This is a genomic window from Xanthomonas sp. NCPPB 3959, from assembly GCF_056675575.1.
This window is the reverse complement of the sequence record NZ_JBWWVR010000003.1, coordinates 57,672-115,342: the sequence shown is the minus strand read 5'-3', so window position 1 is coordinate 115,342 and position 57,671 is coordinate 57,672. Positions and strand designations below refer to the sequence as shown.

Below are 57,671 nucleotides of genomic sequence, written 5' to 3'. Positions count from 1 at the left end.
AAGACCTTCCGCGAGACCAAGCTGCAGCCCGGCGAGCAGGGCTATTTCGAGTTCACCCAGCAGATTCCCGCCGATGCGCCGACCGGGCGCTGGCAGGTGGAATTCCGCACCGATCCGGCCAGCAAGGACGCCGTGCAGGGCATGACCGTGCGCGTGGAAGAGTTCCTGCCAGAGCGCATGAAGCTGGACCTGGACAGCACGCAAAAAACCCTCGGCGCCGGCCAGCCGTTCAAGCTGGTCGCCAATGCTGCGTATCTGTATGGGGCGCCGGCCGACGGCAATCGCTTCACCGCCAAGCTTGCGGTCAGCGTCGAGCAGCATCCGCTCGACTCGTTGCCGGGCTGGTTCTTCGGCGACCCCACCTTGGAGCTGCCGCGCGAAGCCAAGGACGTGATCGATACCACGTTCGGCAGCGACGGTGTATTGCGCGAAGACATCGCGCTGCCCGCCGAAGCCAAGCCGGTCAGCACGATTGCCGCGGTGGTGTCGGGCAGCGTCTACGAGACCGGTGGGCGCACCGTCACCCGCACCGTCAAGCGCGTGTTGTGGCCGGCCAAGGCGCTGATTGGCGTGCGGCCCTTGTTCGACGACAAGGACGGCGCCGATGCGAATGGCACTGCGCGCTTCGAAATCACCCGCGTGGATGCCGATGGCAAGCCGCAACCGGCCAAGGGCCTGAAGGCCACGCTGGTGCGCGAGCTGCGCGACTACCACTGGAACTACACCGACGACCATTGGGATTACGACTTCACCCGCCGCTTCGAGAACAAGGACACGCGCACGCTCGATATCGGCAGCGGCAATGCCAAGCTCGATGTGCCGGTGGAGTGGGGCGAGTACCGCCTGGACGTGTTCGACCCGGCGACCGGGCTGACCACGCGCTACCCGTTCCGTGCCGGCTGGAGCTGGAACGACGAAAACCGCGGTCTGGACGCGCGCCCGGACAAGGTCAAGCTGGCCTTGGACAAGACCGGCTACCGCGCCGGTGACACGCTCAAGGTGACGCTGACCCCGCCGCATGCCGGTAAGGGCGTGTTGTTGGTGGAAAGCGACAAGCTGCTGTACGTGCAGGACATCGACGTCAAGCCGGGCAGCACCTTCGAAATCCCGGTGACGGAAGGCTGGGAGCGCCACGATGTGTACGTCACCGCGCTGGTATTTCGCGGTGGTAGTGCGCCGAGCAAGATCACCCCGGCGCGCGCGGTGGGTGTGGCATTTGTGCCGATGGATCGCAAGACACGGCGTGTGGCGGTGGGCTTGGCTGCGCCTAAGCAGATGCGCCCCGAGCAGGCGTTGCCGGTGACGGTGAGCGTGCCGGAGTTGGCCGGCAAGGCTGCGCACGTGACCATCTCTGCGGTGGACGTGGGCATCCTCAACATCACCCGCTTCCCGGTGCCCGATGCCAATGCGCAGTTCTTCGCGCAGCGCCGGTTGGGCACCGATTCTTACGATATCTATGGGCGGGTGATCGAAAGTTTCGAAGGCGCTAGCGGCAAGCTCAAGTTCGGCGGCGACATGGCCCTGGAAGCCTTACCGCAAGCCAAGCGCCCGACCGCGCGCGTGCAGACCGTGGACCTGTTTTCCGGCTCGGTAAAACTCGATGCCAAGGGCAATGCGCGCGTGCAACTGCCGGTGCCGGATTTCAACGGCACGCTGCGTGTCTCGGCGTTGGTGTATTCGGACACGCGGTTCGGCAATCACGATATGGAAACCGTGGTGCGCGCGCCGATCCTGGCCGAGGCCAGCATGCCGCGCGTGATGGCGCCGGGCGACCGCAGCACGGTGACGCTGGATGTGCAGAACTTCACCGGCAAGCCGGGCGAGTTCAATGTGCGCGTCGAGGGTGTTGGCCCATTGGCCATTGCCGAGGCGTCGCGCAGCGTCAAGCTCGGCGTGGATGCCAAGCAGACGCTGAGCTTCCCGTTGAGCGCCACCGAAGGCTATAGCGTGGCCAAGGTGCGTGTGCGTGTGGACGGCAATGGCTTCAAGGCCGACCGCAGCTACGACCTGCCGGTGCGTGCCGGTTGGCCGCAGGTGTTGCGTGCGCAGACGCGCGTGCTCGATCCGCTGGCGCCGATCACCCTGGACAGCGGCTTTGCCGATGGCCTGATGGCCGGCTCGGTCACTGCGCGCATGGTGGTCAGCCCGTTGCCGCCGATTCCGTTCGCCAGCGCCTTGCAAGGGGCGTTGGAGTATCCGTACGGCTGCGCCGAGCAGACCACCAGCAAGGGCTATGCGGCGCTGCTGCTCGACGATGCCACTGCCAAGGCGCTGGGCACCAAGGGGCTGGATGCGGCCACGCGCCGCGAGCGCATGGAAGGCGCGTTCGGTCGCCTGGCCTCGATGCAGATCGCCAGCGGGCATTTTTCGATGTGGGGCGACGACGGCTACGTCAATCCGGGCCTGACCCCGTACATCGCCGAGTTCCTGCTCGACGCCAAGGACGCCGGTTTTGCGGTGCCCGACAACGTGTTGCAGAAAGCGCTCAATCGGCTCAGCGAAGATCTGCTGTCCGGTGGCAACGAGTTCTACGGGCAGGATCGCCGCGATAGCCTGAAGTTCGCCAATCAGGCCTGGTCGGGGTACGTGTTGGCACGCGTCAACCGCGCCCCGCTCGGCACGCTGCGCGCGCTGTACGACAACCAGCGCGACAAGGCACTGACCGGTTTGTCGCTGGTGCATCTGGGTGCGGCATTGTCGCTGCAGGGCGATACCAAGCGTGGACAGGCGGCGATCAAGGCAGGGTTCGCCAAGGACAGCAGCGAGCGTCCGCTGTACTTCGCCGATTACGGTAGTGCGATCCGCGACGATGCGTTGATGATGGCGCTGCTGCACGAGCGTGGCTTGTCCAAGCCCGAGTACGACACCCGTGCGGTTGCGTTGGGTCGCGCGCTGGATGCACGTCGCGCCACCGGCTGGCTGTGGCTGAGCACGCAGGAGCAGGTAGCGCTTGCGCGCTTGGGCAAGGCCTTGATGGTCGGGCAGGGCAAGCAGGTCTCCGGCACGCTGACCGTGGGCGGCGAGGTGCAGGAGATTGCGCCGGCCCGTTTGTTCGGGCGTAGTTTCGACAGCGCCGCATTGGCGCGCGGTGTGCAGTTCGCACCGCAGGGCGAAGCACCGATGTATGCCAGCCTGGAAGTGGCCGGCATTCCGCGCAGCGCACCGGAGCCGGACACGCGCAACCTCAGCGTGGAGCGCAGCTGGTACACCACCGACGGCAAACCGTGGACGCCGCGTCCGCTGAAAGAAGGCGAAGCGCTGATCGTGCGGGTGGTCATCACAGCCAACAGCAACATGCCAGACGCGTTGCTCACCGACCTGTTGCCAGCTGGGCTGGAGATCGAGAACTTCAATCTGGGCGATGCCAAACAGTGGGCCGATGTGGTGGTAGATGGCATCGGCATCAGCGAGCGTTCCAGCGCCGCCGACGTCAAGCACGAAGAGTTCCGCGACGACCGCTATGTGGCTGCGCTGTCGCTGTCCTCGGGCAGCAAGGCGCAGCTGTATTACCTGGTGCGTGCGGTGACGCCGGGCACCTACACGGTGCCGCCGTCGTTGGTGGAAGACATGTACCGCCCGGATCTGCGCGGCGTGGGGCGCAGCACGCCGGCAACGATGACCGTGGTGCAGCCGTAGGAGATCAATGTAGGAGCGCGCTCGCGCGCGATGAGGCTTTCCCGGTAATGCCCCATCGCGCGCAAGCGCGCTCCTACGTTTCGGGAGTTTTCTCACCGACGCGAGCGTCCGACTCCGATGCAAGCGTTTGCATGGGTGGGCCAGCATGCATCGATGCTCAGCTCTATTTCACCAGGACACCGCGCGCTACGTCGTGGCCGGCGCTCGCTTGCAAATTGCTGCTATCTACTCACCGTCACAACCTGCCAGCGGCGACGTGTGTTCGACGATTTTCAGCTGGCCGCGTCGGCGTGCCGCGCATTCATCGCCGCCCTGCCGGAAGATGCCACGTTACTTACTTGGGTACTGATGCCGGACCATGTCCATTGGCTGGTGCAGTTGGGAGATGTGACGCCACTGGCGCGAACGGTGTCATGCATGAAGGCAGCAAGCACGCGTGCGGTCAACAGGCAACGCGGGATGCGCGAGGCGGTCTGGGCGCGTGCCTACCACGACCGTGCCTTGCGCAAGGAAGACGATCTGCGCAGCGTGGCTCGCTACCTTATCGCCAATCCGCTACGCGCCGGACTGGTTGAAAGGGTCGGCGATTATCCATTCTGGGATGCAATCTGGCTGCCGTAGGAGCGCGCTTGCGCGCGATTGGCATCACCGGGAAAGCCTCATCGCGTGCAAGCGCGCTCCTACGCCAGAAAAAGTGCTGCTTCGCATATGGAGACATCATTGCGCAGTGTCTTTTCAGTGCGATGCAAGCGACACGCAAGGGTCATTTTTACTGGCTACGGTGGCGTGCTTTCTCACAGGCGCAGCGTCCTTGCTGCGCGACTTACGGGATTCCATGCAGCGCTCCGATTCGTACCGTTTGCACTTGTCCGTTCTCGCCGTGGCCATTGCGGCATGTTCGCCAGCTTTGCAGGCATGCGCCAATGAGCGTGCAGCCATGCCGGCCGACGCCGCAGCTCAAACGTCTTCTGCGGCTATGGCCACGACCGCGAGCGCATCAGCGAGTGTAGTTGCACCTACACCTACACCTACACTTAGAGATACAGCTACGGCTAATACTGACGAGGCAACCACGTCCGATGCTGAAGTTGCGACGGCAAAGCAACGTTCTCCATCGTCGCTAGATGCATCTGCAGATTCCGTAGATCCTGCTGCATCGCCTTCATCGGCAACATCGGCAACATCGGCACAAGGCGAAGTAACCAACGCCGACGCACCTCCCAACAGCAAACCCGGCGTGCAAACCCTCGATGCCATGCAGGTCACCGGCGTGCGTCGTGCCAACGCCGCCGCAGTGGAAAGCAAGCGCGCGGCGACCAATATCACCGACGTCATCAGCGCCACCGATGTGCGCGCCTTGCCGGACAGCACCATTGTCGAAGCATTACGCCGCGTGCCCGGTTTGTCGGTATTGCCGGCGACCGACAACGAGCACCCGCGCGACGAAGCGGCCACACCGGTCTTGCGCGGCCTGGGGCCGTCTTACAACAACGTCACCATCGATGGGCTGACCATCGCGTCCCCCGGTACGCCGAACGGCACGCTCGGCTCGATCACCCGTGGCGTGCGGTTGGATCTGCTGCCGGCCTCGATGGTCAGCGAGTTGCAGGTGGTCAAGACCTTTACGCCCGATCTGGACCCCAACGCCACGGGCGGCGCGATCAACCTCAAGACGCGCAGCGCGTTCGAAAACGGCGGTAAGCCCTTTTTCAGTGCCGAAGCCGCGCTCGGCCACGCCAACGATGTCGGCAAGCCGCGCGATCAGGACGACCCGGGGTATCGCGTGAATGCCACCGGCAGCCGCACCTTCGGCAGCGAACAGCAATACGGCTTCACGCTGTCGGCCAACTACCAGACGCTGAGCAGCTACACCGAAACCCATATGACCACCGACACGGTGCACTACGGGTTCTACGACAACAACGGCGTGCTGCAGACCGGGGCCAACCTGGGCAATGGCTGGGCGGTGCCGCAACAGGACAAGTATTGGTACGTGCAGAATCAGCGCGACCGTTACGGCGTCACCGGCAAGTTCGAGGTGCATCCCAGTGCTGCGCTGGAAGCCTATGCGATGGCCGGCTACTACTATTTCAAGGACAACATGCAGCGCAACGAGGTCCTTATCGACCCGCGCAACCGTGGCCAGGTGTTCAATCAGACCGCCACCTCCGGCAGCTATCCCGGTGGCGATATCGAGGTGGGCTATTCCAACCAGATCGTCACCACGCGCACCAAGGTGGCGCAGTTGGGCACGATCTGGCGGCCCACCGATCGGCAGCAGTTTTCGGCGCGCGGCGCGTGGTCGGATGCGACCTACGACGAGCCGATCCGCATGATCAAGTACGCCACCGGCATCACCCGCGCCGCGCCCGTGCCGGTGGGCCAGACCGGCAGCGGTGTGACCATCAACGCCACGCCCAACTATGCGTTCAACTACGACACCTCCGGCTTCGATCAGCGCTTCGGGGTGTCGCCGCAGGCCTACAACAACCTGGACAACTACAGCCTGTCGTACTGGCGCCCGGACTATAAACGTACTGCGGCCGATCGCATCCTCACCGGCCGGCTAGATTACGGCTTCAATCAAGGCGAAAGCGATCAAGGCATCGGCTTTGCAGCCGGCGTGTCGTACACCACCGACAAGCCGTCTTACGACATCTATCGCGTCGAATATCAGCCCAACACCAGCGCGCCGGCGTTCGGCCTGGCCGATGTGGCGGGCACCGGCAGGGCGCCGATGCGCTATGCCGGCCTGAACCTGATCACCATCGATCCAGACAAGGCCAGCCGCGTGCTCGCTGCAACGCCGCTGAGCGCGTTCAACAGCACCGACCAGCAGGCGTTCAGCAATCAGGACAACTTCACCCATACCGAAAAAACCTTCGGCAGCTATGGCCTGGTCAGCTATCGCAGCGAGCGTTTCAACGTGCAGGGCGGCCTGCATTTCGACAGTACCAAGCTCAACACCGTCGGCCGCCAGCGGCAGCTGGACACCGCGACCAATCGCTACGTGTATGTCGATAACCCGACCAATGCGGACTACGACTATCTGCTGCCTTCGGCGATCATGACCTACCACCTGACCGATGCCTTGGACCTGCGCGCCGGTGCCAGCCGCACGCTCGGTCGCCCGCCGTACGATGCGTATGCGGCGCGCACCTCAATCGGCTTCGTCAACACCGCCGATGCCGGCAATCCGAATGCGCAAGGCGTCACCGTCACCATCGGCAACCCGGACATCAAGCCGCGTGTGTCCAATAACCTGGATCTGTCACTGGAATGGCGTCTGCCCGGCGATTTCGACGCGTTCGCGTCCACAGCGGTGTTCGACAAGCGCATCCAGGACGAGATATTTACCCTCTCGCGCACCGATAGCTTCACCTTCGACGGCACCACGTATGCCAATGCCTTGATCAGCACGCCGGCCAACGCCGCCAAGGCGCGCATCCGCGGGGTGGAATTCAACGGTATCGTCAACACCCTGGCGCCGATCGCGCCATGGCTGAGCGGTGTCGGCTTCAGTGCGAACTTCGCGGTGCTCGATGGCAGCCTGGATGTGCCCTATAGCGTTGGCAGCGGTAGCAACGCGGCCCAGCGTGAGCGCAAGCTCGACAACCTGGTTGGCCAGCCCGATTACACCGCCAATGCCACGCTGTTCTACAACACCGGCGGTCTGGAGTTGCGCGCGGCCTACAACCGTCAGGGCAAGGCCTTGCGTGCCATCGTCAGCAATATCGATTGGCAGGATCTGTACTGGTCGCCGCGCTCGCAACTCGATTTCACTGCAACCTACGCGATCAGCAAGCAACTCAGCCTGATCGGTCAGGTCAGCAACCTCACCCACAGCCGCATCACCAGCGTGACCGGTCCCGGACAGAATCTGCTCAAGGACAGTTACTCGGTGCCCACCACCTATTGGTTCGGGCTGCGTTTTACGCCGACGTTTTAAGCATGGCGAATGGCGCGTCGCCAGCGGTCGTTAGGCGAGTACCGGCTCAGTGGTGGTCGTGCAGCGCACGCGCGCTAGCTGCCGCAGCGTGCATTACGCACCGGCCGCGCCGCCCGACGAAGCGCTGTCATTCTGTCAATCACATTCAAGCGGAGTCGTTCGATGACATTACGTTCTGTTGCCGCCCTCGCAGCGATGTTGTGCGTGGCGCTCGCCACCACTGCAAGCGCAGCGCCCACCGGTGTGGCCGCGATCCAGGCCCGGCTGACCAATCCAAAGGGCGGCATTGTGGTGGTGGCCCATCGCGGTTGCCACGCGCCGGCACCGGAGCATGGTTTCAAAGACACCGCGCCGGAAAACTCGCTGGCCGCGCTGGAGCGCTGCATCGCCATCGGTGCCGACGTCATGGAGACCGATGTGCGGCGCGCCGCCGACGGCACCTTGGTGATGCTGCACGACGCCACCATGGACCGCACCACCGATGGCACCGGCAAGCTCTCCGAGCTGACCTTGGCCGACTTGCAAAAGCTGCGCCTGCGCAGCGACGAAGGCGGCGCGCAGGCACCGCTGACCGACCAACGCGTGGTCACGCTCGATCAGATGCTGGCCAGGTCCAAGGGCCACATCCTGCTCAATCTGGACGTCAAGGATGCGATCTACGTACAGGTGGTCGACGCGGTCGCACGCGCCGGCATGCAGCACCAGGTGATCGTCAAGGCCGAAGCCGGCATTGCCACACCGCCGCTGGCGGCGATGCTGCCGTTCGACAAGGTGTATTTCTTCCCGATCCTGATCAACGCGCATGGCAATGCCGACCTGGCCGCGATCGCCACCGCGCAGACGCGCAACGCGCGTCCGGCCGCGTTCGAGTTGCCCAAGATGTCGGCAGCGCAGTTACCGGCATTGGTCGCCGTGAGCAAGGCGCACAACGTGCGGCTGATGGTCAACTCGCTATGGGAAGGCTTTATCGCCGGCTACGGCGGCGACGCCGATGCCGAGCGCGACCCTGACAAGGTGTGGGGCCGCCTGTACCGCGATGGCGTATCGATCATCCAGACCGATGCGCCGGAAGCCTTGTTGCGCTATCGCGCCACGTTGGAGAAGCGCTAAGCGCGCTACAAGGCTGCATGCTGCAGCCGGTGCAAGCGGCAGACGCGCCGCGGAGACGACTGGCGTCGCACGGCATGCATGACCCATGACACTGCGGCGATCTCGCCGCCGCCGTTATAGTCAGCGCCTCTGGACGCAAGGACGTCTGCATGCCGCTCGATACGCCGCAGCGCCGATTCACCAAGCATCTTGTCTGGTTATTGGTACTGCTGATCGCACTGCAGGTGCGCGACGTGGCCAAGCTCGTCGGCCTGCCTATCCCCAAGATTCCCGTGCCCTACGGCGGCGGGATTGCCGACAATCTGCTTAGCGTGGTGGTTGTGCTGGTCGCAGCGGCCTTGCTGCATCCTGGCACGCCAGGCGAGATCGCAGCGCGTCTGGGGCTGCGTTGGAACGGTTTACGCGGCCCGGCGCTGACGCTGTTGGCCACACTGCCGTGCTGGCTTGGGCTGTGGACGCAATCCACCTCGGTCGGCACCGGCGATCTGCTTGGCCTGCTGTGGCTGGCGCTGCTGTTTCCGCTGGCCGAAGAAATCGTCTTTCGTGGTTTCGGTTTCGTCTTTGCCTGTCGCGCGCTGGCCTGGCGTCCGGCGATCGCCGCGTTGGTGCAGGCGGTTGTGTTCGGCGGCGTGCATTGGCTCGGGGCAGGCGGCGGAGGCGGCGACGCCTTATTGATCTTCGCCATCACCGGCATCGGCGCGCTGTTGTTTGCCATTGTGGACGCGCAGGACGGTTACACGATCTGGAGCGGCTGGGTGCTGCATGTCTCGCTCAATGCGGCCTGGACGGTCTTTGCGGTGTCCGATTCGGCCGCCAGTGGCTGGCTCGGCATGGCATTGCGGCTATCTGCGGTATTCCTGGCGATGGGATTGCTGCGGCTGTTTGTAACGCCGTCTCGCTCGCTGCGTGCAGACGTTGCAAACTAGCGCGTTCGTCATTACGTCATTCAGGAGTGCGCAGGTGAGCTGATCACCCGATGCGCGGCGCGCAAGAGTGGCCGAAATGCATTTTGCCCGGCATGCTTCGCAAGATGGATGAGCAGCAGCAAGCGCAGGCAAGGACCGAGAGGACGCAGGAACGCGTCGCTGGCACCGATGATGTGGCCCAACGCGGCCACCGCCGCTTGTTGACGTGGCTACGCTGGAGCGCAGTGGCCTTGTTGTCTGCCTTGCTGCTGCTGGACCTGGCCTTCCCACTGCCGCTGCCCAAATCCCGTGACACCTCCACGCTGGTGGTCGCACGCGACGGTACGCCGTTGCGTGCATTCGCCGATCGCAATGGCGTGTGGCGCTATCCGGCCACGCCGCAGAGCGTGTCACCGCTGTATCTGCAGGCGCTGCTGAATTACGAAGACCGCTGGTTCTGGCGCCATCCGGGCGTCAATCCATGGGGTCTGCTGCGGGCGGGCGGGCAGTGGATCGGGCAGGGGCGCATCGTCTCCGGTGGTTCGACGCTGACCATGCAGGTGGCGCGCATCCTGGATCCGCATACGCGCACGCCGTGGGGCAAGGCCAAGCAATTGTTGCGCGCGCTGCAGCTGGAAGCGCACTTGAGCAAGCGCGAGATTCTCACGTTGTATCTGGAGCGCGCGCCCTACGGTGGCACCATTGAAGGTGTGGAAGCGGCCAGTTGGGCATATCTGGGCAAACCGGCCAAGGCCTTGTCGCAGGCCGAGGCCGCGTTGCTGGCGGTGCTGCCGCAATCGCCAAGCCGCCTGCGCCCGGATCGCCATCCGGAAGCTGCGCAACGCGCACGCGACAAGGTGCTCGATCGCATGGTGGAACTGGGCGTGTGGTCGCGCGCGCAGGTGGACGATGCGCGGATCGAACCGGTGGTCACGCGGTCGCTCAAGCCGCCGTTGCATGCGGCCCTGCTGGCGCAGCGCCTGCACAGCGCGCAACCGCGTGCGGCGCGCATCGTCACCACGCTGGATGTGGAATTGCAGCGCACGCTGGAAGAACGCGTCGCGACGTATTTTTCGCAACTGCCCGAGCGCACCTCGGCCGCCTTGTTGGTGGTGGACAACGCAACCATGGAAGCGCGCGCGTACGTGGGGTCTGCCAGCTTCGGCGATCGCAAGCGGCTCGGGCATGTGGACATGGTGCAGGCCTGGCGCTCGCCCGGTTCCACCCTCAAGCCATTTTTGTACGGCATGGCGCTGGACGATGGGTTGATCCATTCGGAAAGCTTGTTGGTGGATGCGCCGCAGAGCTTTGGCAGTTATCGTCCCGGCAATTTCGATGCGGCCTTCAATGGGCCGGTAAGCGCAGCGACGGCCTTGCGGCTGTCGTTGAACGTGCCGGCGGTGGATCTGCTCGATCGTATCGGCCCGGCGCGGTTTGCTGCGCGGCTGTCCAATGCCGGGATCGGTTTGCGGTTTGCACATGGCAGTACGCCGTCGCTTGCATTGATTCTGGGCGGCACCGGTGCGCAATTGCAGGAACTGGTGGGCGCATTTGCCGCGCTCAATCGCGGCGGGATTGCCGGGCACGTGCGCTACACGCCAGAAGATGCGCGCATCGAGCGCCGGCTGATGTCGCCGGGCGCGGCCTGGATCGTGCGCGAGATTTTGCAAAGCAATCCGCGCCCCGGGTATGGCAGCGGCACTTTCGACACCGCCGCGCGCCCGGGTGTGGCGTGGAAAACCGGCACCAGCTACGGCTACCGCGATGCGTGGGCGATCGGCGGCACGCGCCGTTACACGGTCGGGGTGTGGGTGGGGCGCCCGGATGGCACGCCGCTGCCGGGCCAGTACGGTGCGGTCACCGCGTTGCCGCTGATGTTCGAAGTCATCGATGCGTTGCCGCGCAGTGCCGGCGATAGCGCGCCAGTGCCGATGCCGGCCAATGTGCAGGCGCTGGACATCTGCTGGCCGCTCGGCGGCGCGGCCGATCGCACACCACCGGCGCAATGCGCGCGACGTGCCGAAGCGTACGCGCTCGATGGCGCAGTACCGCCCACCTTCGCCGAACGCGATGCGCGGTTATGGCAGAGCGGCCAACTGCACTTCGATGTGGATGCGCGCAGCGGTCAGCGGCTGTCGCAAGAGTGCAGCCAGGCGCATCAGCGTGAGCCACGCACGGTGGCGCGTTGGCCGGCACTGGTCTCGCCCTGGCTCAGCGCAGCCGAACGCGGTGCCGCGCAATTGCCGCCGCTCGCGCCGGACTGTCTGCCCGATGGGCGCATGACCGGTGGTGGCGTGTTGCGCATCGACGGCCTGAGCGATCGCGCCACGTTGGCACGCGCCAACGCCACCGCGCGCCCAGTGCGTTTGCAACTACGCGCATTGGGCAGCGACGCGCGCATCGACTGGTTGCTCGACGGCCGCTGGATTGCACAGACCAATGGCCGGCAGGGATTTCAACGCGATTTTGAAGACATCGGCACGCATACGCTGACGGCAATGGCTAGCGATGGCGCCTGGACGCAGGTGCGCTTTCGGGTGTTGCGTTGAAGCAGAGATTCTAGAGCGGCTGGTCTGTGGTTTGGCCGCAGGGCCCTTGCCCGCCCACCATCGCAGGACACGCCGCAAGTACGTCCTTGTAGGCTCTTACGCGGCATCCATGCCGCGTAAGGTCCCGCGACGGTGGGCGGGCAAGGACCAGTGGAGATGGTCGGTGTGCATGTTTTCAACAAAGCAGCCGACTAACTTTCTGGCGTGGTGTCCTCACCGCTTGCGGGACCGTGTGGCGGCATGGATGCCGCCACCGAGCCTACATGGACGTACTTGCGGCGTGTCCCGCAAGTGGCGAGGGCACCGCGCCCTCGACTAACCAGGTTTTTGACCTGAGCTTTTGATCTGAGCCTTTGACCGCACCCAAACGACGCTACGACGCGATATCAATGCAGGTTGCGATGCACTGAGGCATCAACCACCATCACCTCACTCGCCGATCCAGCCTTCCAGCATGTCGGCAAACTCGTCGGCATGCTCTTCTTCCTGAGCCAGGATGCTCTCGAGAATGCGCTTGGTGGTGGTGTCCTTGTCGCCAATGAAATCGATCATCTCGCGGTAGCTGTCGATGGCGATGCGTTCGGCGATCAGGTTCTCGCGCACCATGTCGCGCAGGTCGGTGCCTTCCTTGTATTCGGCGTGCGAGCGCTTGGTCAGCGTGTCCGGGTTGAGGTCCGGTTCGCCGCCCAGTTGCACGATGCGCTCGGCGAGTTTGTGCGCGTGCGCTTGTTCCTGCTGCGCGTGTTCCAGGAACTCACCCTTGACCGCGTCGGCAAGCATGCCCTTGGCCATGAAGTAGTGGCGGTAGTAGCGCAGCGTGCACACGTATTCGGTGGCCAGTGCGGTGTTGAGCAGGTCGATCACCGCCTCGCGGTCGGCGTGGTAGCTCTCGGTGACGGCACCGTCTTCGATGCTCTGGCGTGCGCGGGTGCGCAAGGTGGCGGTGTCGGTGATACCGGCGGGGAGTTGCTTGGCTGGCTGGGTAGACATGGCTGGCCGTTTTCCTTCTGAGTGGGTGGGGGAATCAATGCATCAATCGGGCAGGTGCTGCAGCACGTAATCGGCTGCAGACACCTTGAATTCGCCGGGTTCTTCGACGAACAGGGCTTTCACCACCGCATCGTCGGCATACAGCGCGTAGCGACGCGAGCGCAGGCCCATGCCCGAGCCGCTGGCATCCACTTCCAGGCCCAGTGCGCGGGCCAGGTCGGCATTGCCATCGGGCAGCATGTGCAGGCCGTCGGGGATCAGCTGGCTGCGGCCCCAGGCCTGCATCACGAACGGGTCGTTGACGGCGGTGCACAGCACTTCGATGCCGCGTTTGCGGAACTGCTCGAAGTGCTCCACATAGCCCGGCAGGTGCTTGGCCGAACAAGTCGGGGTGAACGCGCCCGGCACCGCGAACAGCAGCACCTTGCGGTCTGCGAACAAGGTATGGGTATCGACTGCTTCGATCCCCTCACGCAAGCGCTTGAGCACGATTTCGGGAATGCGGTCACCAACGTGGATGGTCATGCGATGTGCTCCTGTGGCTGAACGAATTCTAGAAAAGGGCAAGGGAAAAGCGCGTCAACACGCTTGAAATCCGCAACGCGACGCCTATCTGACGCACATGGCCAGCGCGATGGCGCATGCCGGAGCGGCCGGCCCTTCACCCAACCTAATGGAGGCTCGCAATGAACATCGTTCGTTATCCACAGTGGCCCACCCACGCCCTGCAAAACGAAATCAAGCATGTGTTCGACCGCTTCTTCGAGCACAACGGCGACACCGACGAATCGGCGGTGGTGACCGCCCAGTGGGTGCCGCGCGTGGACATCAAGGAAGAGCCCAACCACTTCGTGTTGTACGCCGATCTGCCCGGCATCGACCCGAGCCAGATCGAGGTGCAGATGGACAAGGGCATCCTGTCGATCAAGGGCGAGCGCAACAGCGAGTCCAGCACCGAGACCGAGCGTTTCTCGCGCATCGAGCGCCGCTACGGCAGCTTCCACCGCCGTTTCGCGCTGCCCGACAGTGCCGACCCGGACGGCATCACCGCGGCCGGACACAACGGCGTGCTGGAAATTCGCATTCCCAAGCGCCCGGCAGCCACCCCACGCCGTATCCAGGTCGGCAACGGCCAGGACGCCAGCGGCGGCACGGTGCAGTAAGGCGACGAACCTGGAGCGAAGTCATTGGCTTCGCTCCCCGGCGGCAACCGCACCGTAGAATAGGTGCGGTTGCCCGCCCGGCTGCGATATGACTGGCTCGTGGCCTTGGCTGCGGGCCGTTTTTTTCCAGAGGTGATTAGATGGAATTCAAGGATTACTACGCAACGCTGGGCGTCGAGCCGAGCGCGGGCGATGCGGAGATCAAGACGGCCTACCGTCGACTCGCACGCAAGTACCACCCCGACGTGAGCAAGGAAGCCGGCGCGGAAGACAAGTTCAAGGCGATCAACGAAGCCTACGAGGCGCTGCGCGACCCGCAAAAGCGCAAGGCCTACGACCAGCTCAAGGCGCAGGGTTTCCGCCCGGGCGACGAGTTCCAGGCCCCGCCCAACTACAACGGCGGGCAGGGCTACGAGTACGAGGAAGTGTTCGGCAACGGCGGCGCCGGCGGCGGCTTCAGCGATTTCTTCGAAAGCCTGTTTGCCGGCCAGCGCGGCGGCCGTCCGCGTGGCCCGGGTGCCGGTCCTGGCGCAGGTCCCGGCCCGCAAACGCGTGGCGACACCCGCGCCAAGCTGGCGGTGCCGCTGGAAGCGGTGTATGCGGGCGATAGCGTGCGCATCACCATCAACGGCAAGCAGCTGGACGTGCGCGTGCCCAAGGGCGTCCAGCCCGGCCAGGTGATCCGCCTGAGCGGGCAGGGCAATGGCGGCGGCAATCTGCTGCTGGAGATCGAATACGCTGCGCACCCGCAGTTCGAGGTGGACGGGCGCAACATCCTGTACACCTTGCAGGTCACGCCCTGGCAGGCCGCGCTGGGCACCACCATCAGCGTGCCGACCCTGGGTGGGTCGGTGGAGTTGAAGGTGCCGGCCGAATCGGACGCCGGCCGCAAGTTGCGCCTGCGCGGCCGCGGTTTGCCGGGCACCACCCCGGGCGACCAGATCGTGGAGCTGGAGATTCTTGCACCGGCGCCCACCGACGATGCGCAGAAGAAGGCGTACCGCAACCTGGCCAAGGCGTTCGGCGAGACGGTGTGAGTTGGACCAAACAGCGCAAGCGAGAAGAAGCCCCTCCCCATCCGGCGCTGCGCGCTACCTTCTCCCGGCGGGAGAAGGGATCAAAGCCCCTCTCCCGCCGGGGCGATAAGGCGCTGCTTGCGCGCCACTGGCGCGCGTGCCGTGGAGCGCCCGCGCTGCTAGCGCGGGCCGGGGCGCGGAGCGGGGGTTGGGGTGAGGGTACGGTAAGAAAGCGAAGCATCAACCAACGACCATCTGCGAGGTTGTTGAATCCAACTGCGCCCTATCTGACGTAGTACGCCAGCAGCGGCCCGCGACGAAAAACAACGTGCCGCCAAATCGCACATCGCAACAGCCTAGCCAAGCATCCAGCGCCTGTCCTGGGCCCAGCTACCGTAAGCGCGGCCGGCGCACTACACTCGCCGCGCACACTAGGGGAAACACATGGCTCGCATTCTGATCGTCGACGACTCGCCGTCGCAGCTGCTGGGGATTCAGCGCATCGTCGAGAAGCTGGGGCACGAAACCATCACTGCAACCGATGGCGCTGCCGGCGTGGAAGCGGCCAAGTCCTCGCTGCCGGATCTGGTGTTGATGGATGTGGTGATGCCCAACCTCAATGGATTTCAGGCCACGCGCACGCTCAAGCGCGAACCGACCACCCAGCACATTCCGGTGATTCTGGTGACCACCAAGGACCAGGACACCGACCGCATGTGGGGCATGCGCCAAGGCGCGCGTGCTTACATCACCAAGCCGTTCTCCGAAGACGAACTGCTGGAAGTGATCGAGCGTGTGTTCAACCAGAAAGATGAACCGCCGACTGCGTAAGTGCGTTGGCGCGATGCGAGCGAAGTTGGCGTCTTCGTTGCGCAGGACCACAAGCTAACGTGTCATCGCGGTAACCACGCGCCACCTCGCGTTGATGCCAAAGCCAGCTGTGCTGCTGGTGCCGTTTGGACATAGTTGCAGTACTGAAGCTTGATCACCCTTTGCCAACTCCAGCGCGCACGCTCCGATGCTTGACCCCAAATCGCGCCGACACCGCGCCCCGAGCCGCCCGCCACCCCCGCCACCGGCTTAATTCACCCCACCGGCTAAACCGCCGATGCACCAATTGGGGCCTTTCAAAACGGTGGGTCTGCCCCATCTAGTAGAATCATCGAATCACACAACACGGCGGCACTGCGGGACTGGCCCGCGCAGCCCCTCGATCATGGAGCGTGCATGGCCTGGAACACACCCGGCAACAAGGGCGGAGACGGCCCGGATCCCAACCGTCGCAGGTCCTGGGGCCCGCGCGGTGGTGGCAACGGTGGTGGCTGGGGCAATCTGCCCGCCCCGTTGAAGGAGCTGTTCGATGGCGGCGTGGGGCGCTGGATCCTGGTCGCGGTGGTGCTGATGGTGCTGTTCTCCAGCTTCCAGCTCATCGGCGAGCAGCAGCGTGGCGTGGTGCTGCGCTTCGGCCAGTTCTCGCGCATCCTCCAGCCCGGCCCCAACTTCAAGCTGCCGTGGCCGGTCGAGTCGGTGCGCAAGGTCAACGCCACCGAGATCAAGACCTTCAGCAATCAGGTGCCGGTGCTGACCCGCGACGAAAATATCGTCAACGTCTCGCTCAACGTGCAGTACCAGATCAGCGACCCGCGCAAGTACCTGTTCGGCTCGCGCAATGCGGACCTGGTGCTGGAGCAGGCTGCGCAGAGTGCGGTGCGTGAGCAGGTCGGTCGCTCCGACCTCAACACCGTGCTCAACAATCGCGGCCCGCTCGCCATTGCGTCCAAGGACCGCCTGCAGGCGGCGCTCAATGCCTACAACACCGGCTTGTCGGTGACCGGCGTGACCCTGCCCGACGCGCGTCCGCCGGAAGAAGTGAAGCCGGCCTTCGACGAGGTCAACGGTGCCCAGCAGGTGCGCGAGCGCCTGATCAACGAAGCCCAGGCCTACGCCGCCAAGGTGGTGCCCGAAGCGCGCGGCCAGGGTGCCCGCACCCGCACCGGCGCCGAAGGCTACAAGCAGGCCGTGATTTCCAAGGCCGAGGGCGACGCCGACCGTTTCACCCTGCTGCAGGAGCAGTACGCCGGCGCGCCGGACGTCACCCGCAAGCGGCTGTGGCTGGAAACCGTGCAGAAGGTGCTGTCGGAAAACCGCAAGGTGATCGGCAGCGATGGCCGCCAGGTCATCTACGTGCCGTTGCCGGCCGATGCCGGCAAGAGCGGCAATGCCGGAACAGCTACGGGTAACGGCAGCATCCCGTCGATGGTGCCGCAGGACGTGCTGTTGAATCCGCCGCAAGGCAATGGCGGCAGCGCCGAAGGCATTCGCAATCCGGAACGCGGCCCGCGTCCGACCGGCCGTGAGGGGACCGAATAATGAAGAATTCGCTAGTCATCGGCCTGATCGTCGCCGTGTTGCTGGGCCTGATGGGCTCGGTATTCGTGGTGCGCGAAGACCAGACCGCCATGGTGCTCAACCTGGGCCGCGTGGTGCGTGCCGACCTCAAGCCCGGCCTGCACTTCAAGTTGCCGGTGGTGGAATCGGTGCGCGTGTTCGATCGCCGCTTTCAGGTGCTGGACACCGCCCCGGCGCGCTACTTCACCGCCGAGCAGAAAGACGTGAGCGTGGACTTCTTTGCCATCGGCTATATCTCCGATGTGCGTGCGTTCTACCGCGCCACCGGTGGTGAGGAGTCGGTGGCCAATTCGCGCCTGGCCCCGATCATCACCGACTCGCTGCGCAACCAGATCAACTCGCGCACCTTGCAGCAGTTGGTCTCTGGCGACCGCAGCGAATTGATCGCCAACCAGCTCAAGGGCATCAATGGCGCCATCAAGGGCCTTGGCATGCAGATCACCGATCTGCGCATCAAGCAGATCGACCTGCCGACCGACAGCCAGGTGATCACCGACGTCTACGAGCGCATGCGCGCCCAGCGCAAGCAGGAAGCCAGCAAGCTGCGCGCCGAAGGCGAAGAGCAGGCCCTGACCATCCGCGCCCAGGCCGACCGCGAGTCCACCGTGATCGTGGCCGACGCCGAGCGCGATGCCCAGAAGCTGCGTGGCGAAGGCGACGCCGACGCCGCCCGCATCTACGGCCAGGCCGGCTCCAAGGATCCATCGTTCTACGCGTTCTATCGCAGCCTTGAGGCCTATCGCGGCTCCATGACCGACGGCAACGGCGTGGTGGTGCTGGACAAGAACGACCCGTTCCTGCAGTACCTCAAGAGCGATCGTTGATCGTTCGTTGAGCGCTTCGCGTTGAAACAAAAACGCCCGCGCACTGCGGGCGTTTTTTTGTATATAGCCCCGGCGCGGCCGAAGGGACATGAGCCTGCCGCATCGCGATGTCTCAAGAGCGCACGTGTAAGCGCCAGCCTCTGTAGGAGCGCGCCTGGGCGCGATCGCTTTCCCGGTAATGCCAGTCGCGCCCATGTGCGCTCCTACGACGTGCTGAGGCTTGTTGGATTGCCGAACCGGGCACACTGCATCTCCCACGTTGCGATGGTGTTGGTGATGCAAGAGTTTCTGTCCGCGTTATGCCTGATCGCCGTCATCGAAGGCCTGCTGCTGTTTGCCGTGCCCGCCGCCTGGAAGCGCATGGTCGAGCAACTGTTCAGCCTGCCCACCGCCCAACTGCGCGCCATTGGCGGCGTCACGTTGGTGCTGGGCGCGATCGCGCTGTGGATCGTGCGCCACTAAGAGCGGCTAACAAAACGTAGCGAGCGGTCGTCAGGTGGGTGCGGGCGGCGCGCTCAGAACCGGAGTGTACGAGTGGTACATGCCGCGCCGAGCACAGACCGCGCCCGCCTGGTGGCGGTGAGCGCAGTCGTTTTGTTAGCCGCTCTAGGTTGCCAGCGCGTCATCGGCTGCGACAGAAGCGGCCAGGGAGGAGGCGATCGGCAACAGGAACAGCGGATTGCAGCCCACCAGCAGGGATGGTCCGCTGGGGCTCTCAGCGAGTTTGAAGTACTCGGCGGCCGCGCAGCGCGCCCCAATCTGACCAATCCCGGAGCGGCCTCCCCCAAGGGGTAGTGCCTGCCACCCGAAACCCGGATAATGCACAAAAGCCGGCCGGGCACGCTCCAACCAGAGCACTCCGTTCGGCTTTTTCCGTGTCAGGGCTTTCGCGCCATTGCAACGCTCCCCGATGGAGCTGCGCGCCAGGTGTCGCCGCCAGCCTTGAACCGGTCCCATCCCGCGGCCCCGATGGCCGCAGCAAAACTCAGGAGTTCACCCGTCATGGGTCAGTCAGTTGTCGTGCTCGGTGCCCAGTGGGGCGATGAAGGCAAAGGCAAGATCGTCGATCTGCTCACCGAAGAAATCGGTGCGGTCGTCCGCTTCCAGGGCGGCCATAACGCCGGCCACACCCTGGTCATCAACGGCAAGAAGACCGTCTTGCATCTGATCCCCTCCGGTATCCTGCGCGACGACGCGCTGTGCCTGATCGGCAATGGCGTGGTGATCTCCCCGGCCGCGCTGATCAAGGAAATCGGCGAGCTGGAATCGGCCGGTGTGGAAGTGCGTTCGCGCCTGAAGATCTCCCCGGCCGCGCCGTTGATCATGCCGTACCACATCGCGCTGGATCAGGCCCGTGAGAAGGCCGCCGGCGGCAAGGCCATCGGCACCACCGGCCGCGGTATCGGCCCGGCGTACGAAGACAAGGTCGCTCGCCGCGGTATCCGCATCGCCGACCTGCATTACCCGCCGCAGCTGGAAGAACTGCTGCGCACCGCGCTGGATTACCACAACTTCGTGCTGACCAAGTACCTGGGCGTGGAAGCGGTGGATTTCCAGAAGACCTTCGACGAGGCGCTGGCCTTCGGCGAGTACGTGCAGCCGATGAAGTCCGATGTGGCCGGCATCCTGCACGACCTGCGCAAGCAGGGCAAACGCGTGCTGTTCGAAGGCGCGCAGGGCGCGTTGCTGGATATCGACCACGGCACCTACCCGTACGTCACCAGCTCCAACACCACCGTGGGCGGCGCACTGGCCGGCACCGGCGTGGGCGCTGACGCGATCGACTACGTGCTCGGCATCGCCAAGGCCTACGCCACGCGCGTGGGCGGCGGCCCATTCCCGACCGAGCTGGACGACGCAGTGGGCCAGGGCATCCGCGACCGCGGTGCCGAATACGGCGCCTCCACCGGCCGCCCGCGTCGCTGCGGCTGGATGGACATCGTTGCGCTCAAGCGGGCGGTGGCCATCAACGGCATCTCCGGCCTGTGCATCACCAAGCTCGACGTGCTCGACGGCATGGAAAAGCTCAAGGTCTGCATCGCCTACGAATACCGCGGCAAGCGCACCGAATATGCACCGCTGGACGCGCAGGGTTGGGAAGAGTGCACCCCCGTGTACCTGGAGTTCCCGGGCTGGACCGAGAACACCCACGGCATCACCGAGTGGGACAAGCTGCCCGTCGCCGCCCGTGCCTACCTGCGCGCGCTGGAAGAACTGGCCGGCTGCCCGATCAGCATCGTTTCCACCGGCCCGGATCGTGACCACACGATGGTGCTGCAGGATCCGTTTGCCTGATCGGCTGACGCCAATCGCGGCATCGTCCAACGGCCCGGCTTGTCCGGGCCGTTGGCGTTTGAGGATTACTGAGATTTGGCATGACTTTTGGCGGTGCCTGCGTGCACTGTTCCGGCGGATCATCCGCGGCCTGGCGCCGTTGCGTGTCTACTTCGCCCCCATCGAGAATTTCCCGTGCGTCTTCCCCTGGTGACCGCCATCGCATTGGCCCTGGTCGGTACAAGTCCGTCAGCCTCTGTCTTCGCAGCTGCGCCCGTGCCGACGAGCGCCGATGCCTCGTCCATCACCACCCAGTTGCCGCGCACGGCCAAGCCCACGCATTACGCAGTGGAGATCACTCCGCACGCCGACAAGATGACGTTCGACGGCAAGGTCGCCATCAACATCAGCGTGCTGCAGCCCACCGACCGCATCGTGTTGCAGGCGGCCAACTTGAGCTTCGCGCGCGGCACGCTTATGCAAAAAGGCGGCAAGCCGCAAACGGCCACGGTCAGCACCGATGCCGAGGCGCAGACCGCCACGTTCGCATTCGACAAGCCGCTGGCAGTGGGTGAGTACGTGCTGTCCATCGACTACAGCGGCGTGATCAACACGCAGGCCAACGGCTTGTTCGCGCTGGATTACACCACCGCGCAAGGTGCGCGCCACGCGTTGTTCACCCAGTTCGAAAACTCCGATGCGCGCCGCTTTATTCCTTCCTGGGACGAGCCCAACTTCAAGGCCACCTTCGACCTGGCGATCAATGCGCCGGCCGGGCAGATGGCGGTGAGCAACATGCCGGTGGCCTCGTCGCGGCCGGGCGCAAACGGGCGCACCCGCATCGCGTTCCAGACCTCGCCCAAGATGTCCACATACCTGCTGTTCGTCAGCGTGGGCGATTTCGAGCGTGCCACCGTCACCGCCGACAACGGCACCGAGATCGGCGTGATCGCGCAGAAGGGCAAGGTGGGCCAGGCGCAATTCGCACTGGAATCCGGCCGCGACGTGTTGCACGAGTACAACGACTACTTCGGCGTCCCGTACCCGCTGCCCAAGCTGGACAACATCGCCGCGCCCGGGCGCAGCCAGTTCTTCAGCGCCATGGAAAACTGGGGTGCGATCTTTACCTTCGAATACTCGTTGTTGCTGGATCCGGCAGTGTCCAACATCACCGACAAGCAGGGCGTCTTCACCATCGCTGCCCACGAAATCGCGCACCAGTGGTTCGGCAATCTGCTGACCATGGCGTGGTGGGACGACCTGTGGCTCAACGAAGGCTTCGCCAACTGGATGGAAGCGCGCACCACGGCAAAAGTGCATCCGGAATGGGATATCGACAAGACCGGCCCGGCCCAGAAGAGCCGCGCGGCGATGCTGCGCGATGCGTATGCGACCACCCACCCGGTGGTGCAGCACGTGGCCACCGTGGAGCAGGCCAGCCAGGCCTTCGACGCCATCACCTACGAGAAGGGCGAGGCGGTGATTGCCATGCTGGAAGACTACGTCGGCTCCGATCGCTGGCGTGCCGGCGTGCGTAGTTACATCAAGCAGCACCAGTACGGCAATGCGGTGACCGACCAGTTGTGGCAGCAGATCGACGCGGTGGCCCCGGGCAAGCAATTCACCCAGGTGGCGCACGACTTCACCCTGCAGCCGGGCGTGCCGTTGATCAAGGCCAGCAGCCGCTGCGTCGGCGGCCAGGCCACGGTGACGCTGGAACAGGGCGAGTTCACGCTGGACCGCCCCGACAAGCAGCCGTTGCGCTGGCATGTGCCGGTCGTCCTGCGCAGCGGCGATGGCACGCCGGTGCGCGTGTTGGTGGACGGCACTGCCCAGGTGCAGGTGCCGGGCTGCGACGCACCGGTGGTGGTCAATGCCGGGCAAAAGGGCTACTTCCGCACCTTGTATGCGCCCGCGCAGTTCAAGGCGCTGACCGACAGCTTTGGAACGCTGCCGGTGGTGGACCAGTTGGGCGTGTTGAACGACACCAACGCACTGGCCGGCGCGGGCGTACAGGCAGAGGCCGACGTGCTGAACCTCACCGCCCAGGTGGCGGTCGGCGCATCGCCCGATGTCTGGGACATGGTCGCCAGCATCTACGATGGCGTGGATGGCAGCTTCGAGCGCGACCCGGCTGCGCGCGCCGCATGGCGTGCCTATGCCGTGCCGCGGCTGTCGGCCGAATTCGCAACGCTGGGCTGGGACAACCGCGAGGGCGACTCGGCGCAGATCCAGCAGCTGCGGACGCGCATGATCGCCGCCCTCAGCGACATGCAAGACGCGCAGGTGATTGCCGAGGCGCGCCAGCGTTTTGCCGCCTTCCGGGCCAACCCCGCATCGCTGTCGCCGGAACTGCGCGACAGCGTGCTGGGTGCGGTTGCGCGCAATGCCGACACCGCCACCTGGGACGCCTTGCATGCCTTGGCCAAGCAGGAAACCTCGTCGATGGTGCGCGACACCTATTACGATTTCCTCTCTATGCCCAACGACGAGGCGCTGGCCAAGCGCGCGCTGGCACTGGCGTTGACACCGGAACCGGGCGCCACGACCGGTGCGAGCATGATCGACCGGGTCGCCTCCCAGCATCCGGAGCTTGCCTTCGATTTCGCCGTGGCGCATCGCACGCAGGTGGACACCCTGGTGGACTCCACTTCGCGTGCCCGCTACTACCCCGGCCTGGGCATTGACTCGGCAGAGCTTGCCACCGCCGACAGGATCAAGGCCTATGCCGACCAGTACATCGCACCGACCTCGCGGCAGGCCGCAGACAACGCCATCAACACGATCCAGACGCGGGTAACGCTGCGGGCGGCGTCATTGCCGCAGATCAAGGCGTGGTTGAAACAGCGCAAACGCTGAGCGTTGCAGTCATCGCAGCACAGGAAACGGCCCGGCCTTGCCGGGCTTTTCCTTGCCGCGCCGGCAGTCACCGGGAGGTGGGGAGCGAGGCGTGCTTGCAAAAGCAGAAGGGGGTGAGCAGACCCTGACTCGCACGCCTGGTTGCAGTGCTTTAGGTGCTCCACGCTGTCAGTGCAGTGCCCCGGTCCGCCCTGGGGGAGGCGCGTAGGCGCCCGCCCGGACGCGGTCGCTTTCGAGCGGGCCGGCAACCGGCATGCGGTGTAGATGCAAGGTGCTGTGACACAGCTGTGCTACATTCGCGCGTACGAAATGCACAAGCTCGAGGATTTCATGAGCACCACAACCATCCGTCTTCCAGACGAACTCAAGATGCGCGTTGCTGCAGCCGCGAAGCGGGGCGGCACGACGGCACATAGTTTCATCCTGGAAGCGATCGCCGAAAAGGCGGAATCGGTCGAGCGTCGTGCCGATTTCGATGCGGTTGCCGAGCAGCGTTATGCCGGCATTGTCGCGTCCGGCAAAACCATCGCCTGGGACGACATGCGTGGCTATCTGGAAAAGCGCATGGCCGGCGAGCCGGCAAAGCGTCCCACGGCCCGCAAACTAGCCCGGTAGCATGGTGCGTATCGAGCTGGCACCGGAGGTTGCACAGGATCTTGAGCGGATCTTCGACCACCTCCAGCGCCATGAGACCGCACATGTCGCAGCACGCCTGCACGAGATCATTGCGGCAATCGATGTGCTGGAAACCAATCCGCTGATCGGCCGGCCGGCTGGCGGCGACAAGCGCGAACTGGTGATCGGTCGCGGCGCGCACGGCTATCTTGCGCTGTATTGCCATGTCGCGCAGATCGACACGGTGTTTGTGCTGGCCGTTCGCTCGCAACGTGAGGCGGGCTTTGCGGGGCCGTGATGTCCGCAGTCCCTCATCGCCGTAGCCAATGCAGACGCCGCCGCGTCATGCTCCAAACGCACCATCGATCGTATGCATCGCGCCGGTGACAAAGCTCGCTTCCGAGCCAGCCAGCCAGGCCACCATGCCGGCCACTTCGTCGGCGCGGCCGTGGCGTTTGATCGCCATGAAGCTGTGCATCAGGTCTTTCATCGGCCCGTTTTCCGGGTTGGCGTCGGTATCGATCGGGCCCGGTTGCACCACGTTGATGGTGATGCCACGCGGCCCGAAGTCGCGGGCCAGCCCGCGCGCCAGCCCTTGCAGCGCGGATTTGCTCAGCGCGTAGGACGCCATGCCGGGCAGCGGCATGCGGTCGCCGTTGACCGAGCCGATCACGATGATCCGCCCGCCGGGCGGCATCTGCCGCGCGGCCTCCACGGCGGCGTGGTAGGGCGCGTGCACGTTGATGCGGAACAGCCGGTCCACCGCGTCCGGATCCTGGTCCAGGGCGTCGCCGAACAAGGCGATGCCGGAGTTGACCACCAGCACATCCAGCGGCCCGCTGCGTCGCACCGTGGCGATGACCGCATCGCGGTCGGCGCTGTCGGCCAACACCGCGGTGCTGCCGGTGTCACCGGCCAGGCGCTGCGCCGCCTCGGCAGAACCGGCGTAGGTAAACGTCACCCGCGCGCCCTCGGCCACGAAGCGCCGCACGATGGCGGCCCCAATCCCCCGGCTGCCACCAAGCACCAACACCGACTTGTCTTTGAACGCTGACATGCATCCACCTCGCAATTAATGTAGCGAGTAATACATAATATATTTCGTCTGCCGTCAAGGATTTTGTAACAATGACTACAGAAATCTCTCGGGCCCGCGGGCGGCCGCGTGCGTTCGACCCGGACCAAGCGGTCGCCACTGCGCAGCAGCTGTTTCATGCGCGCGGCTACGACGCACTGAGCGTGGCCGACCTCACCAAGGCGCTGGGCATCAACCCGCCCAGTTTCTACGCCGCCTTCGGCAGTAAGGCCGGCCTGTATGCGCGCATCCTCGACCGCTACGCGCAGACCGGTGCCATCCCGCTGCCGCAGATTCTGGACGCCAACCGCCCGCTGGCCGACGCGCTGGCCGACGTACTGGAGCAGGCCGCCCGCTGCTACGCCGCAGACCCCGCCGCCACCGGTTGCCTGGTGCTGGAAGGCACGCGCAGCAACGACGCGCAGGCGCGCGAGGCGGCCTGCGGCTTTCATGTCGCAGCCCAGGAGTTGATCCGTTCCCACATCGCCAAGCAGTGCCCGCACGACGCAGACCGGCTGGCGGATTTCGTCAGCACCACCATGGCCGGGCTGTCCGCCAGCGCCCGGCATGGGCAGAGCCTGGAGCGTCTGTTGGCGAGTGCACGGCTGGCGGGGGAGGCGCTTCGGGCAGCGCTGCGGGGAATTGGTTGAGCGTGTCCGGCTTCTGCCGTTGAGCGATAGACCTCATCTAGGTCAGAGCGTGCAGCAAAGACTGCTTGCAAAAACAGCTTGTTCGCCGAATATTCCATATTCCGGAATATGGAATAAGGCGGGCTTGGCTGTGGAACTGAAGCCGCAGGATCTGGTGGTGCTGTACAAGCAGGTCGCCCAACCGGGCCAGGCCTGGACCTATGCCTCCCTTGGAGAAGCGCTGGGCATGAGCCCTTCTCAGGTGCATCGCAGCGTCAAGCGCGCGGTGGCCTCCGGCTTGGCGCTGGAAAAAAGTCGCGGCGAGTGGGAGACGGTGCGCACGGCGCTGCACGAGTTTGCGGTCCACGGCGTGCGTTACGCCTTTCCTGCCGTCATCGGGCCGCTAAGGCGTGGCATTCCTACGGCCTTCGGCGTGCCCCCACTGTCCATTGCCATTTCCAGCTCCCCAGGGGATGTACCGGTGTGGCCAAGCGCGCAGGGCACGGCCAAAGGCCCCAGCTTGTCGCCGTTGTCGGCCGGTGTGCCCAACGCTGCGCTGGCCGACCCTGCCTTGCACCAACTGCTGGCGCTGCAGGACGCCCTGCGCAGCGGGCGCGCCCGCGAGCGCACGCTGGCGGCGCGCTATCTCAGGCAGTTGCTGGGGCTTGGCAATGCGGTCTGATGATCCTAACTACCGCACCTACTTGTGATTGCGAATGCATTGGGCGAGCTTCGCGAACACGTAGTCTTCCTCGGCGGAGCAGTTGTTGGCCTGCTGGTATCCGATCCATTGGCTGAAAGCGTCCGCGCCACCTATGACGTCGATGCGGTGGTCAATCTTGATTGGTCCCGGTTCCGCGGTATCGAGGCGCGTGTGGAGTCGCAGGGCTTCGCGCGCGCGATGCAGCCGAACCGGAGCGCGCAAGCGTCGTGCTTCAGCGCCTACGTACCATTGCATCAGAGTAGCTGCGACATCGTCGGCTTTAAGTCTGCAAAGAAAACCTTGAAGCACCGCGGCCCGCTTGCGATGATGCATCGCAATTGCAACGCACTGGGCCTGCCATGAAATCCGCATCTCTTCCATCGCTCCGGGTGGACCCGGCACTGCGCGAAGCGGCCGAAGCCGTGTTGCAGGAGGGTGAGACGCTTTCCAGCTTCGTCGAGCAATCTGTGCGCGCCCAGGTGCAGCAGCGTCAGCAGCAAGAGGCCTTTATCGCACGCGGGTTGGCGTCACGTGACAGCGCCAAGGCGTCCGGCCGCTACATCGACACCAAAGATGTGATGACCGGCTTGCAGTCCCAGCTAGACAAAACACGCAAGGGCTGATCCAGGGTGCGTTTCAACGTCCGTTTTACCGAGGCGGCGCGTGATGATCTTGCGCGGCTCTACGACGACCTGTTGCAGCGGGCTGGAGCCGATTTCGCTGTGGCCGAGCGCGCTTTGCAGTTCATTGGTGATGGCATCGCCGTGCTTGAAGTGGCACCGCTGAGCTGTCGTAAAGTTCGCCAAGGCGACCCTTTCCAGCGTGAACTGGTGATTGGCTTCGGCCCAAGTGGCTATGCGCTGTTGTTCGAAGTCCAAGACAAGCAGACGGTGCTTGCGCTCGCAGTGAGGCATCAGCGTGAAGACGACTGGTGCTAAGGTCTTGCGACGAAGAATGTATAGAAAATTTTGAATTTAAGAAGAAGGTCGTGATGGCACGGATGTGGATGGTGCGCGGTGAGGGCGGGAGCTTGTACGAAGCATTTCGCGAGCAAGGCGTGGTTGCAGTAGGTTGGACTCAGCTCGCGGCTGAGGCCAAGCCAGGTGTTGATCGCAAGCAATTGATCGCCATTTATCAGGCTGCTGAGCCATTGGCCAGACCTGGTACCGTCATTTCCGGAGCCTCTCAGGTATGGCGTTTCGTAAATGAAATTCAGCAAGACGATTGGGTCATTACTTACTCGCCAGCGAATCGCCTTTACGCAGTTGGCACTGTGGCGGGGCAGGCGGAGTACCTCCCCGAGTCGGCCGAATCAGGCATAGCACTTGCGCGGAAGGTGCAATGGCTGCAGCAGGAGCTTCCCCGCGATCACCTGGGTATCTCAACCAAGAATAGCCTTGGCTCCACACTGACATTGTTTGAGGTGCCGCCCAGTGCCGCCGACGAGATATTGGCAGTGCTCAAAGGTAAGCCGGTACAGGAGATCGAAGAAGCGCTTGACGAAGCCGTTGCCGACCCTCTCGCAGGTATCGAGTCCCAGGCGCTCGAGCGCATCAAGGATCTGGTCAGCGAGCTTGGCTGGAATGACATGCAACAACTTGTGGCCGGCATTCTGCGAGCGATGGGCTACAAGACCCAGATCTCGCCTCCCGGCTCGGACCGTGGGAAAGACATCGTTGCATCGCCCGACGGGTTTGGCTTCGAACATCCACGTATTGTCGTGGAGGTCAAGCATCGTAAGGGGCAGATGGGCAGTCAGGACATTCGCAGCTTTCTTGGTGGGCGCCACAAGGATGATCGCGGTTTGTATGTCAGCACCGGCGGCTTCAGCAAGGATGCGCAGTACGAAGCAGATCGCGCGTCCATTCCACTGGCGCTGTGGACGCTGGACCATGTGGTGCGCGCGCTGATCGAGCACTATGCGGCTACCGACGCCGAAACAAAACGCATTGTGCCGCTGAAGCGGCTTTACTGGCCCGCCTGAAGCCAGAGGAAGAAAAAGTGACATCTACCGAACAAAAGATCGAGCGCTTCATCGCCGCGTTGGCTTCGCTTGGCGGCAGCGCGGGCAATCAACGTCTGCGTGAGGAACTGGGCTGGCAGGACAGCACCTACCAACGCATCAAGCAGCAACTGATCGACGACGGCCGCATCCGCGCTGGTCGGGGGCGAGGTGGATCGGTTGCCTTGACGGCGGCGATACAAATGCCAGCTGCGCCCAATGTTGCACCCGAGCCCAAGCCGGCACGGGCCAAACCTGCGGCTGCAACTCTCAAGAAGGAATCTGTGTCCGAACTCGACTACGCCGACAAGCTCTGGAAAACCGCCGACAAGCTGCGCGGCAACATGGAGCCCAGCGACTACAAGCACGTTGTGCTCGGCCTGATCTTCCTCAAGTACATCTCGGATGCCTTCGAAGCCCGGCACGCGGCATTGCTGGCCGAAGATCCACAGGCTGCAGAGGACAAGGACGAGTACCTCGCCGAGAATATTTTCTGGGTTCCCAAGCAGGCGCGTTGGTCGCACCTGCAGGCAAACGCCAAGCAATCGAGCATCGGCACGCTGATCGATGACGCCTTGCGCGCCATCGAGAAGGACAACGAATCGCTGAAAGGCGTGCTGCCCAAGGACTACGCGCGCCCCGCGCTCAACAAGGTGATGCTGGGCGAACTGATCGACCTGATTTCTGGTATTGCGCTCAACGACAAGGGCGCCAAGTCCAAAGACGTGCTGGGCCGCGTGTATGAATATTTTCTCGGCCAGTTCGCCGGCGCCGAAGGCAAGCGCGGCGGCGAGTTCTACACACCGCGCAGCGTGGTGCACACCCTGGTGGAGATGATCGAGCCTTACAAGGGCCGCATCTACGACCCCTGCTGCGGCAGCGGCGGTATGTTCGTGCAGAGCGAAAAGTTCGTCAACGAGCACGGCGGGCGCATTGGCGACATCGCCATCTATGGGCAGGAAAGCAATTACACGACCTGGCGCCTGTGCAAGATGAACCTCGCCGTGCGCGGCATCGATAGCGACATCCGCTGGAACAACGAGGGCAGCTTTCACAAGGACGAACTGCGCGACCTGAAAGCTGACTTCATCCTGGCCAACCCACCGTTCAACATTTCCGACTGGGGCGGCGAACGGCTGCGTGATGACGTGCGTTGGGCGTTCGGGCCACCACCGGTGGGCAATGCCAACTACGCCTGGTTGCAGCACATCGTCCATCACCTCAGCCCGCACGGCTTTGCCGGCGTTGTCCTGGCGAATGGCTCGATGAGCAGCCAGCAAAGCGGCGAAGGCGACATCCGTAAGGCGATGATCGAAGCCGGCGTGGTCGATTGCATGGTCGCCCTGCCTGGGCAGCTGTTCTATTCCACGCAGATTCCGGCCTGCCTGTGGATTCTGGCCAAGGACCGCAGCAACGGACTGGTGCTACAGAGCAAGCTACGCGACCGCCGTGGCGAAATCCTGTTCATCGACGCTCGCAACATGGGCACACTGGTTGACCGCACCCGGCGCGAATTGAGCGATGCCGAGGTGGCCAGGATCGCGGCGACCTATCACGCATGGCGTGGCGAGCAGGATGCAGGCGACTACGCTGATATCGCCGGGTTCTGCAAGTCCGCCCCGCTCGATGAGGTGCGCAAGCACGGCCATGTACTCACGCCGGGCCGCTATGTCGGCGCAGCGGCGCAAGAGGATGATGGCGAACCGTTTGCGCAGAAGATGCAGCGCCTGGCAACGCTGTGGCGGGAGCAGCAGCAGGAAGCGGTGAAGCTTGACGCAGCGATCGAGATGAATCTGAAGCACCTGGGCTTCTGACAGGAGAGACATGATGAACGAGAAACTCGACCTCACAGCACTGCGCGATGCGGTGTCTTCGCTGGAAGACAGCCTGGGCGTGGTCAGCGACAGCGCCTGGTTCGACCAGCAATCGAAACAGGTGAAAAACACGCTGGTGGCAGGCGTCATCCAGAATTTCGAGTTCGTCTATGAAATCGGCATCAAGATGCTCAAGCGCCAGATCGAGGCCGAATCCGCCAGCCCGGAGGAGGTGGATGAAACCAACTTCCGTGAAGTGCTGCGTGTGGCTGCCGAAAAGGGCTTGATCGCCGACGTGGAGGCCTGGTTCAAGTATCGGCAGATGCGCAACATTACCGCGCACACCTACGACCACGAAAAGGCGAAGAAGGTGTACCAGGGCACCCTGGACTTCATCGTCGATGCGCGCGACTTGTTGCAAAAGCTGGAAGCACGCAATGTCTGACACGCCCAATATCGACATCCGGCCCGATCATTGGCAGATCGTGCGCGACATTCTGCGCAAGCATGTGCCGCAATATGAAGTATGGGCTTTTGGCTCGCGCGCCAAATGGCTGGCCAAGCAGTATTCCGACCTGGACCTGGCCATCATCACCGATCAGCCCTTGTCGCTGGCGGTGAGTGCGGCGCTGGCTGACGATTTTTCCGAATCGGATTTGCCGTGGAAGGTCGATGTGGTTGATTGGGCGACGACCGTGGAGTCGTTTCGCAAGATCATTGAGCGTGACAAGGTGGTGGTGAAAGAAGGGCAAAAAAGCTTGGCAATGAAGGATGAAATTTACTACGTTCCTTTACGGGATTTAACCACTCGTATTACGAAGGGAACGACTCCATCGAGAGGCGAGGGCTTTGTCTCTGTCGGGATCAACTACATCAAGTCAGAATCGATCACGTCAGATGGCACGATTGATACAGATAAATTTGCATACATCGATAAGCTAACTCATGACGCGCTCGCTAGATCTCAGCTTTGCGCAGGCAATGTTCTCTTCTCGATGGCAGGCGTCTATTTGGGAAAAACAGCAATTGTACGACCGGAGCATGTTCCTGCAAATGCCAATCAAGCAGTAGGTATCATCACTCCTGATCAATCTAAGGCTGATCCACGCTTCATTCACTATTCAATTCAATCGCCGGCCTGTCGCTCCTGGATTAAAAATTCAGCGGCGCAATCAGCGCAGCCGAATTTCAACCTGAAAGAGATCGGCGATCTGCCGATTCCGAGTTTCTCCCTCGAAGAACAGCGCAGGATTTCAAACATCCTCGGCGCGCTCGATGACAAAATAGAGCTAAACCGACGCTCGAACCAGACGCTGGAAGCGATAGCCCGCGCCCTGTTCAAGTCCTGGTTCGTGGACTTCGACGGCGTGCCGCCAGATGACATGCAGGAATCGGAACTGGGCTTGATTCCTAAAGGGTGGCGGGCTGCCTCACTCGACTCGATTGCTCACTACCTTAATGGTCTGGCGTCGCAGAAATTTCCACCAGAGAGTGAGGTCGAGTTCTTGCCCGTCATAAAAATCGCGCAATTGCGAGCTGGTAATGCGCAAAATGCAGACAAAGCAAGTGCTCGGCTCAAATCAGAATATATCGTGCAAGACGGTGATGTATTGTTTTCATGGTCAGGTACGCTGGAAGTCGAAGTGTGGACGGGTGGTCGTGGAGCATTGAACCAGCATCTGTTCAAAGTGACTTCGACAGAAGTGCCCAAGTGGTTTTATTATTTTGCCACACGCGAACACTTGCCCGATTTCCGAGCCATCGCCGCAGGCAAAGCCACCACGATGGGCCATATTCAACGCAAGCACCTTGCCGGCGCTAGAGTCGCCGTGCCGCCCACCGATGCGATGGATGAGTTCGACCGCACCATCGCGCCGCTGTTCGAGAAGATCATCAACAATGCCTTGCAATCTAGAGCCCTTGCCCAACTTCGCGACATCCTGCTCCCTAAGTTGATTTCGGGTGAGTTTCGGGTGAAGGATGTGAAGTGCTTCCTGGAAAAAACAAAGTGAGTCTGGATTGGTGCCCAGGCATCCGTGAAGCATGCTTGTATTGGCGCGAAGCGCCGATGTTGCAGCAAACCTTCGATGCGCTGGAACGCACGCTAGATCAGGACAACGATGCGTGTATAGATTGCGCAAAATCAATCGTTGAAGTGTTCTGCCGCATCATCGTGGATGAACTGGATTCGCCTACTCAACCTGTCAAGCCAAAAGTCTCGGCCCCTGATTTTGGTGCGTGGGTCAGTGCCGCTGTGCGCGTGCTTAAGCTTGGCGAAAATCAAAACAGCAAATTTCTCAAGCTGGTTTCGCAGCACTACAAACTGACAGCAGCATTGGGTGATCTACGAAACGAATCTGGACCGGTCAGTCATGGGCGTGATGGATTTCTTGCCAAACTGTCCATCCACCATCGCCGCTCGGCGGTCCTGTCAGCGGATGCACTGGTGATGTTTCTGCACCAAGCCTACCTGGAGGCGCAGCGAGATCCGGTCAATTCGCGCGAGCCTTGGGAGCGGTTTGAGGAATTTAATAATTTAATTGACGCTTATGTCGGGTTGGAGTTGGTAACGGACGATGAAGGCAATCCTGAGTTTCGGGTTATTTTGCCTGACAATGACTTCTTTCCCCTCAATGTTTCCGTCAGTCGTGTGCTCTACCAGCTTGATCGTGGTGCCTATATCGAAGCGCTGAACGCCGCACGTGATGCTACTGCTCTTGTAGCGGAGCAGGATGTACAACGAGGAGAGCACTAATGGCATGGGATTGGGCAGTGATTGGAACCGCTGTTGGTGGGTTTTCCACCCTGATATACACCGGCTTCACTTATGCACTTCTGCGTGAGAACCGTGCGCTACGCAAGGCAGGGCGCTCGCCCCATGTGATTGCCCATTTCGAGCCGCACCCTGATGGCAACGGAGCCCTGCAACTTGCGTTCTCCAACGTAGGCACAGGTCCAGCCCTGGATGTCTGCTATTCGTTTGAGCGTGAGGCGGGCGATTTTGAGAACTATCACATTTTGTTCAAGCACGCCGAAGAGCGCCCGGCGTTGACCATGATTGGGCAAGGTGAAAAGTTCAGCTTTACTTTTGCTATCGGGTTCAACCTGTTCAGTCCCAAAGATGCGAAGGTCAGCAGAAGGCTCAAGCCTTTTTACGTCAACGTTAGCTGGCGTGCTGCAGGGGAAAAGAAGCTAAACGCTGAAAAATATCTTTTGGATATCTCGGCATATGCCGGGCTGCCTGGGGTTGTCGAGAAGCCATCCATTGCCAAGATCGCAGATGCGCTGGGTGACATCAAAAGGCACATGGGAACATTGGCGCAAAATGCTGACGCACGAATTCGAATAGTGGATGCGACCTCAATCGAGGAGCACATAAGGAAAGTCGTTCCAGTACGACAACCACTTTCCGATGAGGAGCAGAGCTAATGGCTTTTCTATCCGAAGCCGCAGTCGAGCAAGCCCTGCTTGAACAATTACGCAGGTTGGGCTACTCCGTCGTCTCGGACAACACAACGGGCCCGGACGGCAGCGCGCCGGAACGCGAAAGCCATGATGTCGTGGTGCTGCACCAGCGATTGGCCGATGCCGTCACCCGGCTCAACCCGCAGCTGCCGCCGGAGGCGAGGGAAGACGCCATCCGCAAGCTCACCCAAAACGAATTGCCGAACTTGCTGGAAGAAAACCGCCGCATCCACACGCTGCTGACCGAAGGCGTGGATGTCGAATACTACGCAGACGATGGTGTGCTGACAGCGGGCAAGGTTTGGCTGCTCGACTTCGACCGCCCGGAGAATAACGACTGGCTGGCCGTTCAACAGTTTGTGGTCATCAGCGGCCAGACCAGACGCCGGCCGGACGTAGTGCTGTTCGTCAATGGCCTGCCGCTGGCGGTGATCGAGTTGAAAGCGCCCGGCAGTGCAGGTGCAAACCTGGTAGGTGCATTCAACCAGCTGCAGACCTACAAACAGCAGATCCCCGCGTTGTTCCATACCAATGCGGTGCTGGTTACCTCCGATGGCATTGCCGCGCGGGTCGGCTCGCTGTCCGCCGATCTGGAGCGCTTCATGCCGTGGCGCACCACCGACGGCAGGCAGGTGCTGCCCAAGGGACAGCCGGAGCTGCCTACGCTGATCGAAGGCGTGTTCGCGCCGCAGCGGTTTCTTGAGCTGCTGCGCTGGTTCACCGCTTTTGGCGAAACCGGTGGCGGGCTGGTCAAGATCATTGCCGGTTACCACCAGTTCCACGCGGTGAACCACGCGGTGGAATCGACGATTCGCGCCTCACGCACGGCAATTGCCGAAGATCCAGCCAAGTACGGCTTGGCCAGCGTTAAAGCGCAGCCGGCAGGCGACCGCAGGGCGGGGGTGATCTGGCATACGCAGGGCAGCGGCAAGAGCCTGCTGATGGCCTTCTACGCCGGGCGGCTGGTGCAGCACCCGGCGATGCGCAACCCGACGCTGGTGGTGCTGACCGACCGCAACGACCTGGACGACCAGTTGTTCGGCACGTTTTCGATGTGCAAGGCGCTGCTCCGGCAGACACCGGTGCAGGCCGACAGCCGTGAGGATCTGGCGCGCCTGCTCGACCGCGCCAGCGGTGGCGTCATCTTCACCACTTTGCAGAAGTTCGGCGAAGTGGAGGCGCCATTGACCACGCGCCGCAACGTGGTGGTCATTGCCGATGAAGCGCACCGCAGCCAGTACGGCCTGAAAGCCAAACTGGACGCGAAGACCGGCGTGGTCTCGTATGGCTTTGCCAAATACATGCGCGATGCGCTGCCCAATGCCTCGTTCATCGGCTTCACCGGCACGCCCATCGAAGCGACCGACGTAAATACCCCCGCGCTGTTCGGCCATTACATCGATGTCTACGACATCAGCCGCGCGGTGGAAGATGGTGCAACTGTCCCGATCTATTACGAATCGCGGCTGGCGCGCATTGAACTGGATGAAGACGAAAAGCCTAATCTGGATGCAGAGGTCGAGGCCCTGTTCGAGGGGGAAGGCACAGATGAAAAGGAAAAGCTGAAAGGGCGGGCAGCCGCAGTGGAGCGGCTGGTCGGCAGCCAGAAGCGGCTGGCCCTGGTGGTGCAGGACCTGGTGACGCACTTCGAAGAGCGTGTGGCTGCGCTGGATGGCAAGGCGATGGCGGTGTGCATGAGCCGCGAGATCTGCGTTGACCTCTACACCGAAATCGTCAAGCTGCGCCCGCACTGGCACAGCGACGACGACACGCTGGGCGCGGTCAAGATCGTGATGACCGGCGCGGCCAGCGACCCGCCGCGCTGGCAGCCACATATCGGCAACAAGGCCCGGCGCGATGCCTTGGCGCGCCGCGCCAAGGACCCGGCCGACCCGTTGAAGCTGGTGATCGTGCGCGACATGTGGCTGACCGGCTTCGATGCGCCCTCCATGCACACCATGTATGTGGACAAGCCGATGAAGGGGCATGGCCTGATGCAGGCTATCGCGCGGGTCAACCGCGTGTTTCGGGACAAGCCGGCCGGCTTGATCGTCGACTACATCGGTATCGCGCAGAACCTGAAATCCGCACTGGCGCAGTATTCGCCGCAGGACAAGCAGAACACCGGTATCGACGAAGCGCAGGCGATCGCCATGCTGCGGGAGAAGTACGAAGTCGTGCGGGATATGTACCACGGCTTTGATTACCTCACGGCACTAAATGGCACGCCGCAGCAGCGCTTGGCGATGATGGCCGGTGCGATCGAGTGGATCCTCGATCAGCAGCAGCAATGGGTGGCCGCGGCAAGCAGCGACGATGGCAAGAAGGCAGCGCAACGCCGCTACCAGGACGCAGTGCTGGCCTTGTCCACGGCCTACGCGCTGGCCTCCGCCTCGGATGAGGCGCTCGCGGTGCGCGAGGAGGTGGGCTTCTTCCAGGCGATCCGCGAAGCCTTGGTCAAAAGCGCCACGGGTTCAGGCATCAGCTCGCAGGAGCGCGATTTCGCCATCCGCCAGATCGTGAGCCGTGCGGTGGTCTCCACCGAGATCGTGGATATCCTCAAAGCCGCCGGCATCCAGTCGCCGGACATTTCCATCCTGTCCGACGAATTTCTTGCCGAAGTGCAGCGGATGGACAAGAAGAACCTGGCATTGGAAGCGCTGCGCAAACTCATCAACGACGGCATCCGTTCGCGCAGCAAGCGCAATATTGTGGAGACCAAGGCGTTTTCGGAACGGCTGGAAGACGCGATTGCGCGCTACCACGCCAATGCCATCACCACCGCCGAAGTCTTGCAGGAACTGATCTGCATCGCCAAGGACATCCGCGCGGCACGTGCGCGTGGCGAAGAGCAGGGATTGAGCGAGGATGAAGTCGCGTTCTACGATGCGTTGGCAGAGAATGATTCTGCAGTGCAGGTGATGGGCGACGATGCACTCAAGGTCATCGCACACGAGCTGCTGGTGAGCCTCAAGGGCAGCGCTTCGGTGGATTGGGCGCGCCGCGATTCGGCGCGTGCGCGCATGCGCGTGCTGGTGAAACGCATCCTGCGCAAATACGGCTATCCGCCCGATTTGCAGGATGCTGCGGTGCGAACAGTGCTGCAGCAGGCAGAAGCACTCTCTGCTGCCTGGTCTGCATGAGTTGCGCTATTGACGCCAGAGGATAGCAGTAGCAGGATTTCACTACGGAGCCTCGGAACTCCTCGTACAGCGGCTTGCCACCTCCGAAAATGGTGGTTTCTCTTGATTTCATGGATGCGAGAGATTCTATGACCGAGGCTCATCGTCAACCCAACGCCGAAGCTGGCTACTTTTTGCCAGAAAACGCGCAATACCGCCTGCAGCAACTACGGGACCACATGCGCTTTCTAGCGCGCCTGGCGCAGCCGCGCACGCAGGCCGAAGAGCAGTTGCGGCAGCCAGCCATCCGCTTGGACGAACTGGCGTGCTGCCTGCAGCTGCTGGCCGAGCAGGTAACGCAGGCACTGGCGCAGGTGCAGTGGCCCGCGCGGCTTGAGCCCGGCGCCGCTGACAGTGAGCGTGCCGAGGCCGGGGAGGTCGCATGAGTAGGCCCGTGATGGCGTCGCCCCGCACACGCCGGCGGGCAGGAGATGACATGCAGCGTGATGCGTTTGCCTTCGGCATCACGATGGAGCAGGTGGATGCACTGGATCAGTTGTTGCTGACCATCGCGGCCCATGGCGATGTGATCGCTGCCGGCAACGCCGATCGGCTGGACCGCGGCACCTTGCCCGTGCTGGGCAGCGCCATCTTCGATGCGGCCGGCGCCATGCGCAGCATCCTGGACCAGTTGGCGCTTCAGCGCCTTTGATGGACTGTGAGTGACGTCCGGACGCCTGCTATGGCGTAGATAGATTGAAAAGTGCCAAGCACTACGGCGGTGGCGGAGCTTGCGTATGCTTTATCTCTCTCGGGATTAAGCGGATGCAGGACGCCATGGAGCGACAGAATGAGGTAACGGCATTGGTAAGCAGTGAGGCCATGCAGCACGCTGCCACCGCTAAGCAGGATGCTCCATTGGGGCGAGTGTTGCGGCAGACGTTTGGCGTCGATCTGAAGTGGTGGGTTCCATGTTGGGGCGGTGGCATGGTGCTGGCCCACTTCCTACGCATTGGCTATGTGCCTTCGTTATCGCTTGGAGATCTGGGGGTCGTGCTAAGCGCCGTGGCGTTGTTCGGCGGAATCGCGCTACTGGGTTTCCTAGCTTTGTTGGGGCTGCCGGCATTAATGATCAGCCTGTTGGTCGATCAGCATTTGCTGCCTGCGCCATCAGGTCCCAAACAAGTAGACACAAACCGAAAAGGACTGCGTTCCTACTACCGGCGCGCGCAACCTGAGTTAGGCAGACGAAAAGAGCGTGTTCTCGAACGACTCATAATCTTCTTTATTGCCGCTCTGCTCGCCGGAATTTATGGCTTAGGCATGCTGCATTTGGCGAAGGCTGGTTATGGACCCTTGCCAACTTATGGAATCTTGATCGGTTTAGGAGTGGGTCTATTTAGTTTGGTGTTGCTGCCGATGACAAGGGACGCCAGTTTTGTTCGTTGGTTGTGGCCTCTGTTGCGCACACGAAGTGGTACCGCGCTCCTGATGCTATTGATGTATTTGGCGTTTTGGCCTATCGCGGGCTTCGCCGTTGACTACTTTGCGCCTGTCGTAGGAGCGAGAGATTGGTTCTATCTCTCGCTATCTGCTTTTATGGTGGTATTCGTTCATTGGACGGTCTATGCAACCCATCTTGTTGAAATGAACAAGCGAATTCGAGTGATCGGACCCGCAGTGTTGATGGTGTTGGCGTATAGCGGCGGGCTGTTGGGGACGGTCGATGTCAGCGTTCGCAAACTCGGCATCGGTATGTTGCCTGGAGTGCAGCTGCAATTGACCGAGCAAGGCTGCCAGATCGTCAAGGCGAGTTGGGGTGACGCACGCTGCGAGCGAGCGCAGCCAGAATCGTCAGTTTTTGTGCTGCCGGCAGTTGATGTGCTAACCCGATTGGGCTCGGACTTCTATGTGGCGCCGCCCGGCGGGCTTGCCAACGAACACATGCCACGCTTCCTGATTCCTGCAAGTCAGGTGCTGAGTTGGAGCAGGATTGAGGCAGTCAAGAAGACGGCTGCCGCCGCCGCAGCGGCGCCTGCCAAATGAGTGACGGCGCGTGCGTGCCGAACGCTGACCGCGTCTGAGCGATTGTGGCGTGCCGCTGCGCTCGATTACCGAGTGCCGTAGGCAATCATCCGTACGGCGCGGTAGCAATTCACTACACCGGCGCAGACTTCAAAATCCCCGACAAACTCTCGCGCAGGATCAACTGCAGATGCATGCGGTTGAGTTCCATGCCGCTGGTCATCACGTTGTGCAGGCCGCCGCACATGGCGGCCACGGCGAAGACGCGGGCCTGGAATTCCTGCTCGCTGCTGGCCGGGTCGGCGTGGCCGCGGAGCAGGCGCTTGAGCAGGGCGCTGAGGTGTTCGATCAGCGAGGCGCTCTGCCTGCGCATGAAGGCCGCCAGCACCGGGTCGCGCAGGGTGGCCAGGTGCAGCTCCAGGTCGATGCGGGTGCGCTTGATGTTGATTTCCTGCAGCAGCCATTCTTCGAGCAGGCCGGCGATGAAATCCACCACGTGCACGTTGGCCGGGCGTTCCACCAGCCACATCTGGCGGATGGCGCGCATGTAGTTGCGCTCAAGCAAGGCGCGCACCAGCGCGTCCTTGTCTTCGAATCGCTGCAGCAGGCAGCCGCAGCTGACCTTGGCGCGCTCGGCAATCAGTTCGAAGCTGGTGGCGCCCAGGCCGGCGGCATCGATGCATTGCTCGGCGGCGTCCAGCACCTCTTCCAGCAGCAGTTCTTCGCGCTCTTTTGCCGTGCGCAACAGCAGAACGTTGGACATGGGCAGCAGGGTGGCGGGGGGCTGCAGTATACCGGCGCGGCGTTATCGCCCCGTTGTGCCTGCTTGTTGGTCTGCTGTGTTGCGCGCGTTGCTGAAACGCCTGCAGGCAATGGGTGATCGACCACGTTTTCACGGGCGCTGTGCGACACGTGAGGCTGATTTGTGCAGGAGATGGACGTGAGTGAGAAAAGTGCGGTGGCTGGCGTGTCCACCCAGTGGCCCGAGCGGTTGTGGGTGGTGCGGCATGGGCAGAGTTCGGGCAACGTGGCGCGCGATGTGGCAGAGGCGCATGGCCATGCATTGATCGATCTGGAACATCGCGATGCGGATGTGCCGCTGTCGGCGTTGGGCGAGCGGCAGGCGCATGCGTTGGGCACATGGATGTCGGGTCTGCCGCAGCGCGAGCGGCCCACGGTGGTGCTGTGTTCGCCCTATGTGCGTGCGCGCCAGACCGCCACAGCGGTGGTGCGCGCGCTGGGCCACGGCGACGATATGCTCAGCATCGACGAGCGCCTGCGCGAGAAGGAGTTCGGCGTGCTCGACCGTTACACCACGGCCGGCATCCTCGCGACGTTTCCGGAGCTGGCCGAGCAACGCAAGTTGGTGGGCAAGTTCTACTTCCGCCCGCCCGGTGGCGAGAGTTGGTGCGATGTGATCTTCCGGCTGCGCGCGGTGGTTGGCGATCTGCAGCGAAATCACGTGGGTGCGCGCGTGTTGATCGTGGGGCATCAGGTGATCGTCAATTGTTTCCGTTATCTGGCCGAACGCATGGACGAAGCCACGATTCTGGGCATCGACCGCGAAGGCGAGGTGCCCAACTGCGGTGTCACCGAATACGTGGCCGGCCGCGAGGGGCAGGCGTTGCACCTGGTGCGGACCAACTTCGTCTCGCCCGAGCTTGCCGATGAGCCGGTGACCACCGAATCCGACCGCCCGGCCGGAGCACGCTGATGGCCGCCGCACGCGTCCGCACGCTCACCGCTGCCGCATTGCGTGCGCTGCCGCTGCCATCGCCCGGTGGCGACAAGGAGCAGCGTGGGCGCGTGTTGATCGTGGGTGGGTCGATGCGTGTGCCGGGTGCGGCGCTGCTGGCCGGCGAGGCGGCGCTGCGCGCAGGTGCGGGCAAGTTGCAGATTGCCACCGCTGCGAGCGTGGCGCCCGGCATGGCGTTGGCGGTGCCAGAGGCCTTGGTATTGGGATTAGCGCAGAACGGACAGGGCGAAATTACGCGTGGGCATCGTGCACTGGATGCGGCACTGGAGGCCTGCGATGCGGCGGTGATCGGGCCAGGGATGGCGTCATCGGCGACCACCGCTGCATTGGTGAAACGCGCGGCTGAAAAAGCGGTTTGCACGTTGGTGCTGGATGCGGGAGCGTTGTCGCGCGGTTTGCGTGCGCCGGTTGGGCGGCCATTCGTATTGACGCCGCATGCGGGCGAGATGGCGGCATTGGCTGGAGACGACAAGGCGGCGATAGAAGCGGCGCCGGGTGCGTACGCGCTGACCTATGCGAAGACACTGCGCAGTGTGGTGATTGTCAAAGGCGCGGACAGTTTTATTGCCGGGCCGGAGGGGGCGTTGTGGGTGCATCGCGGTGGTGCGTCCGGGTTGGGAACCTCCGGATCGGGCGATGTGTTGGCGGGGTTGATCGCCGGGTTTGCCGCGCGTGGCTGCGATGCGTTGACGGCTGCGTTATGGGGTGTGTTTGTGCATGCGGCGGCGGGGAAGCTGCTATCGAAACGGATTGGGACGGTGGGGTTTCTGGCGCGTGAGCTTGGGCTGGAAGTGCCGGGGATTTTGGATCGGTTGGCGCGGGCTGCGCGGTAGTCGGCTCGCGGACGATTTGAGTTGTTGTCCTGTTGAGCGAGAGGGCCTGGCTTGCGTGCCACTGGCGCGCGTGTCTGGGAGCAACGCGCGGGCGGTGGTGATTACGGGTGTTGGGGACGTGTTGTCCTGGTCGGCATCTCTGTTGCTGCGTTGGTTTACGGGCTGGCCACCAGTCCGTGCAGGCGTACCCTCATCCGGCCCTTCGGGCCACCTTCTCCCGAGGGGAGAAGGGAGCGTCCGGCGGTAGAAGGATGCATGGTTGCGCTCGTTTTTCGTGCGATGTTGCGGCGCGTTGGTCGGTTAGGCTTGCTCACCAACCTGGGAGGGTGCACGGTGAAGCGAACGATTGCGTGGTCGATGGTGGGGGTTTTGGGGGTCTGGGGCGCTGCGACTGAAATGGTGTTGGCATCTGCATCTGCATCTGCATTAACAGCAACAACAGCGACAACAACTGCAGAAACTGCAGCAACAACAACTGCAGCAACAACAACTGCAGCAACGCCGATTCCGATGCCGACATCGACGGCATCATCTGTCTCTACACCTGCATCGAAAGTAGCGGATGCCGCAGTTGCGGATGCTGCTACTCAGCCAGCAGCACCCGCCGGCGCGCTACGCGTCTACACCACCGCCCAAGGCGCAACGCAGCAGATGCGTGTCAGCACCGTCGAGGCACTCAAGACCGGGCATGCGTTGACGGAGAAAGAGAACAGCATCTTCGTCAACCCGCAGCACCGCTTTCAGGAAGTGCTGGGCATTGGCGGGGCGATCACCGATTCCAGTGCGGAGACCTTCGCCAGGCTGCCCAAGCGTGCGCAGCGCGAACTGCTCACTGCGTACTACGATCCGCAAAAGGGCATCGGCTACACGCTGGCGCGCACCACCATCCATAGTTCCGATTTCAGCAGCGCCAGCTACACCTACATCAAGGAGGGCGATGCGGCGCTGAAGAGCTTTTCGGTCAAGCACGATCAGCGCTATCGCATCCCGATGCTGCGCCAGGCCATCGCAGCGGCCGGAGGCAAGTTGACGACATTTGCCAGCCCCTGGAGTGCGCCGGCCTTCATGAAAGACAGCAACACCATGCTCAAGGGAGGTAAGTTGTTGCCCGCGTATGCGCAGGCCTGGGCCACGTACTACACACGCTTCATTGCGGCCTACGAAAAAGCCGGCATTCCGATCTGGGGCATCAGCGTGCAGAACGAGCCGATGGCGGTGCAGACCTGGGAGTCAATGCAGTTTTCTGCGGAAGAAGAACGCGATTTCCTCAAAAACCACCTCGGGCCCACCATGGCAAAAGCCGGCTATGGCGACCGCAAGATCATCGTGTGGGACCACAACCGCGACATGATGCTGCACCGCGCGCACGTGATCTTCGACGATCCGGAAGCGGCCAAGTATGCGTGGGGCATGGGCTTCCATTGGTACGAGACCTGGGCCGGATTCGCGCCGATGGTGGAGAACGTGGCGGCGGTGGCGCAGGCGTACCCGGACAAGCATCTGCTGCTCACCGAGGCGGCGGTGGAAAAGTTCGACCCCGCCAAGTTGCAGTACTGGCCCAATGGCGAGCGCTATGGCACCGCCATCATCAACGACCTCAATCATGGGGCGGTGGGTTGGACGGACTGGAACATCCTGCTCGACCAGAACGGCGGCCCCAACCATGTGGGCAATTACTGCTTCGCACCGGTGCATGCCGACACGCGCACGGGTGAGGTGACTTACACGCCGAGCTATTGGTATATCGGTCACTTTTCCAAGTTCATCCGGCCGGGTGCGCAGCGGGTAAGTGCGGCCAGTAGCCGTAGCAATCTGATGACCACTGCATTTGCGAACCGCGATGGCTCACTGGCAATGGTGGTGATGAATGCCAGCGATGTGGCGATCCGCTACAACCTGTATGTGGGCGAGGCGTCGCGCGCGTTGGAGATCCCGGCGCATGCGATCCAGACGGTGGTGATGACGCGTTAAACGTGGAGGGTGGTCGCAGTGCTGGTGGGAGATTGCGTACCCTCATCCGCCCTTCGGGCACCTTCTCCCGGCGGGAGAAGGAGGGGCTTGCGTGATCGAAGCCATCTTTGCGTAGCCGGTCGAACTAACTTGCGTATCCGTATTACTGATGCATCACCAGTCGATACTGTCGCCAGTACCAAAAAACGCCACCGAGGAGACGCTTGCCGATCGCTGCGCATGCAGCGATCGGCAAGGTTTTGGTGGCGCTACGGCGGAAGCTCTTTTTGTGGACTCAGGACAACCTGTTGGCTCAGGACAGCAGCAGACCACCGGTGGCACCGAACACTTCGCCGGTGACATAGCTGGATTCCTGCGAAGCCAGGATCACATACAGCGGCGCCATCTCCACCGGCTGGCCGGCACGCTTGAGCGGGGTTTCCGAGCCGAAATCGGGAATCTTCTCCGGCGGTTGGCCACCGCTGGGTTGCAGCGGGGTCCACACCGGGCCGGGTGCGACCGCGTTGACGCGGATGCCCTTTTCGGCGACCTGCTGGGCCAGGCCCTTGGTGAAGTTGACGATGGCGGCCTTGGTGGAGGCGTAGTCGATCAGGGTTGCCGAGGGCTGGTAGGACTGGATCGAGCCGGTGTTGATGATGGATGCGCCCGGCGGCAGATGCGGAATGGCCGCCTTGCATAGCCAGAACATCGCATACACGTTGGTCTTGTAGGTGGCGTCGAACTGCTCGGTGGTGATGTCGGCGATGTCTTTCACCGCGGTCTGCTTGCCGGCGATGTTGACCAGCAGATCCAGCCCGCCGAGCTCCTTGACCGCGCGTGCGACCAGTTCATTGCAGAACGCTTCGTCCTTGAGGTCGCCCGGGATGCTGATGGCCTTACGGCCTTCGGCCTCGATCAACTGCACCACCTCCGCCGCGTCCTGTTCTTCTTCCGGCAGGTAATTCAGCACGATGTCGGCGCCTTCGCGTGCATAGGCAATCGCGGTGGCGCGGCCAATGCCCGAATCGGCGCCGGTGATCAGCGCCTTGCGGCCCTTCAGGCGGTCGAAGCCCCGGTAGCTCTGCTCGCCATGGTCGGCCTTGGGCTGCAATGCATGGATGGTGCCTGGCGCTTCCTGCGTTTGCTCGGGAAACTTGGGTTGCGGAAATTGGGTGAGCGGGTTCTGCATTTCGTACTGGTTCTTGGTGCTGGACATGCACTGGCTCCTGCAGTGGGGGATGGCAGGGCCGCAGCGTGCTGCAGCCCGATGCAGAGCAGTCTGGAAACCACCGCGATGCGTGCGGGTGAAAGAATGTTGTGCATGATGTGAACGCGTCAGTCAGATCGCATGCGAGCGATGGCGCAGCGCCGTGCACGCACGTCACGACCGGAGAACAGCAATGCAGTGTGTGGGGATCGATGGCGCCGGCAGCGGTTGGTTGGCGGTGTGGGAGGAAGACAATGGGCTGCAATTTGCCTGTTACTCGACAGTTGACGCCTTGGCGAGCGCACTGCGCCACATCGATGTGCTCGGCGTGGATATTCCGATCGGCTTGAGCGAGCACGTGCCCCGCGCTGCGGATGCGCAGGCGCGGCGCTTTGTGGGTGGCAGACGCGCATGCAGCATCTTTGCCGCGCCGCTGCGCGGGATATTGCATGCAAGCACGCAGGTGGAAGCCTCTGCGTTACATCGGGTGCTGGACCACGACGGGCAGCGTGGCTTTGGCGTGCAGTCGTTTGCGCTGCTGTCGAAGATTCGCGACTGGGACAGCGCCTTGCGCGCCGATCCGGTATGGGCGGAGCGCGTATTCGAGGTGCACCCGGAAGTGTCGTTCGCCGCGCTCGCTGGCGGGCAGGGCCTGACGGCGGGAAAGAAGAGCAGTGCGGGCCATCAACAGCGAGCCGCCTTGCTGGGCCAGTGCTACGGCGCAAGGCAAGTCGCCGCATTGCTGGAGCGCGTGCCGCGTGCGCTGGCCAAGCCGGACGATGTGCTGGATGCCTTGGTGGCCTGCTGGAGTGCGCAGCGCATTGCCGCAGGCACCGCCGGCAGCTTGCCGGAGGTGGTGGAGCGGGATGCCTGCGGGTTGCGCATGGGCATCCACTACTGACTCAGGGCGTCTGGGTGGACATCGAATACGGTCGCTGCGCCGGGTCGGTGGCCCATTGCTGATTCGGCGTGGCCTGCATGCGGAAGCGCAGCTCGCCCCCGGCTTGAATTTCTTCATGCATGAGGTAGGCGCGTGTCAGTGGTTGGCCGTTGAGGGTGGCGCTGCCGATATAGGCGCGCGCTTTGCTCAATCCCTCGGCGATCACGCTGAAACGCCTGCCGTTGGGCAGGTTGAGCGTGACGCGCGGCAGGAACGGGCGGCCGAGGATGTACTGGTTGCTGCCCGGTGCGACGGGATAAAAGCCCAGCGTGGTGAACACGTACCACGCCGACATCTGGCCGAGGTCGTCGTTGCCGGCAAGCCCTTCCGGGCCGGCGTTGTATTGGCTGTCCATGATCTGGGTCAGGCGCGCTTGCGTGCGCCATGGCTGGCCCGCGTAGGCGTACAGGTAGGCGACGTGGTGACTGGGCTCGTTGCCGTGCGCGTACCAGCCGATCAGGCCGGTGATGTCTTCCATATGCTCGAACACCTTGGGGTCGACCTTGGCATCGAACACCGCATCCAGACGTGCCAGCAGTTTGTCGTCGCCGCCATGCGCGGCAGCCAGCCCGGCGACGTCCTGCGGCACATACCAGGAGTATTGCCAGGCATTGCCTTCGGTGTAGTCGCTGCCATAGCCGCTGGCGGATGGATCGAACGGCTCGCGAAAATTTCCAGCACGCGTGCGCGCGCGCATGTAGCCAGTAGCGGAATCGAAGGCGTGTTTCCAGTTGCTGGCGCGCTTGCTGAATTCTGCGGCGATGGCTGGCTTGCCGAGCTTGTCGGCCATGCGCGCGATGGTCCAGTCGTCGAAGGCATATTCCAGTGTCTTGGAGGCGGCTTCGCCTTCTTCGTCGATGGGCACATAGCCCAGCTCGCGGTACTGCGCGATACCGTCGTAGGGGCCGTAGTTGGCGCTGGCGACCATGGCCTCCAGCGCTTCGTTGGCATCGAAGCCGCCGATGCCTTTCATGTAGGCGTCGGCAATCACCGGCACCGCGTGGTAGCCGATCATGCACCAGGTTTCCAGGCCGTGGAACGCCCAAACGGGGAGGATGCCGTAGGCGCTTTCGCGGCGCGAGGCGAGCAGGGAATTGACCACGTCGCTGGTGCGTTGCGGCGGCTGCACCAGGGTGAGCAGCGGATGCAGGGTGCGGTAGGTGTCCCACAGCGAGAAAGTGGAGTAGTTGGTCCAGCCCTTGGCCTGATGCACGGCATTGTCCGGCCCGCGGTACTGGCCATCGCTGTCCATGAACAGGGTGGGGCCGAGCAGGGTGTGATACAGCGCGGTATAGAGCTGGGTGCGTTGTTGCGGCGTGCCTTGCGCATCGATCGCCGACAGCGCCTGCGTCCACTGCGCGCGCGCATCGGCGCGCACGCGGTCGAAATCGAAGGCGGGCACTTCTGCATCGAGATTGGCGATGGCGCCAGCTTCGCTCACAGGGGAGAGCGCGACCTTGACCACCAGCGGGGTGCCATCGTTGGCGACATCGAACACGCCGACCAATTGGCGGCCTTCGATCTGTGCGCGCTGTGCGGGGTTCTTCTCGCCCGGCGGCGGGAAGCCCTTGTACGGGATGTCCTGCTCGGTGTCGTGCAGTTGGGTAGCGGTGAGTGGGCGCGAAAAACGCATGGCGAAATACAGCTGGCGGCCCGGTGCCCAGCCGCGGGTTTCGCGAAAGCCGGTGACGGTGCCATCGCTGCGCACGCGCAGCCGCGACCACTGCACCTTGCCGGGGTAGTCGTACAGGCTGGTGCGCAGGTCCACCAGCACGTGTGCCGGCTTGTCTTTGGGGAAGGTGTAGCGATGCACACCCACGCGCGCACTGGCGGTGAGTTCGGCGCGGATGTTGCGGTCTTTCAATGTCACCGCGTAGTACCCGGGCTGGGCCTGCTCGCTGGCGTGGTCGAACTGCGCGGTGTAGCCGCTGCCGGGTGTGGCGATATCGCCGCGTTCAAGCTTGGTTTCGCCGGCTTGCGGCATCAGCAGCACATCGCCCAGGTCCGAATGCCCGGAGCCGGAAAAATGCGTGTGCGAGAAACCGACAATCGTGCTGTCGCTATGCCGGTAACCGGCGGCCCAGCCATAGGCCTCCTTGCGTGGTTTGATCTGCGTATCCGGGCTCAGCTGCACCATGCCGAACGGCACCGTGGCGCCGGGATAGGTGTGGCCTTCGCCACCTGTGCCGATGAAGGGATCCACCGCCTGGAAGCCGGCGTCTGCAACGCGTGGCGCAGCGACGCCGGCAGACGTGGCGAGGGCGGCAAACAGCGCCAGCCAGCGCAGAGGAGACAAGGCGATCGACCGATGCTGCATGCGGAGAGGTTCCAAGCGGATGCAGCGCCGGACCGTAGCACAGCTGTCGTGCCTGATCGCGCGGCATCTTAGGCCTGCATCGTTGAGCTCGCTGGTCTGTACGCAACGCGGTTACCAAAGAAAAACGCCAAGCTGCGCTGCTGAAATCGCGCAGACCGCCCGCATATCACGCAGATGGATCTGTTCGACGCTCCCGCCATGCCCTTGCAGATGCTGCACGATGCCGAGGGCGGCGTGCGCTATTGGCCGCAGCTGCTGATGCCTTCGCTGGCGCAGGAATGCTTCGCCGCATTGCGTGAGGCAACCGACTGGCGCAGCCAACACCGCGAGATGTACGACCGCATCGTCGCGGTGCCGCGCATGCTCGCCTCGTATCGGCTGGATGCACCGCTGCCGCCGGGGTTGCCATTGCACGCGCTGCTCGCGGCAGTGCAGGCCGTGCTGCCCGCGCCGTACAACGCAGTGGGCCTGAATCTGTATCGCGATGGCCGCGACAGCGTGGCAATGCATCACGACAAACTACAGACGCTGCTGGCGCCGCACCCGATTGCCTTGATCTCGTTGGGCGCGCCGCGCCGGATGCAGTTGCGGGTAAAGGACGGCAGCACGCGTGCGATCGGTGTGGACCTGGCGTCCGGGAGCCTGCTGGCAATGAGCCATGCCTCGCAAGTCACCCACGAACACGGCATTCCCAAGACGGCCCGTGCGGTCGGCGAGCGCATCAGTGTGGTGTTGCGTGTGCGCCCGGCCGAGCGCATGGCTGCCGGGCAGCACGGCCCACATTGGGAGCCGGCGCAGACATAGTGCGCACGGTTGCGGTTGATTGCTGCGTTGAGTTCGGTAGCGCGCCACTGGCCCGGTTCCTCCGCAAACGCTGCACATGTCCTTACACAGCAGCAGCTCTTGTTCGCGTGCGCGTGCGCTGCGTGTCATCGCCGGTCTTGCGCATTCGGGTGATTGCCATCGCCCTCACGGCTGGCCATGCTTGCATGCAGTCCCCCTCAGCGTCGCCATCCCATGTCCCTGGCCGATACCCGCCACCATCAGATGTTTCCCGAGCTGGACTCGGGCCAATTGGCGATCACGCGGCGTTTTGCCAGCGGGCCGGCGCAGCGTTTCGATGCGGGCGAGACCGTGTTCGAGGTCGGCGATGCGCATGCGCCGGTGTGGGTGGTGCTGCAAGGCGCCATCGAGGTGGTGCGCCGCGACGGCTTGGGCAACGAAAAGCCCATCACCTTGCATACGCCCGGCCAGTTCACCGGTGAGGTGAGCCAACTGGCCGGGCGCGCGTCGCTGGCCGGCGGACGCGCCGGGCCGGAAGGTTGCCTGGCATTGCCCTTCGACACCGCACATTTGCGCGCCTTATTGATCAGCTCGGCGGAAGTGGGCGAGGTGGTGATGCGCGCATTGATCCTGCGCCGCGTGGGTTTGATCGAAGGCGATGCCTCGGGGTCGGTGTTGATCGGCGAGCCGGACGACCCGCATCTGACCCGTCTGCAGGGCTTTTTGACCCGCAATGGCTACCCCAACACGGTGATGGATGTCTCCGATGAGGAAGGCCGCGCGTTGGTCGAGCGGTTGGGCATCCAGGAGCACGACTTGCCGGTGATGGTGTGCCCCAGCGGGCGCGTGTTGCGCCAGCCCAGCGATACCGAAGCCGCGCATTGCCTGGGCATGACCCCGGAGATCGACCCGGACAAGCGCTACGACGTGGCGATTGTCGGCGCCGGGCCGGCCGGTCTGGCCACCGCGGTGTATGCGGCCTCCGAAGGCTTGTCGGTGATGGTGCTGGACCAGCGCGCCATCGGCGGGCAGGCGGGTGCATCGGCACGTATCGAAAATTATCTGGGTTTTCCGACCGGGATTTCCGGCCAGGCCCTGGCCGGGCGCGCCTATAACCAGGCGCTGAAATTCGGCGCCGAACTGGCGATCCCGATCGAGGCCGGCACGCTGGAATGCGGGCGCGAAGACGGTGCGCTGAAGCTGGATCTTGCCGATGGCAAACAGCTGCTGGCCAGCACCGTGGTGATCGCCTCGGGTGCGCGTTACCGGCGCCCGGAGATCGAAGGGCTGGACCGTTTCGAAGGCCACGGGGTGTCGTACTGGGCGTCGCCGGTGGAAGCGCGGCTGTGCGAGGGCGGGGTGGTGGCGCTGGTGGGCGGTGGCAATTCGGCCGGCCAGGCGGTGGCGTTTCTGGCACCGCGGGTGAAGCAACTGCACCTGATCATTCGAGGCGAAGGCCTGGAATCGTCCATGTCGCAATACCTGATCGAACGCATCGCGGCATCGCCGAATGTGCAACTGCATACCGGCACCGAAGTGTCCGCACTGGAAGGCGACCCGGAGCGCGGTCTGCAGGCGGCTGTGTTGCGCACGCGCGCGGATGGGCAGACCACGCATGTGGAGCTGCGGCATCTGTTTCTGTTCGTCGGTGCCGACCCCAACACCGGTTGGTTGCAGCAGTGCGTGGAGACCGATGCACGCGGATTCGTCATCACCGGCACCACGCGCGGCGATGGTGTGCCGGCGTGCCTGCCGCTGGAAACCAATCGCCCGGGCGTGTTCGCCATCGGCGATGTGCGCGCCGGCTCGGTCAAGCGTGTGGCGGCCGCAGTGGGCGAGGGCGCTGCAGTGGTGGCGCAGATTCACCAGTACCTTGCGCACCAGGCCAACCCGGTGCCCGAGTCCGAACTTGCCACTGCCGCCCAGGAGTCCGCCACATCATGAGTGATCACTGCACGCATACCGGGCAGATTGCCGAGGTCACGCCGAGCGCGCGTGGCTGCGAAGATTGCCTGGCGATCGACAGCACCTGGGTGCATCTGCGCCTGTGCCGCAGTTGCGGCCATGTGGGCTGCTGCGATGATTCGCCGCACAAACACGCCACTGCGCATTACCACGCCACACACCACCCCATCATCGAAGGCTACGACCCGCCCGAAGGGTGGGGCTGGTGCTATGTGGACGAGGTGGAAGTGGCGTTGCCGGATCAGACGCCGCAGCTGGGGCCGATTCCGCGGTATGTGTGATTGGCGGCGCGGGGTGTTTGGCGGGGCGATGGGATCTGGCGCGCCGCCGGGATTCGGGAATTGGGATTGGGGATTCGTAAGCGCTTGGCTGCCGCGTTTTGATTGCCGTCTTTATTGCGTTTGGGCTTTTGCTGGCACGTTGGCTTGACCCGCTAATCCAATGCATCCCGGCGTCTGTGCGCAGTCACTCCGGCCAATGCACCTGCGGCAACACGCCAATCTGCGGGCGGGCGAACAGATAGCCTTGTTGCAGGTGGATACCCATATCGCGCAGGGCGCGGTATTCGTCGGGGTGTTCGATCCCTTCGGCAATCACCGCGATGCCGAGCTCTTCGCACATGCGGGTGGTGTGGCGCACGATTGACTGGCGGCTGCGGTCGGCGTCGATGCCGCGCACCAGCGCGATGTCCAGCTTGAGCAGGTCGGGCTGGAAGTCGGCGAGCAGGCCGAGCCCGGAATAACCGGCGCCAAAGTCGTCGATGGCGGTCTTCAGGCCGCGCGCTTGATAGGTGCGCATGATGTCGAGCAGATGCGCAGGTTCGGCCAGGTGCTCCTGTTCGCTAACTTCGAAAATGATGGCGTCCAGCGGCCAGCCGTATTGCTCGGTGGCCGAGAGTGTGGCGCGCAGGCAGTGCTCGGGGTTGTAGACCGCATTGGGCATGAAGTTGATCGACAACAAGGCCGGCAGCGCGATCTGCGCGGCGCATTCGATCGCCTTGATGCGGCAGGCCTGATCGAAGGCGTAGCGGTTGCGCTCATCCACTGCGGCCAGGATGCTGCCGGCCGATTCGCCGTTGACGCCGCGCACCAGCGCTTCGCCGGCATAGACCGTGCGGGTGGACACATCGACGATGGGCTGGAACGCCATGGTGATGGCGGTGGGGAAGTCCTGGCCATCGCGGCAGGCATTGCAAACGGGAAGGGGCGGCATGGCTGAGCAATCGTGCGGCGTGGGGAAACTCTAGCGTTATCGACTGCAACAGCGTGTCATTGAGCCTGCACACATCATCGCGGCGTCCTCACCCTGCGTCTGGGCACGCTCGGCGATAATGCGCCATCGCTCGCATCGGACGCCCCATGACCGCTCTCACCGAACGTTACGCCCTGGCTGTGGATTACGCGCGCATCGCCCATGCCGGGCAGCTGCGCAAGGGCACGCAAATTCCGTATCTGAGCCATTTACTGGGCGTGTCCACGCTGGTGCTGGAATGCGGCGGCGATGAGGAGCAGGCCATTGCCGGGCTGTTGCACGATGTGGTGGAAGACTGCGGCGGCGGCCATGAGGCCTCGATCCGCGCGCAGTTCGGCGATACCGTAGCCGACATCGTGATGGCGTGTACCGACGCCACTGCCGAAGACAAGGCCGAAGTGGACAACACCGAGCGCGCACGCAAACGCGACTGGCGCGAGCGCAAGTTGGCCTACCTGGATCACTTGCGCAAGACGCCGGAGCGCGCGCTATTGGTATCGGGCTGCGACAAGCTCTATAACGCGCGCACCATCGTGCAGGACCTGGAAAACCCCGCCGTGGGCCAGGACATCTTCAACGTGTTCACTGCCGGGCGTGAGGGCACGCTGTGGTACTACGGCGAGCTGGAAGCCATCTTCCGCACGCGCGATGCCGCCACTGCGCGGCTGTTCAGTGGCGTGGTGGCGCGCATGCAGGCATTGGCCGATACCGGCGAGCAGCCGGTGCCGGCGCATGCGTTGGGGTGATCGCGTTGTGGAGCGGCTGATTTGCGGGTTTGCTGCAGGGCCCTTGCCCGGCCACCGTCGCGGGACACGCCGCACATACGTCCTTGTAGCGTCATCGGCACGTTGGTTCGCGGCTGATCTGCGGGTTTGCTGCAGGGCCCTTGCCCGCCCACCATCGTGGGACACGCCGCAAGTACGTCCATGTAGCGTCATCGGCACGTTGGTTCGCGGCTGATCTGCGGGTTTGCTGCAGGGCCCTTGCCCGGCCACCATCGCAGGACACGCCGCAAGTACGTCCGTGTAGGCTCTTACGCGGCATCCATGCCGCGTAAGGTCCCGCGACGGTGAGCGGGCAAGGACCAGTCGCGATGGTCGGTGTGTATGGTTAAAAGCAATGCATGGCGTGCTTCTGACTCGATAGCTCATCTGTAGTTCTGCTACCCGCACCAGCAAGCCGCAACTCGCGAGACCACCAGCTTTTACTCAGCTACCGACCAACTCTCTGGTGCGGTGTCCTCGCCGATTGCGGGACCGTGTGGCGGCATGGATGCCGCCACCGAGCCTACATGGACGTACTTGCGGCGTGTCCCGCGAGCGGCGAGGGCACCGCGCACTCGACCGACCAGGCTGTTGACTATTGACCTAAAGCACGCGACTGCACCTAAACGATGCGACGACGACATCGGCTGCATGCGCGCCGCGCTAGGCTAGTGCGTTGTCGAACGTCGGTCTGGTGGTCATGTCCAACGCAATCTCGTCGTCCTCTGGCCTGGTGCGTGTGCGCGGTGCGCGCGAGCACAACCTCAAGAACGTGGATGTGGACATCCCACGCGATGCGCTGGTGGTGTTCACCGGGGTGTCCGGCTCGGGCAAGTCGTCGCTGGCGTTCGGCACCATTTTTGCCGAAGCGCAACGCCGCTATCTGGATTCGATTTCGCCGTATGCGCGGCGCCTGATCGACCAGGTCGGTGTGCCGGAAGTGGATTCCATCGAAGGCCTGCCGCCGGCAGTGGCCTTGCAGCAGGCGCGCGGCGCACCGAGTGCGCGCTCGTCGGTGGGCAGCGTCACCACCATCTCCAATTCCTTGCGCATGCTGTATTCGCGTGCAGGCAACTATCCGCCGGGGCAGGAGATCATCTATGCGGATGGATTTTCGCCCAATACCCCCGCCGGTGCATGCCCCACCTGTCACGGCCTGGGGCGCATCTACGACGCCACCGAAGCGACGATGGTGCTCGATCGCACGCTGAGCATCCGCGACCGTGCGGTGGCCGCGTGGCCTGGCGCCTGGCACGGGCAGAACCAGCGCGACATCCTCACCACGCTGGGCCACGACGTCGATGTGCCCTGGCACACGCTGCCGAAGAAAACCCGCGACTGGATTCTCTACACCGACGAGCAACCGGTGGTGCCGGTATATGCCGGCTACAGCCTGGACGAGGTCAAGCGCGCGCTGCGCCGCAAGGAAGAACCCAGTTACATGGGCACCTTCACCAGTGCGCGGCGTTATGTGCTGCACACCTTTGCCACCACCCAAAGCGCGCAGATGAAAAAGCGCGTGGCGCAGTATCTGATCAGCACGCAGTGCCCGCAGTGCGATGGCAAGCGGCTACGGCGCGAGGCGTTGTCGGTGACCTTCGCCGGGCTGGATATCGGCGAGTTGTCGCGGAGGCCATTGGATGAAGTGGCGCAGTTGCTGCGCCCGGCTGCCGAGGGCGATGCTGGCAAGCGCAAGCGCAATAACACACGCACGCAGGCCGACACGCATCCTGAGCAAGCGATCGCCGCGCAACGCATCGCTGCCGATCTACGCGCGCGGATCGCCGTGGTGCAGGCACTGGGCCTGGGTTATCTCAGCCTGGAGCGCAGCACGCCCACGCTGTCGCCGGGCGAGCTGCAACGGCTGCGGCTGGCCACGCAGATCCGTTCGCAATTGTTCGGCGTGGTGTATGTGATGGACGAACCCTCGGCCGGCTTGCATCCGGCCGATGCGCAGGCATTGCTGGGCGCGCTGGATCAGCTCAAGGCTGCCGGCAACTCGGTGTTCGTGGTGGAGCACGAGGTGGATGTGATCCGCCATGCGGACTGGATCGTGGATGTGGGCCCGGCTGCCGGCGTGCATGGCGGGCAGGTGCTCTACAGCGGCCCGCCTGCGGGATTGGAACAGGTGGACGCCTCATCCACGCGGCGCTATCTGTTCGGCACGCCGCCGCCGGTGCACAGCCATGCACGTGCAGCCACCGGGTGGCTGCAGTTGCGCGGCATCACCCGCAACAATGTGCGGGCGTTGGATGTCGACTTGCCACTAGGCGTTTTCACCACCGTCACCGGTGTGTCCGGCTCGGGCAAGTCGTCGTTGGTGAGCCAGGCGCTGGTGGAATTGCTGGCCGCCCATCTTGGGCAAACGCAGGCAGAGGAAGACGAGGCGCTCGATCCGCTGGAGCGTGGCACGCAGGTGCCGTTGGGTGGCGCGATCGTCAGTGGGCTCGATCAGGTGCGCCGGCTGGTGCGCGTGGACCAGAAACCGATCGGCCGCACACCGCGTTCGAATCTGGCCACCTATACCGGCCTGTTCGATCCGGTACGCAAACTCTTCGCGGCCACACCGGCCGCGCGTCGCCGCCGTTACGACCCGGGGCAGTTTTCGTTCAATGTCGCCAAGGGCCGCTGCGCCACCTGCGAGGGAGAAGGCTCGGTGCACGTGGAATTGCTGTTCATGCCCAGCGTCTACGCGCCGTGCCCCACCTGCCACGGCGCGCGTTACAACGCCAAGACCCTGGAGATCGAACTGCGTGGTCACAGCATCGCGCAGGTGCTGGAAATGACGGTGGACCAGGCCGCCACATTCTTCGTCGAAGACGCCAGCGTGCTGCGCCCGTTGCAGGTGTTGCGCGAAGTAGGGCTGGGCTATCTGCGGCTCGGCCAGCCGGCCACCGAACTCTCCGGTGGCGAAGCGCAGCGCATCAAGCTGGCCACCGAACTGCAACGCGCGCAGCGGCGCGACACCGTCTATGTGCTGGACGAGCCGACCACCGGCCTGCATCCGGCCGACGTGGACACCTTGATGCGCCAGCTGCAAGGCTTGGTGGCGGCGGGCAATACGGTGATCGTGGTCGAACACGATATGCGCGTGGCCGCCAGCAGCGACTGGGTGCTGGACATGGGGCCTGGCGCCGGTGGTGCGGGCGGCCATGTGGTGGTGGCGGGTACACCTGATGTGGTTGCACGGCATCGTGAGAGTCGGACCGCGCCGTTCCTGGCGCAAGTGTTGCGCGGGGAATAAAAGGATCTAACAAGCCCTCGAACGCTACAGCGATGGCGGCAACATGTCGGCCATACGCGCCTCCGTCGACCACTGGAGTGATTTCTGGAATGGGCAGCGATATTGCTCGCATCGAAGGAGCAGATCAGACCGCACCGAATCGCAAGGCTCCACGGTATGCACTGCTCTCAACCCTGCACACCGACCATCTCGATTGGTCCTTGCCCGCCCACCGTCGCGGGACCTTACGCGGCATGGATGCCGCGTAAGAGCCTACACGGACGTACTTGCGGCGTGTCCCGCGATGGTGGGCGGGCAAGGGCCCCGCAGCCAAGCCGCAGATCATCCGCTCCAAACCGACGCATCCGCACCGTCCCATCACCCCTCAAGATGACCCGAGAGCGTGAGCCTCAAAGCAGTGTGGCTGTTCCCAAGCAAGCTGGCCGAAGGCGCGATACCCTCACCACGAGCGAGACACGCCGTACATCCATCCCTGAGCTGAGCCACTCCGGTTGCGGCTAGCGCTCAGCCCATCAATTCAAAACGCGCAGACACGCCTGCCGCTTCCGCAGAAGGCGCCACCCACACATCGAACACGCCGGGCTCCACGGTTGGCTGCAACGCCTGGCCGATAAACAACAGATCCTCACGCCGCAGCACGAATTCCACCGCCACGCTGCCGCCTGCCGGTACTGCAAGCTTGCGAAAATCCTTCAGCTCGCGCAGCGGGCGGCTGATGCTGGCGCTGCGGTCGCGGATGTAGAGCTGCGCCACTTCTTCCGCATCGCGCGTGCCGCGGTTGTGGATGCGCGCGCTGATGCGCAGGCTGCCGGTCGCCGTCATCCGCGTATCGCTCAAGCGCAGCTCGCCGTACTCGATGCGGCCATAGGTCAACCCGTGGCCGAAGGGGAACAGTGCGGTGTTGGGCACCGTTCGGTAGTGCGTTTTATACGGCTCCAGCACATCCGGCTGCGGATTGGGGCGGCCGCTGGAGGTGTGTGCGTAGAAGTAGGGCACCTGGCCTGTCGCGTGCGGAAAACTCACCGGTAAGCGGCCCGATGGCGCACGCGTACCAAACAGGATGTCGGCCACTGCAGCGCTCGCCTCCGAACCCAGGAACCAGCTGACCAGGATCGACGCGCATGCGAGCACCGGCCCTTCCAGCGCGAGTGCACGGCCGGTGCTCAGCAGCAGCACGACCGGCGTGCCGGTGGCGATCACGGCCGCCAGTAATTGCTGCTGTACCTCGGGAATGCTGATCTCGGTGCGCGACTGCGCCTCGCCCGAATAGCTCAGCGGCTCACCGATTGCCAGCAGCGCCACATCGGCATCGCCAGCGGCTGCCACGGCCGCCTGCACGCCGCCCGGCAGCGCTTGATCGAAGCCGCAACCGTCCTCCACGCGCAGTGCAGTGGGGTCGTCCAGCGCGCCCGACAGTGCAGCGGCCAGCGTGTTGCGGTTGTCCTCTTCATCGAACAGGCTCCACGGCCCGGCGTGATTGAGCCAATCGCGCGCCATTGGCCCGATCAACGCAATGCGCTGGCCGCT

The 57,671-nt window shown here is 63.5% G+C and carries 47 protein-coding genes, 1 other RNA gene and 1 pseudogene (2 of these 49 cut by a window edge); 40 read left to right on the top strand and 9 right to left on the bottom strand.

What is annotated here, in order from left to right; all coding sequences use genetic code 11:
• The 6 genes from AC1KVG_RS05005 to pbpC all read left to right on the top strand — a co-directional run.
• Positions 1 to 3,636: the 3' portion of an alpha-2-macroglobulin family protein gene (locus tag AC1KVG_RS05005; RefSeq protein ID WP_481093690.1), read on the top strand. 1,266 nt of this gene lie to the left of the window's left edge; only the last 3,636 of its 4,902 coding nucleotides appear in the window; its start codon lies beyond the left edge, outside the window; its stop codon occupies positions 3,634 to 3,636.
• A 153-nt stretch (positions 3,637 to 3,789) separates the two neighbouring features.
• Positions 3,790 to 4,257 (top strand): REP-associated tyrosine transposase, encoded by a 468-nt coding sequence (locus AC1KVG_RS05000; RefSeq protein WP_481093772.1) that lies wholly within the window; start codon positions 3,790 to 3,792, stop codon positions 4,255 to 4,257.
• 355 nt (positions 4,258 to 4,612) lie between these two features.
• Positions 4,613 to 7,585, top strand: a complete 2,973-nt coding sequence (locus tag AC1KVG_RS04995) for a TonB-dependent receptor (RefSeq protein WP_481093689.1) — start codon at positions 4,613 to 4,615, stop codon at positions 7,583 to 7,585.
• Positions 7,586 to 7,747: 162 nt separating this feature from the next.
• Positions 7,748 to 8,695, top strand: coding sequence for a glycerophosphodiester phosphodiesterase family protein (locus AC1KVG_RS04990; protein WP_481093688.1), 948 nt, complete (start codon positions 7,748 to 7,750; stop codon positions 8,693 to 8,695).
• 149 nt (positions 8,696 to 8,844) lie between these two features.
• Positions 8,845 to 9,621 (top strand): CPBP family glutamic-type intramembrane protease, encoded by a 777-nt coding sequence (locus tag AC1KVG_RS04985; protein ID WP_481093687.1) that lies wholly within the window; start codon positions 8,845 to 8,847, stop codon positions 9,619 to 9,621.
• A 104-nt stretch (positions 9,622 to 9,725) separates the two neighbouring features.
• A complete protein-coding gene (pbpC, locus tag AC1KVG_RS04980; protein ID WP_481093771.1) occupies positions 9,726 to 12,149 on the top strand; it encodes a penicillin-binding protein 1C in 2,424 nt (807 codons plus the stop codon).
• Positions 12,150 to 12,578: 429 nt separating this feature from the next.
• Here the strand turns inward: pbpC and AC1KVG_RS04975 are convergent, their stop codons facing one another.
• Positions 12,579 to 13,139, bottom strand: coding sequence for a ferritin-like domain-containing protein (locus AC1KVG_RS04975; RefSeq protein ID WP_006451904.1), 561 nt, complete (start codon positions 13,137 to 13,139; stop codon positions 12,579 to 12,581).
• Between the two features lie 42 nt (positions 13,140 to 13,181).
• Complete coding sequence (locus AC1KVG_RS04970; protein WP_023902975.1) at positions 13,182 to 13,664, bottom strand: peroxiredoxin; 483 nt, start codon at positions 13,662 to 13,664, stop codon at positions 13,182 to 13,184.
• Positions 13,665 to 13,825: 161 nt separating this feature from the next.
• Here AC1KVG_RS04970 and AC1KVG_RS04965 point away from each other — a divergent pair, with 161 nt between their 5' ends.
• The 6 genes from AC1KVG_RS04965 to AC1KVG_RS04940 all read left to right on the top strand — a co-directional run bounded on the left by AC1KVG_RS04965 (position 13,826) and on the right by AC1KVG_RS04940 (position 19,013).
• Positions 13,826 to 14,302, top strand: coding sequence for an Hsp20/alpha crystallin family protein (locus AC1KVG_RS04965; protein ID WP_023902976.1), 477 nt, complete (start codon positions 13,826 to 13,828; stop codon positions 14,300 to 14,302).
• 140 nt (positions 14,303 to 14,442) lie between these two features.
• On the top strand, positions 14,443 to 15,339 hold the full coding sequence (locus AC1KVG_RS04960; RefSeq protein WP_023902977.1) for a DnaJ C-terminal domain-containing protein: 897 nt from the start codon (positions 14,443 to 14,445) through the stop codon (positions 15,337 to 15,339).
• A gap of 423 nt (positions 15,340 to 15,762) precedes the next feature.
• A complete protein-coding gene (gene pilH / locus AC1KVG_RS04955; protein WP_481093686.1) occupies positions 15,763 to 16,149 on the top strand; it encodes a twitching motility response regulator PilH in 387 nt (128 codons plus the stop codon).
• A 396-nt stretch (positions 16,150 to 16,545) separates the two neighbouring features.
• Positions 16,546 to 17,688 (top strand): FtsH protease activity modulator HflK, encoded by a 1,143-nt coding sequence (gene hflK, locus AC1KVG_RS04950; RefSeq protein WP_481093685.1) that lies wholly within the window; start codon positions 16,546 to 16,548, stop codon positions 17,686 to 17,688.
• Positions 17,688 to 18,551 carry a protease modulator HflC gene (hflC, locus tag AC1KVG_RS04945; RefSeq protein ID WP_481093684.1) on the top strand — a complete coding sequence of 288 codons (864 nt, stop codon included), beginning with the start codon at positions 17,688 to 17,690 and terminating at the stop codon, positions 18,549 to 18,551. The genes hflK and hflC overlap by 1 nt, the downstream gene beginning before the upstream one ends.
• 276 nt (positions 18,552 to 18,827) lie before the next feature.
• Complete coding sequence (locus AC1KVG_RS04940) at positions 18,828 to 19,013, top strand: DUF2065 domain-containing protein (RefSeq protein WP_043907774.1); 186 nt, start codon at positions 18,828 to 18,830, stop codon at positions 19,011 to 19,013.
• 4 nt (positions 19,014 to 19,017) lie between these two features.
• Here the strand turns inward: AC1KVG_RS04940 and AC1KVG_RS04935 are convergent.
• Positions 19,018 to 19,094: non-coding RNA, sX9 sRNA (locus AC1KVG_RS04935), on the bottom strand.
• Positions 19,095 to 19,553: 459 nt separating this feature from the next.
• Here AC1KVG_RS04935 and AC1KVG_RS04930 point away from each other — a divergent pair.
• From AC1KVG_RS04930 to AC1KVG_RS04915, 4 genes are all read left to right on the top strand, one after another.
• Complete coding sequence (locus AC1KVG_RS04930) at positions 19,554 to 20,846, top strand: adenylosuccinate synthase (protein WP_023902982.1); 1,293 nt, start codon at positions 19,554 to 19,556, stop codon at positions 20,844 to 20,846.
• 174 nt (positions 20,847 to 21,020) lie between these two features.
• On the top strand, positions 21,021 to 23,684 hold the full coding sequence (locus tag AC1KVG_RS04925; RefSeq protein ID WP_481093683.1) for a M1 family metallopeptidase: 2,664 nt from the start codon (positions 21,021 to 21,023) through the stop codon (positions 23,682 to 23,684).
• A gap of 330 nt (positions 23,685 to 24,014) precedes the next feature.
• Positions 24,015 to 24,299, top strand: coding sequence for a CopG family transcriptional regulator (locus AC1KVG_RS04920; protein WP_104627855.1), 285 nt, complete (start codon positions 24,015 to 24,017; stop codon positions 24,297 to 24,299).
• A 1-nt stretch (position 24,300) separates the two neighbouring features.
• Entirely contained in the window at positions 24,301 to 24,597 is a 297-nt protein-coding gene (locus AC1KVG_RS04915; RefSeq protein ID WP_481093682.1) for a type II toxin-antitoxin system RelE/ParE family toxin, read from the top strand.
• A 45-nt stretch (positions 24,598 to 24,642) separates the two neighbouring features.
• Here AC1KVG_RS04915 and bdcA read toward each other — a convergent pair whose 3' ends face one another.
• On the bottom strand, positions 24,643 to 25,356 hold the full coding sequence (bdcA, locus tag AC1KVG_RS04910; RefSeq protein ID WP_481093681.1) for an SDR family oxidoreductase: 714 nt from the start codon (positions 25,354 to 25,356) through the stop codon (positions 24,643 to 24,645).
• 71 nt (positions 25,357 to 25,427) lie between these two features.
• Here bdcA and AC1KVG_RS04905 point away from each other — a divergent pair, with 71 nt between their 5' ends.
• From AC1KVG_RS04905 to AC1KVG_RS04835, 15 genes and pseudogenes are all read left to right on the top strand, one after another.
• Complete coding sequence (locus AC1KVG_RS04905) at positions 25,428 to 26,024, top strand: TetR/AcrR family transcriptional regulator (RefSeq protein ID WP_481093680.1); 597 nt, start codon at positions 25,428 to 25,430, stop codon at positions 26,022 to 26,024.
• Positions 26,025 to 26,154: 130 nt separating this feature from the next.
• Positions 26,155 to 26,685 (top strand): MarR family transcriptional regulator, encoded by a 531-nt coding sequence (locus tag AC1KVG_RS04900; protein ID WP_481093770.1) that lies wholly within the window; start codon positions 26,155 to 26,157, stop codon positions 26,683 to 26,685.
• Positions 26,675 to 26,910 (top strand): annotated as a pseudogene (locus tag AC1KVG_RS04895) (hypothetical protein); the annotation flags it as partial. The gene AC1KVG_RS04900 and the pseudogene AC1KVG_RS04895, both read left to right, overlap by 11 nt.
• A gap of 155 nt (positions 26,911 to 27,065) precedes the next feature.
• Positions 27,066 to 27,329: a YlcI/YnfO family protein gene (locus AC1KVG_RS04890; RefSeq protein WP_481093679.1), complete on the top strand. Its 264-nt coding sequence runs from the start codon at positions 27,066 to 27,068 to the stop codon at positions 27,327 to 27,329.
• A 6-nt stretch (positions 27,330 to 27,335) separates the two neighbouring features.
• A complete protein-coding gene (locus AC1KVG_RS04885) occupies positions 27,336 to 27,644 on the top strand; it encodes a type II toxin-antitoxin system RelE/ParE family toxin (RefSeq protein ID WP_481093678.1) in 309 nt (102 codons plus the stop codon).
• A 53-nt stretch (positions 27,645 to 27,697) separates the two neighbouring features.
• Complete coding sequence (locus AC1KVG_RS04880) at positions 27,698 to 28,690, top strand: restriction endonuclease (RefSeq protein ID WP_481093677.1); 993 nt, start codon at positions 27,698 to 27,700, stop codon at positions 28,688 to 28,690.
• Between the two features lie 17 nt (positions 28,691 to 28,707).
• Entirely contained in the window at positions 28,708 to 30,522 is a 1,815-nt protein-coding gene (locus AC1KVG_RS04875) for a class I SAM-dependent DNA methyltransferase (RefSeq protein WP_481093676.1), read from the top strand.
• A gap of 13 nt (positions 30,523 to 30,535) precedes the next feature.
• Positions 30,536 to 30,967 carry a nucleotidyltransferase substrate binding protein gene (locus AC1KVG_RS04870; protein WP_228434274.1) on the top strand — a complete coding sequence of 144 codons (432 nt, stop codon included), beginning with the start codon at positions 30,536 to 30,538 and terminating at the stop codon, positions 30,965 to 30,967.
• Positions 30,960 to 32,534: a restriction endonuclease subunit S gene (locus AC1KVG_RS04865; RefSeq protein WP_481093675.1), complete on the top strand. Its 1,575-nt coding sequence runs from the start codon at positions 30,960 to 30,962 to the stop codon at positions 32,532 to 32,534. The genes AC1KVG_RS04870 and AC1KVG_RS04865 overlap by 8 nt, the downstream gene beginning before the upstream one ends.
• A complete protein-coding gene (locus AC1KVG_RS04860) occupies positions 32,531 to 33,277 on the top strand; it encodes an abortive infection family protein (RefSeq protein WP_481093674.1) in 747 nt (248 codons plus the stop codon). Before AC1KVG_RS04865 ends, AC1KVG_RS04860 begins: the two co-directional genes overlap by 4 nt.
• Positions 33,277 to 33,951 carry a hypothetical protein gene (locus tag AC1KVG_RS04855; RefSeq protein ID WP_481093673.1) on the top strand — a complete coding sequence of 225 codons (675 nt, stop codon included), beginning with the start codon at positions 33,277 to 33,279 and terminating at the stop codon, positions 33,949 to 33,951. The genes AC1KVG_RS04860 and AC1KVG_RS04855 overlap by 1 nt, the downstream gene beginning before the upstream one ends.
• Positions 33,951 to 37,130, top strand: a complete 3,180-nt coding sequence (locus AC1KVG_RS04850; protein WP_481093672.1) for a type I restriction endonuclease subunit R — start codon at positions 33,951 to 33,953, stop codon at positions 37,128 to 37,130. Before AC1KVG_RS04855 ends, AC1KVG_RS04850 begins: the two co-directional genes overlap by 1 nt.
• Before the next feature lie 128 nt (positions 37,131 to 37,258).
• Positions 37,259 to 37,555, top strand: coding sequence for an XAC0095 family protein (locus AC1KVG_RS04845; RefSeq protein ID WP_481093769.1), 297 nt, complete (start codon positions 37,259 to 37,261; stop codon positions 37,553 to 37,555).
• Between the two features lie 50 nt (positions 37,556 to 37,605).
• Complete coding sequence (locus tag AC1KVG_RS04840; protein WP_481093671.1) at positions 37,606 to 37,821, top strand: hypothetical protein; 216 nt, start codon at positions 37,606 to 37,608, stop codon at positions 37,819 to 37,821.
• Positions 37,822 to 37,946: 125 nt separating this feature from the next.
• On the top strand, positions 37,947 to 39,155 hold the full coding sequence (locus AC1KVG_RS04835) for a hypothetical protein (protein ID WP_481093670.1): 1,209 nt from the start codon (positions 37,947 to 37,949) through the stop codon (positions 39,153 to 39,155).
• A 112-nt stretch (positions 39,156 to 39,267) separates the two neighbouring features.
• Here the strand turns inward: AC1KVG_RS04835 and AC1KVG_RS04830 are convergent, their stop codons facing one another.
• On the bottom strand, positions 39,268 to 39,897 hold the full coding sequence (locus tag AC1KVG_RS04830) for a TetR/AcrR family transcriptional regulator (RefSeq protein WP_074056892.1): 630 nt from the start codon (positions 39,895 to 39,897) through the stop codon (positions 39,268 to 39,270).
• Positions 39,898 to 40,068: 171 nt separating this feature from the next.
• Here AC1KVG_RS04830 and AC1KVG_RS04825 point away from each other — a divergent pair, with 171 nt between their 5' ends.
• The 3 genes from AC1KVG_RS04825 (at position 40,069) to AC1KVG_RS04815 (ending at position 43,694) form a co-directional block, all read left to right on the top strand.
• The gene (locus AC1KVG_RS04825; RefSeq protein WP_268212481.1) at positions 40,069 to 40,848 is read left to right on the top strand and encodes a histidine phosphatase family protein; all 780 of its coding nucleotides are present in this window, start codon (positions 40,069 to 40,071) and stop codon (positions 40,846 to 40,848) included.
• Entirely contained in the window at positions 40,848 to 41,723 is an 876-nt protein-coding gene (locus AC1KVG_RS04820; protein ID WP_481093669.1) for an NAD(P)H-hydrate dehydratase, read from the top strand. The genes AC1KVG_RS04825 and AC1KVG_RS04820 overlap by 1 nt, the downstream gene beginning before the upstream one ends.
• Positions 41,724 to 42,233: 510 nt before the next feature.
• The gene (locus AC1KVG_RS04815; RefSeq protein ID WP_481093668.1) at positions 42,234 to 43,694 is read left to right on the top strand and encodes a glycoside hydrolase family 30 protein; all 1,461 of its coding nucleotides are present in this window, start codon (positions 42,234 to 42,236) and stop codon (positions 43,692 to 43,694) included.
• 292 nt (positions 43,695 to 43,986) lie between these two features.
• Here AC1KVG_RS04815 and AC1KVG_RS04810 read toward each other — a convergent pair whose 3' ends face one another.
• The gene (locus AC1KVG_RS04810; protein WP_481093667.1) at positions 43,987 to 44,889 is read right to left on the bottom strand and encodes an SDR family oxidoreductase; all 903 of its coding nucleotides are present in this window, start codon (positions 44,887 to 44,889) and stop codon (positions 43,987 to 43,989) included.
• Between the two features lie 184 nt (positions 44,890 to 45,073).
• Between AC1KVG_RS04810 and AC1KVG_RS04805 the strand changes: the two genes are divergently transcribed.
• Positions 45,074 to 45,781 (top strand): DUF429 domain-containing protein, encoded by a 708-nt coding sequence (locus AC1KVG_RS04805; protein ID WP_481093666.1) that lies wholly within the window; start codon positions 45,074 to 45,076, stop codon positions 45,779 to 45,781.
• A gap of 1 nt (position 45,782) precedes the next feature.
• On the opposite strand, the gene AC1KVG_RS04800 is transcribed toward AC1KVG_RS04805, so the two are convergent.
• On the bottom strand, positions 45,783 to 48,137 hold the full coding sequence (locus AC1KVG_RS04800) for a GH92 family glycosyl hydrolase (RefSeq protein ID WP_481093665.1): 2,355 nt from the start codon (positions 48,135 to 48,137) through the stop codon (positions 45,783 to 45,785).
• Between the two features lie 174 nt (positions 48,138 to 48,311).
• Between AC1KVG_RS04800 and AC1KVG_RS04795 the strand changes: the two genes are divergently transcribed.
• The 3 genes from AC1KVG_RS04795 to AC1KVG_RS04785 all read left to right on the top strand — a co-directional run bounded on the left by AC1KVG_RS04795 (position 48,312) and on the right by AC1KVG_RS04785 (position 51,166).
• Complete coding sequence (locus AC1KVG_RS04795; protein WP_481093664.1) at positions 48,312 to 48,941, top strand: alpha-ketoglutarate-dependent dioxygenase AlkB; 630 nt, start codon at positions 48,312 to 48,314, stop codon at positions 48,939 to 48,941.
• Between the two features lie 213 nt (positions 48,942 to 49,154).
• Positions 49,155 to 50,864, top strand: a complete 1,710-nt coding sequence (locus tag AC1KVG_RS04790) for an FAD-dependent oxidoreductase (RefSeq protein WP_481093663.1) — start codon at positions 49,155 to 49,157, stop codon at positions 50,862 to 50,864.
• Entirely contained in the window at positions 50,861 to 51,166 is a 306-nt protein-coding gene (locus AC1KVG_RS04785; protein ID WP_074056899.1) for a UBP-type zinc finger domain-containing protein, read from the top strand. Before AC1KVG_RS04790 ends, AC1KVG_RS04785 begins: the two co-directional genes overlap by 4 nt.
• A gap of 184 nt (positions 51,167 to 51,350) precedes the next feature.
• Here AC1KVG_RS04785 and AC1KVG_RS04780 read toward each other — a convergent pair whose 3' ends face one another.
• Positions 51,351 to 52,097 (bottom strand): EAL domain-containing protein, encoded by a 747-nt coding sequence (locus AC1KVG_RS04780; RefSeq protein ID WP_074056900.1) that lies wholly within the window; start codon positions 52,095 to 52,097, stop codon positions 51,351 to 51,353.
• Positions 52,098 to 52,243: 146 nt separating this feature from the next.
• On the opposite strand from AC1KVG_RS04780, the gene AC1KVG_RS04775 reads away from it, so the two are divergent.
• Together AC1KVG_RS04775 and AC1KVG_RS04770 are read left to right on the top strand one after the other, a co-directional pair.
• Positions 52,244 to 52,882: an HD domain-containing protein gene (locus AC1KVG_RS04775; RefSeq protein WP_168957993.1), complete on the top strand. Its 639-nt coding sequence runs from the start codon at positions 52,244 to 52,246 to the stop codon at positions 52,880 to 52,882.
• Positions 52,883 to 53,600: 718 nt separating this feature from the next.
• Positions 53,601 to 56,144: an excinuclease ABC subunit UvrA gene (locus AC1KVG_RS04770; protein WP_481093662.1), complete on the top strand. Its 2,544-nt coding sequence runs from the start codon at positions 53,601 to 53,603 to the stop codon at positions 56,142 to 56,144.
• Positions 56,145 to 56,648: 504 nt separating this feature from the next.
• Here the strand turns inward: AC1KVG_RS04770 and AC1KVG_RS04765 are convergent.
• Positions 56,649 to 57,671, bottom strand: the 3' portion of a protein-coding gene (locus AC1KVG_RS04765) for a glycoside hydrolase family 3 N-terminal domain-containing protein (protein WP_481093661.1). The gene runs 1,263 nt beyond the window's last position; only the last 1,023 of its 2,286 coding nucleotides appear in the window; the start codon falls outside the window, past its right edge — the gene reads right to left on this strand; the stop codon is at positions 56,649 to 56,651.

Excerpts from the sequence above, each read along its gene's own strand:
- AC1KVG_RS05000 (WP_481093772.1), top strand. The coding sequence starts at position 3,790 with ATGCTCAGCTCTATTTCACCAGGACACCGCGCGCTACGTCGTGGCCGG.
- AC1KVG_RS04995 (WP_481093689.1), top strand. The coding sequence starts at position 4,613 with ATGGCCACGACCGCGAGCGCATCAGCGAGTGTAGTTGCACCTACACCT.
- AC1KVG_RS04990 (WP_481093688.1), top strand. The coding sequence starts at position 7,748 with ATGACATTACGTTCTGTTGCCGCCCTCGCAGCGATGTTGTGCGTGGCG.
- AC1KVG_RS04985 (WP_481093687.1), top strand. The coding sequence starts at position 8,845 with ATGCCGCTCGATACGCCGCAGCGCCGATTCACCAAGCATCTTGTCTGG.
- pbpC (WP_481093771.1), top strand. The coding sequence starts at position 9,726 with ATGGATGAGCAGCAGCAAGCGCAGGCAAGGACCGAGAGGACGCAGGAA.
- AC1KVG_RS04975 (WP_006451904.1), bottom strand. The coding sequence starts at position 13,139 with ATGTCTACCCAGCCAGCCAAGCAACTCCCCGCCGGTATCACCGACACC.
- AC1KVG_RS04970 (WP_023902975.1), bottom strand. The coding sequence starts at position 13,664 with ATGACCATCCACGTTGGTGACCGCATTCCCGAAATCGTGCTCAAGCGC.
- AC1KVG_RS04965 (WP_023902976.1), top strand. The coding sequence starts at position 13,826 with ATGAACATCGTTCGTTATCCACAGTGGCCCACCCACGCCCTGCAAAAC.
- AC1KVG_RS04960 (WP_023902977.1), top strand. The coding sequence starts at position 14,443 with ATGGAATTCAAGGATTACTACGCAACGCTGGGCGTCGAGCCGAGCGCG.
- pilH (WP_481093686.1), top strand. The coding sequence starts at position 15,763 with ATGGCTCGCATTCTGATCGTCGACGACTCGCCGTCGCAGCTGCTGGGG.
- hflK (WP_481093685.1), top strand. The coding sequence starts at position 16,546 with ATGGCCTGGAACACACCCGGCAACAAGGGCGGAGACGGCCCGGATCCC.
- hflC (WP_481093684.1), top strand. The coding sequence starts at position 17,688 with ATGAAGAATTCGCTAGTCATCGGCCTGATCGTCGCCGTGTTGCTGGGC.
- AC1KVG_RS04940 (WP_043907774.1), top strand. The coding sequence starts at position 18,828 with ATGCAAGAGTTTCTGTCCGCGTTATGCCTGATCGCCGTCATCGAAGGC.
- AC1KVG_RS04930 (WP_023902982.1), top strand. The coding sequence starts at position 19,554 with ATGGGTCAGTCAGTTGTCGTGCTCGGTGCCCAGTGGGGCGATGAAGGC.
- AC1KVG_RS04920 (WP_104627855.1), top strand. The coding sequence starts at position 24,015 with ATGAGCACCACAACCATCCGTCTTCCAGACGAACTCAAGATGCGCGTT.
- AC1KVG_RS04915 (WP_481093682.1), top strand. The coding sequence starts at position 24,301 with ATGGTGCGTATCGAGCTGGCACCGGAGGTTGCACAGGATCTTGAGCGG.
- bdcA (WP_481093681.1), bottom strand. The coding sequence starts at position 25,356 with ATGTCAGCGTTCAAAGACAAGTCGGTGTTGGTGCTTGGTGGCAGCCGG.
- AC1KVG_RS04905 (WP_481093680.1), top strand. The coding sequence starts at position 25,428 with ATGACTACAGAAATCTCTCGGGCCCGCGGGCGGCCGCGTGCGTTCGAC.
- AC1KVG_RS04890 (WP_481093679.1), top strand. The coding sequence starts at position 27,066 with ATGAAATCCGCATCTCTTCCATCGCTCCGGGTGGACCCGGCACTGCGC.
- AC1KVG_RS04880 (WP_481093677.1), top strand. The coding sequence starts at position 27,698 with ATGGCACGGATGTGGATGGTGCGCGGTGAGGGCGGGAGCTTGTACGAA.
- AC1KVG_RS04870 (WP_228434274.1), top strand. The coding sequence starts at position 30,536 with ATGAACGAGAAACTCGACCTCACAGCACTGCGCGATGCGGTGTCTTCG.
- AC1KVG_RS04865 (WP_481093675.1), top strand. The coding sequence starts at position 30,960 with ATGTCTGACACGCCCAATATCGACATCCGGCCCGATCATTGGCAGATC.
- AC1KVG_RS04855 (WP_481093673.1), top strand. The coding sequence starts at position 33,277 with ATGGCATGGGATTGGGCAGTGATTGGAACCGCTGTTGGTGGGTTTTCC.
- AC1KVG_RS04850 (WP_481093672.1), top strand. The coding sequence starts at position 33,951 with ATGGCTTTTCTATCCGAAGCCGCAGTCGAGCAAGCCCTGCTTGAACAA.
- AC1KVG_RS04845 (WP_481093769.1), top strand. The coding sequence starts at position 37,259 with ATGACCGAGGCTCATCGTCAACCCAACGCCGAAGCTGGCTACTTTTTG.
- AC1KVG_RS04840 (WP_481093671.1), top strand. The coding sequence starts at position 37,606 with ATGCAGCGTGATGCGTTTGCCTTCGGCATCACGATGGAGCAGGTGGAT.
- AC1KVG_RS04835 (WP_481093670.1), top strand. The coding sequence starts at position 37,947 with ATGGAGCGACAGAATGAGGTAACGGCATTGGTAAGCAGTGAGGCCATG.
- AC1KVG_RS04830 (WP_074056892.1), bottom strand. The coding sequence starts at position 39,897 with ATGTCCAACGTTCTGCTGTTGCGCACGGCAAAAGAGCGCGAAGAACTG.
- AC1KVG_RS04825 (WP_268212481.1), top strand. The coding sequence starts at position 40,069 with ATGGACGTGAGTGAGAAAAGTGCGGTGGCTGGCGTGTCCACCCAGTGG.
- AC1KVG_RS04820 (WP_481093669.1), top strand. The coding sequence starts at position 40,848 with ATGGCCGCCGCACGCGTCCGCACGCTCACCGCTGCCGCATTGCGTGCG.
- AC1KVG_RS04815 (WP_481093668.1), top strand. The coding sequence starts at position 42,234 with ATGCCGACATCGACGGCATCATCTGTCTCTACACCTGCATCGAAAGTA.
- AC1KVG_RS04810 (WP_481093667.1), bottom strand. The coding sequence starts at position 44,889 with ATGTCCAGCACCAAGAACCAGTACGAAATGCAGAACCCGCTCACCCAA.
- AC1KVG_RS04805 (WP_481093666.1), top strand. The coding sequence starts at position 45,074 with ATGCAGTGTGTGGGGATCGATGGCGCCGGCAGCGGTTGGTTGGCGGTG.
- AC1KVG_RS04800 (WP_481093665.1), bottom strand. The coding sequence starts at position 48,137 with ATGCAGCATCGGTCGATCGCCTTGTCTCCTCTGCGCTGGCTGGCGCTG.
- AC1KVG_RS04795 (WP_481093664.1), top strand. The coding sequence starts at position 48,312 with ATGGATCTGTTCGACGCTCCCGCCATGCCCTTGCAGATGCTGCACGAT.
- AC1KVG_RS04790 (WP_481093663.1), top strand. The coding sequence starts at position 49,155 with ATGTCCCTGGCCGATACCCGCCACCATCAGATGTTTCCCGAGCTGGAC.
- AC1KVG_RS04785 (WP_074056899.1), top strand. The coding sequence starts at position 50,861 with ATGAGTGATCACTGCACGCATACCGGGCAGATTGCCGAGGTCACGCCG.
- AC1KVG_RS04780 (WP_074056900.1), bottom strand. The coding sequence starts at position 52,097 with ATGCCGCCCCTTCCCGTTTGCAATGCCTGCCGCGATGGCCAGGACTTC.
- AC1KVG_RS04775 (WP_168957993.1), top strand. The coding sequence starts at position 52,244 with ATGACCGCTCTCACCGAACGTTACGCCCTGGCTGTGGATTACGCGCGC.
- AC1KVG_RS04770 (WP_481093662.1), top strand. The coding sequence starts at position 53,601 with ATGTCCAACGCAATCTCGTCGTCCTCTGGCCTGGTGCGTGTGCGCGGT.